The sequence below is a fragment of the aff. Roholtiella sp. LEGE 12411 genome (genome assembly GCF_015206995.1).
Taxonomy (GTDB): domain Bacteria; phylum Cyanobacteriota; class Cyanobacteriia; order Cyanobacteriales; family Nostocaceae; genus Komarekiella.
Genome location: NZ_JADEXR010000026.1, coordinates 1 through 55,829, shown reverse-complemented (window position 1 = coordinate 55,829; position 55,829 = coordinate 1). Strand labels below are relative to the sequence as shown.

At 41.7% G+C, this 55,829-nt stretch carries 43 protein-coding genes and 2 pseudogenes; 27 read left to right on the top strand and 18 right to left on the bottom strand.

Annotated features, from left to right (window positions below; all coding sequences use genetic code 11):
* Window positions 1-38: 38 nt before the first annotated feature.
* Window positions 39-431, bottom strand: coding sequence for a glycine cleavage system protein GcvH (gene gcvH / locus IQ246_RS08640; protein ID WP_194002019.1), 393 nt, complete (start codon window positions 429-431; stop codon window positions 39-41).
* A 124-nt stretch (window positions 432-555) separates the two neighbouring features.
* On the bottom strand, window positions 556-1,692 hold the full coding sequence (gcvT, locus tag IQ246_RS08635) for a glycine cleavage system aminomethyltransferase GcvT (protein WP_194002017.1): 1,137 nt from the start codon (window positions 1,690-1,692) through the stop codon (window positions 556-558).
* Between the two features lie 164 nt (window positions 1,693-1,856).
* Here gcvT and IQ246_RS08630 point away from each other — a divergent pair, with 164 nt between their 5' ends.
* Complete coding sequence (locus IQ246_RS08630; protein WP_194002015.1) at window positions 1,857-2,354, top strand: pentapeptide repeat-containing protein; 498 nt, start codon at window positions 1,857-1,859, stop codon at window positions 2,352-2,354.
* 125 nt (window positions 2,355-2,479) lie between these two features.
* Here the strand turns inward: IQ246_RS08630 and IQ246_RS08625 are convergent, their stop codons facing one another.
* Complete coding sequence (locus IQ246_RS08625) at window positions 2,480-2,974, bottom strand: ureidoglycolate lyase (RefSeq protein WP_194002013.1); 495 nt, start codon at window positions 2,972-2,974, stop codon at window positions 2,480-2,482.
* A 72-nt stretch (window positions 2,975-3,046) separates the two neighbouring features.
* Entirely contained in the window at window positions 3,047-4,069 is a 1,023-nt protein-coding gene (locus tag IQ246_RS08620; protein WP_194002011.1) for an RpoD/SigA family RNA polymerase sigma factor, read from the bottom strand.
* 992 nt (window positions 4,070-5,061) lie between these two features.
* Here IQ246_RS08620 and IQ246_RS08615 point away from each other — a divergent pair.
* The 5 genes from IQ246_RS08615 (at window position 5,062) to IQ246_RS08595 (ending at window position 9,648) form a co-directional block, all read left to right on the top strand.
* Window positions 5,062-5,673, top strand: coding sequence for a TetR/AcrR family transcriptional regulator (locus IQ246_RS08615; RefSeq protein ID WP_194002008.1), 612 nt, complete (start codon window positions 5,062-5,064; stop codon window positions 5,671-5,673).
* A gap of 163 nt (window positions 5,674-5,836) precedes the next feature.
* Window positions 5,837-7,126 carry an ABC exporter membrane fusion protein gene (locus IQ246_RS08610; protein WP_194002006.1) on the top strand — a complete coding sequence of 430 codons (1,290 nt, stop codon included), beginning with the start codon at window positions 5,837-5,839 and terminating at the stop codon, window positions 7,124-7,126.
* A gap of 167 nt (window positions 7,127-7,293) precedes the next feature.
* Window positions 7,294-7,632, top strand: coding sequence for a DUF2834 domain-containing protein (locus IQ246_RS08605; protein ID WP_194002004.1), 339 nt, complete (start codon window positions 7,294-7,296; stop codon window positions 7,630-7,632).
* A 4-nt stretch (window positions 7,633-7,636) separates the two neighbouring features.
* Window positions 7,637-8,803 (top strand): ABC transporter permease DevC, encoded by a 1,167-nt coding sequence (gene devC, locus IQ246_RS08600; protein WP_194002002.1) that lies wholly within the window; start codon window positions 7,637-7,639, stop codon window positions 8,801-8,803.
* A 92-nt stretch (window positions 8,804-8,895) separates the two neighbouring features.
* Complete coding sequence (locus tag IQ246_RS08595) at window positions 8,896-9,648, top strand: DevA family ABC transporter ATP-binding protein (RefSeq protein WP_194002000.1); 753 nt, start codon at window positions 8,896-8,898, stop codon at window positions 9,646-9,648.
* A gap of 110 nt (window positions 9,649-9,758) precedes the next feature.
* Here IQ246_RS08595 and IQ246_RS08590 read toward each other — a convergent pair whose 3' ends face one another.
* A complete protein-coding gene (locus IQ246_RS08590) occupies window positions 9,759-10,295 on the bottom strand; it encodes a universal stress protein (RefSeq protein ID WP_194001998.1) in 537 nt (178 codons plus the stop codon).
* A 624-nt stretch (window positions 10,296-10,919) separates the two neighbouring features.
* Between IQ246_RS08590 and IQ246_RS08585 the strand changes: the two genes are divergently transcribed.
* A complete protein-coding gene (locus IQ246_RS08585) occupies window positions 10,920-11,234 on the top strand; it encodes a chromosome segregation ATPase (RefSeq protein WP_194001996.1) in 315 nt (104 codons plus the stop codon).
* 229 nt (window positions 11,235-11,463) lie between these two features.
* Here IQ246_RS08585 and IQ246_RS08580 read toward each other — a convergent pair whose 3' ends face one another.
* Entirely contained in the window at window positions 11,464-12,429 is a 966-nt protein-coding gene (locus IQ246_RS08580) for an acetamidase/formamidase family protein (RefSeq protein WP_194001994.1), read from the bottom strand.
* A 570-nt stretch (window positions 12,430-12,999) separates the two neighbouring features.
* Window positions 13,000-13,189, bottom strand: a pseudogene (locus IQ246_RS31235) (AAA family ATPase); the annotation flags it as partial.
* Window positions 13,190-13,671: 482 nt separating this feature from the next.
* Here IQ246_RS31235 and IQ246_RS08575 point away from each other — a divergent pair.
* Window positions 13,672-14,610 (top strand): XDD3 family exosortase-dependent surface protein, encoded by a 939-nt coding sequence (locus tag IQ246_RS08575; RefSeq protein ID WP_194001992.1) that lies wholly within the window; start codon window positions 13,672-13,674, stop codon window positions 14,608-14,610.
* Window positions 14,611-14,970: 360 nt separating this feature from the next.
* Here the strand turns inward: IQ246_RS08575 and IQ246_RS08570 are convergent, their stop codons facing one another.
* Window positions 14,971-16,311: a DEAD/DEAH box helicase gene (locus tag IQ246_RS08570; protein ID WP_194001990.1), complete on the bottom strand. Its 1,341-nt coding sequence runs from the start codon at window positions 16,309-16,311 to the stop codon at window positions 14,971-14,973.
* A gap of 338 nt (window positions 16,312-16,649) precedes the next feature.
* Between IQ246_RS08570 and IQ246_RS08565 the strand changes: the two genes are divergently transcribed.
* Window positions 16,650-18,527 carry an HMA2 domain-containing protein gene (locus IQ246_RS08565; RefSeq protein ID WP_194001988.1) on the top strand — a complete coding sequence of 626 codons (1,878 nt, stop codon included), beginning with the start codon at window positions 16,650-16,652 and terminating at the stop codon, window positions 18,525-18,527.
* Window positions 18,528-18,577: 50 nt separating this feature from the next.
* Here IQ246_RS08565 and IQ246_RS30815 read toward each other — a convergent pair whose 3' ends face one another.
* A complete protein-coding gene (locus tag IQ246_RS30815) occupies window positions 18,578-18,709 on the bottom strand; it encodes a hypothetical protein (protein WP_255515505.1) in 132 nt (43 codons plus the stop codon).
* Window positions 18,710-19,262: 553 nt separating this feature from the next.
* Between IQ246_RS30815 and cax (IQ246_RS08560) the strand changes: the two genes are divergently transcribed.
* Window positions 19,263-20,351 (top strand): calcium/proton exchanger, encoded by a 1,089-nt coding sequence (gene cax / locus IQ246_RS08560; RefSeq protein WP_194001986.1) that lies wholly within the window; start codon window positions 19,263-19,265, stop codon window positions 20,349-20,351.
* Window positions 20,352-20,401: 50 nt separating this feature from the next.
* Here the strand turns inward: cax (IQ246_RS08560) and IQ246_RS08555 are convergent, their stop codons facing one another.
* The gene (locus IQ246_RS08555; protein ID WP_194001984.1) at window positions 20,402-21,505 is read right to left on the bottom strand and encodes an ArsA family ATPase; all 1,104 of its coding nucleotides are present in this window, start codon (window positions 21,503-21,505) and stop codon (window positions 20,402-20,404) included.
* A gap of 89 nt (window positions 21,506-21,594) precedes the next feature.
* Complete coding sequence (locus tag IQ246_RS31230; RefSeq protein WP_100903849.1) at window positions 21,595-21,741, bottom strand: DUF454 family protein; 147 nt, start codon at window positions 21,739-21,741, stop codon at window positions 21,595-21,597.
* Window positions 21,742-21,866: 125 nt separating this feature from the next.
* Here IQ246_RS31230 and IQ246_RS08545 point away from each other — a divergent pair, with 125 nt between their 5' ends.
* Window positions 21,867-22,064 (top strand): hypothetical protein, encoded by a 198-nt coding sequence (locus tag IQ246_RS08545; protein WP_194001982.1) that lies wholly within the window; start codon window positions 21,867-21,869, stop codon window positions 22,062-22,064.
* Window positions 22,065-22,218: 154 nt separating this feature from the next.
* A complete protein-coding gene (locus tag IQ246_RS08540) occupies window positions 22,219-23,382 on the top strand; it encodes an HMA2 domain-containing protein (RefSeq protein WP_194001980.1) in 1,164 nt (387 codons plus the stop codon).
* Window positions 23,383-23,467: 85 nt separating this feature from the next.
* On the opposite strand, the gene IQ246_RS08535 is transcribed toward IQ246_RS08540, so the two are convergent.
* From IQ246_RS08535 to IQ246_RS08515, 5 genes are all read right to left on the bottom strand, one after another.
* The gene (locus IQ246_RS08535) at window positions 23,468-24,106 is read right to left on the bottom strand and encodes a carbonic anhydrase (protein WP_194001978.1); all 639 of its coding nucleotides are present in this window, start codon (window positions 24,104-24,106) and stop codon (window positions 23,468-23,470) included.
* 419 nt (window positions 24,107-24,525) lie between these two features.
* Window positions 24,526-24,762 (bottom strand): hypothetical protein, encoded by a 237-nt coding sequence (locus IQ246_RS08530; protein WP_194001976.1) that lies wholly within the window; start codon window positions 24,760-24,762, stop codon window positions 24,526-24,528.
* Window positions 24,763-25,533: 771 nt separating this feature from the next.
* The gene (locus tag IQ246_RS08525) at window positions 25,534-25,806 is read right to left on the bottom strand and encodes a DUF5132 domain-containing protein (RefSeq protein ID WP_244141965.1); all 273 of its coding nucleotides are present in this window, start codon (window positions 25,804-25,806) and stop codon (window positions 25,534-25,536) included.
* 1,100 nt (window positions 25,807-26,906) lie between these two features.
* Window positions 26,907-27,218, bottom strand: a complete 312-nt coding sequence (locus IQ246_RS08520; RefSeq protein WP_194001972.1) for a hypothetical protein — start codon at window positions 27,216-27,218, stop codon at window positions 26,907-26,909.
* A 351-nt stretch (window positions 27,219-27,569) separates the two neighbouring features.
* Window positions 27,570-28,910 carry a ParB N-terminal domain-containing protein gene (locus IQ246_RS08515; RefSeq protein WP_194001969.1) on the bottom strand — a complete coding sequence of 447 codons (1,341 nt, stop codon included), beginning with the start codon at window positions 28,908-28,910 and terminating at the stop codon, window positions 27,570-27,572.
* Window positions 28,911-30,165: 1,255 nt separating this feature from the next.
* Here IQ246_RS08515 and IQ246_RS08510 point away from each other — a divergent pair.
* From IQ246_RS08510 to IQ246_RS08460, 11 genes are all read left to right on the top strand, one after another.
* Window positions 30,166-32,469 (top strand): heavy metal translocating P-type ATPase, encoded by a 2,304-nt coding sequence (locus IQ246_RS08510; RefSeq protein WP_194001967.1) that lies wholly within the window; start codon window positions 30,166-30,168, stop codon window positions 32,467-32,469.
* A gap of 104 nt (window positions 32,470-32,573) precedes the next feature.
* Window positions 32,574-33,938 (top strand): formylglycine-generating enzyme family protein, encoded by a 1,365-nt coding sequence (locus IQ246_RS08505; RefSeq protein ID WP_194001965.1) that lies wholly within the window; start codon window positions 32,574-32,576, stop codon window positions 33,936-33,938.
* A gap of 30 nt (window positions 33,939-33,968) precedes the next feature.
* A complete protein-coding gene (locus tag IQ246_RS08500) occupies window positions 33,969-34,172 on the top strand; it encodes a Nif11-like leader peptide family natural product precursor (protein WP_194001963.1) in 204 nt (67 codons plus the stop codon).
* 1,066 nt (window positions 34,173-35,238) lie between these two features.
* Window positions 35,239-37,656 (top strand): heavy metal translocating P-type ATPase, encoded by a 2,418-nt coding sequence (locus IQ246_RS08495; RefSeq protein WP_194001961.1) that lies wholly within the window; start codon window positions 35,239-35,241, stop codon window positions 37,654-37,656.
* A gap of 1,011 nt (window positions 37,657-38,667) precedes the next feature.
* Window positions 38,668-39,780, top strand: coding sequence for a calcium/proton exchanger (gene cax, locus IQ246_RS08490; RefSeq protein ID WP_194002021.1), 1,113 nt, complete (start codon window positions 38,668-38,670; stop codon window positions 39,778-39,780).
* A 97-nt stretch (window positions 39,781-39,877) separates the two neighbouring features.
* Entirely contained in the window at window positions 39,878-41,011 is a 1,134-nt protein-coding gene (gene cax / locus IQ246_RS08485; RefSeq protein WP_194001958.1) for a calcium/proton exchanger, read from the top strand.
* 60 nt (window positions 41,012-41,071) lie between these two features.
* Window positions 41,072-41,503 (top strand): hypothetical protein, encoded by a 432-nt coding sequence (locus IQ246_RS08480; RefSeq protein WP_194001956.1) that lies wholly within the window; start codon window positions 41,072-41,074, stop codon window positions 41,501-41,503.
* A gap of 279 nt (window positions 41,504-41,782) precedes the next feature.
* On the top strand, window positions 41,783-44,623 hold the full coding sequence (locus tag IQ246_RS08475; protein WP_194001955.1) for a cation-translocating P-type ATPase: 2,841 nt from the start codon (window positions 41,783-41,785) through the stop codon (window positions 44,621-44,623).
* Between the two features lie 215 nt (window positions 44,624-44,838).
* The gene (locus IQ246_RS08470; protein WP_194001953.1) at window positions 44,839-45,024 is read left to right on the top strand and encodes a hypothetical protein; all 186 of its coding nucleotides are present in this window, start codon (window positions 44,839-44,841) and stop codon (window positions 45,022-45,024) included.
* Between the two features lie 570 nt (window positions 45,025-45,594).
* The gene (locus IQ246_RS08465; RefSeq protein ID WP_194001951.1) at window positions 45,595-47,262 is read left to right on the top strand and encodes a SulP family inorganic anion transporter; all 1,668 of its coding nucleotides are present in this window, start codon (window positions 45,595-45,597) and stop codon (window positions 47,260-47,262) included.
* Between the two features lie 136 nt (window positions 47,263-47,398).
* On the top strand, window positions 47,399-49,210 hold the full coding sequence (locus tag IQ246_RS08460) for an AarF/ABC1/UbiB kinase family protein (protein ID WP_194001949.1): 1,812 nt from the start codon (window positions 47,399-47,401) through the stop codon (window positions 49,208-49,210).
* 278 nt (window positions 49,211-49,488) lie between these two features.
* Here the strand turns inward: IQ246_RS08460 and IQ246_RS08455 are convergent, their stop codons facing one another.
* The gene (locus tag IQ246_RS08455) at window positions 49,489-49,689 is read right to left on the bottom strand and encodes a choice-of-anchor Q domain-containing protein (RefSeq protein WP_194001947.1); all 201 of its coding nucleotides are present in this window, start codon (window positions 49,687-49,689) and stop codon (window positions 49,489-49,491) included.
* Window positions 49,690-49,882: 193 nt separating this feature from the next.
* Between IQ246_RS08455 and IQ246_RS08450 the strand changes: the two genes are divergently transcribed.
* Window positions 49,883-50,503 carry a hypothetical protein gene (locus IQ246_RS08450; RefSeq protein WP_194001945.1) on the top strand — a complete coding sequence of 207 codons (621 nt, stop codon included), beginning with the start codon at window positions 49,883-49,885 and terminating at the stop codon, window positions 50,501-50,503.
* A 27-nt stretch (window positions 50,504-50,530) separates the two neighbouring features.
* Here IQ246_RS08450 and IQ246_RS08445 read toward each other — a convergent pair whose 3' ends face one another.
* Complete coding sequence (locus IQ246_RS08445) at window positions 50,531-51,511, bottom strand: SGNH/GDSL hydrolase family protein (protein WP_194001943.1); 981 nt, start codon at window positions 51,509-51,511, stop codon at window positions 50,531-50,533.
* Window positions 51,512-52,065: 554 nt separating this feature from the next.
* On the opposite strand from IQ246_RS08445, the gene IQ246_RS08440 reads away from it, so the two are divergent.
* The 3 genes and pseudogenes from IQ246_RS08440 to IQ246_RS08430 form a co-directional block, all read left to right on the top strand.
* A complete protein-coding gene (locus IQ246_RS08440; protein WP_041565237.1) occupies window positions 52,066-52,206 on the top strand; it encodes a hypothetical protein in 141 nt (46 codons plus the stop codon).
* 221 nt (window positions 52,207-52,427) lie between these two features.
* Complete coding sequence (locus tag IQ246_RS08435; RefSeq protein ID WP_194001941.1) at window positions 52,428-55,316, top strand: glycerol-3-phosphate acyltransferase; 2,889 nt, start codon at window positions 52,428-52,430, stop codon at window positions 55,314-55,316.
* A pseudogene (locus tag IQ246_RS08430) lies at window positions 55,313-55,546 on the top strand (cupin domain-containing protein); the annotation flags it as partial. The gene IQ246_RS08435 and the pseudogene IQ246_RS08430, both read left to right, overlap by 4 nt.
* Between the last annotated feature and the right edge of the window lie 283 nt (window positions 55,547-55,829).

The following is a 55,829-nucleotide window of genomic DNA, read 5'->3' as shown; positions in this document are numbered from 1 at the left end:
AGCACTCCCCCACTCCCCTACTCCCCCACTCAGCACTTCTACTCCCCTTCCACCTGGGCGCGGTACTCATCCGCTGTCAAGGCATCCTCAACTTCACCAGGGTCATTGACGCGCACTTTCAAGAACCACCCCTCGGCGTAGGGATCATCTGCCACTTGTTCGGGAGATTCAATCAAGGTTTCATTGCGTTCTATGACTGTGCCAGTTACCGGCGAATTCAGGTTTTCAACGGCTTTCACTGATTCAATTGAGCCAAAGTTTTCTCCCTTAGTCAGAGCGTCGCCAATTTCTGGGAGTTCCAGAAATACGACGTCCCCTAATTGATCTACAGCAAAATCAGTAATGCCAATGGTGGCAATCTCACCATCAATCCGTACATATTCATGAGTATCCAGGTATCTCAAATCCTGAGGATATTCAAAAGACGACATATTACTTCCCCTCTCGTATCAACAAACTTAATGCCCCAACAGTAATTTTGGTCATATTTGGTAATTAACCACACTGTAGATTGAGTAACTCACAACACATTATCCTCAAAAACTTCGATGGTTATCAGTTAGTGACACGATTTTTTGAGCGATAGAAGGGACGTTTAACTACAACAGATGGGTAAGCTTTACCACGGATTTCTACTTCTAGCTGCTGACCGATTGTCGCTAGCTGGGTGGGAACGTAGGCTAAGGCAATTGGATAGCCAAGTGTAGGCGATAGAGTGCCACTGGTAACTTCTCCCACGATTTTACCTGCGGATAAAACTTGGTAGCCATGACGGGCAATGTTGCGTCCTTGAGTTTGCAAACCTATGAGTCGGCGCTGCACTCCAGTAGCTTTTTGCTGTGCCAACACTTCCCTACCAATAAAGTTACCTTTAGTATCTAGGTGAACTAGCCACCCTAAACCTGCTTCTAAGGGGGTGGTGGTATCGTCGATATCTTGACCGTAAAGTGCCATTGCTGCCTCTAGTCGGAGGGTATCTCTCGCACCCAGTCCTGCGGGGATGACACCAACATTATGGAGTTTTCGCCACAATTCGACCCCAACATCCGGATCTACCATCACTTCAAAGCCATCTTCTCCGGTGTAACCTGTGCGGGCTATGAAGGCTGGTTTCCCCAGTACCGTTGCTTGGAGATGTCCAAATGCTTTGACTGTTTGTAAGTCTCCTTGCACCAAGGTTTGGAGATATTTAATCGCGTTTGGCCCCTGCACAGCAATTAAAACTTTATCTGGCGAAATATCTTGGAATTGCACCTCATCTTGGTTGAGATGTTGCAATAGCCATGCTTTGTCTTTATTGGTGGTTGCCGCATTGACGATGATTAATGCTCGCTGTGTACCAGTGGTATCTTCGCCTTGGTAATAGACAATGATATCGTCAATAATTCCCGCTTGGGGATTCAACAATAGGGTGTATTGCGCTTGATTGGGTTGCAATCGACTCAAGTCTGAAGGCACTAAAGGCTGTAGTTGGGAAATGAGATTTTTACCTTGAAGGGTAAATTTGCCCATGTGAGAAATATCGAACATCCCGGCTGTATTTCTTACAGCCTCGTGTTCGCGGCTAATACCACTAAATTGCACAGGCATTTCCCAACCGCCAAAGCTGGTGAGGCGTGCTTTGAGTTCTACACCCAGTTGATATAAAGGGGTTCGCGCCAGGGATTGGATGATTTGTTCTTGATTAGCCACAGGTAATTTTACGATCGCACCTCAACATCTATCATCCTACGAGATGGTTTCTAATTTGACAGACTGATGTTTTTAGGTGACAAACAAATCCTAGAGAACTCAGCACTCTCCAGTGAGGTTTAATAGTTAATGGTACAAGTATTGAGTTTTGTTAAGAAAACATTATGAAATATTGGCGATTACTAGCTAGCTTTATCTTGGCTATGGTTCTTTTTTTGTTTCCCCTATCAGCCCAAGCTGCAAGTTCTTCTAGTATTACCCGTTCTGCTGGTAATGATGAACTTAAGGGGAAGGATTATTCTGGTCAAAATTTAGTTGGCACTGAGTTTACCAATGTCAATCTAGAGAATGCTAACTTTAGCAATGCCGACTTACGCGGTGGTGTGTTTAACGGTAGCGTGTTGGAGGGGGTTAATCTGCATGGTGCAGATTTTAGTAATGGCATAGCTTATCTGGCAAGGTTTAAGGGTACTGATTTAAGTGATACCGTTTTGACAGATGCAATGATGCTACGTTCTACTTTCGATAATGTTGATATCACAGGTGCTGATTTCACAAATGCAATTTTAGATGGACAGCAAGTGAAAAAGCTCTGTGTTAAAGCAAGTGGTGTGAATTCTAAAACTGGTGTGGATACTCGTGAGTCTTTAGGATGTAGGTAGAATTTTACCCCTTCTTCGTCGCTGGTGGAGAAGGGGATAAGCTGTGAACAGCTTGTTTAGAGCAGGGAGTGTCAAACAGCTTGTAGATATCAATACCCCGAAATTATACAAAGACCTAGTTTCACCTACACCATCTCAAACTCTAGCTGATGACTCTTAAAAAAATTGTGGGTAAAATGATCCACCTTGTTTGTATCAGCTAGTTCTAAATTATAAAAATCTACAGCGTCATGCTCAAAATATGGCCCAGCGTGCCAAGTCCCCTCATGTAACTTAATAAAACAATTCCCTGGAATGCGGAAAGCTGCAAGCTCCTCTAGCGCTGGTTGATTCACATCATTATTAGGAGGACAAACTGCAATGAACCAATCTTTTCCTTCTAAAGAACCCAAACATTGAGTACATTGCAGATGGCGAGTGATTTGGTGAAATTTTCGCCCTCTGCCCTGCAAACGCATAATATAAAATCGTGGAATGCCATTTTGTAGATTTAAATTGGCATCTTCCGCATCGTAAGCCTTTCCATCTTGACTAGCAGAAATCACCTGTCCATAACGCCGAAAGTTTTCCGGCGTTACCCATTCTGCTTGCAATTGTTGTACTGTTTGTGGTGTACTCATATCAAATCTTATTTGAGGCTACTGAGGTTCATTTTCTCCTAGAAGAACTTAATTTTATACTCTACATTTTCCTTAAACAGCTAGATAACTACGCACTTGATCCTTTTGACGCCTTAGAAGACTTAGAGCCTTTTGCTCTATCTGGCGCACCCGTTCTCGACTAATACCCATGCGATCGCCAATTTGTGCTAAAGAAAGTTCATATCCATCAGCAAGGCCAAAGCGCAAGGTTAATATTTCTCTCTGCTGAGGAGTCAGCTTTGCCAATAAGTCTTGTAAGTCTTGGTGGAGGGATTCTTCGACAGCGTAGTCTTCCGGAGAAAGTCCGTCATCTTCTAGGATGTCTTGCAATTCTGTATCTTGTTGTTCTCCAACTCGCGCCTCTAGGGAAAAGGGTTGACGGGTGAGATACCAACATTCTCGAATTTGGCTGGGTGTCAGAGATAATGAGTTAGCAATTTCAGTGGTGGTAGGAACGCGCCCCAGTTGTTGAGATAATTCGCGCTGTACACGCTTAATTTTGTTGAGTTTCTCAAAAATGTGAATGGGTAAGCGAATTGTACGTCCTTGTTGGGCGATCGCTCGTGTAATTCCTTGACGAATCCACCAATAAGCGTAGGTAGAAAACTTATACCCAAGCGTGGGATCAAATTTATCCACGCCTCGTTCTAAGCCCAAAGTACCCTCTTGGATTAAATCCATAAACTCTAGGCTTCGTTGCTGGTATTTCTTAGCAACTGCTACTACTAACCGGAGATTCGCCTGAATCATTCTCTGCTTAGCCTGGTGTCCTTGACTTAGCTGTTGCTCTAATACCTCGACACTTAAGTTTGTATGAGCAGCCCATTCTTGCAATGTCGGTTGGTGCTTTAATTTCACAGCCAATTCTTCTTGAGCAGCTAGTAAAGTCATCATCTGCTGCACCTGTTGAGCAAAAACAATCTCTTGTTCACGAGTCAACAAATTTACTCGCCCAATTTGTTGCAGATAAGCACGTACAATATCATCTGTAGCTCGACGAGGTTTTTTATCTATAGTTAGATTTTTTTTCTGCACTTTGTCAACTTCGGTATGTGCAGATGTTAAGTTACTCATGGTTATTTCCTCCTCTTTAGCCTCATTAATTTTTTATTGTCAAGTATGGATATCCAGACTTATAGCATTTTTATACTACTTACCAATAAATTAGTAAGGTTGATCAGCTCTATTGTATAACACTTTCTGAGTTAATTTTTGAAGGTTGTCAACCCATCACAGAATATTAAGCCTATTAATAACGAGAAATCAATTAGCAAAAATATCATCAGCATATATTTTGTATAAGATACTCTTACTAATGGTTGATTTTTAGAGATATTAAAACATAAATATTGTCTGCTCGCTTCCTCAAGGCGTCTGAGGGTAAAGAAGTCAAGACTTTCCTAGTCTATTACATAATTACAGGGAACAAATCCCTAATACTAAATGTCATAGCTATTATTTTGATAATCTCCTAATATCAAATAAGCGTTAGTTATGGACAATCACTAACCTATCTTCAAGCTGGTTTGGCTTCAATATAATAGTTTTTATCTAAAAATCAATCATTAATATCAACGCATCTATTGTTGGCTTATAACTTATCATTAGGTAATCTAATCACACCGTTTAATAAAAGCATTATTTACTCTATCAAGATAAAAGTATGGTTACTTTGCCAAACCAGAACTTGTGCATCCGTCATCGGCGATCGCCATTAGCTATATTAATCACATATAGGACTTACGCAAGTGTCATATTTTTAACGCCAGAGGTTGTCCAGAGTCAAAGGTCAAAAGTCCAAAAAACCTTGACCCTTGACTCTTATACCAGAAGCCTTGTGTACCAGTTGCGTAAGTCCTATAGGAGTATGTCACCTCTAATCAAGTGCTTTTACCTGACAAAATATCGTACATTTCACTGAAAAAAAGTAATAAATATCACATTTTTTTTAGACTTAGGCTATATAAACCATGTTCGATTTAAATCAACCATACTTTGACAAATCAGTAACAGAGAGGTTACTCTTATAAATAACGAGCGTTCGATATATATAAATTAACCTATTCATGCCTAAGATTGTTGACCATGAGTTATACCGTAAAAAACTACTCGGCAAGTGCTTTAACTTATTTGCCCAAAAAAGCTATGGTTCCATCACTATGCGCCAAATTGCTCAGGGGTTAGGAGTTTCTACTGGTACCTTATACCACTACTTCCCCAACAAAAAGACTTTATTTAAGCAATTTGTGGAAGAGATCAATCAGCAAGAGATGCTAATGGCAATGGCTGAGTTGGAGGGAATGCAGACACTTCAAGAAAAACTAGAAGCAGTGGGAAGATATCTTTCTAAAAATGAAGATTACTTTATTAAATTAACTTATATATTGGTTGATTTTCGTCAGCATCAAGACTCTAAGGAACCGTGGGGTAGTGGAGTATTTAAGCGGGTTGATGATCAATCTCGGCAAGCGCTCAAGGATGTTTTGGGTATCCAAGATCCGGCGCTTGCTTCCTTTATATTGGGTCTAATTGATGGCTTAATTCTCGAACGGTTATGGGGTAATGAAAATATTAATTTTTGTGAACAATTTGCCTTGTTGGGTAAAATGCTGATGGCATATTTGACTAATCAAGAAACTAACTGTAAATCATATTCAAGGAACGAGCAATTACTATAGTAATCCGATTTGATTCGTGAACTGACTTGTAGAGACAGGGAATGGGAAATGGGAAAAAAGGGAGTTAGAGGTGTACGCCGTTCTTTCAAAAATCAAATAGGAATCCTATAGGTAATACGAATGATACTCATACACAATCTGAGAATATTATGGAGAGAAACAGATGAATAGTAAACTGTTATTCAAAGTTCCCAATAAAGGATTAATTGCATTAGTAATTGCCGCGACTGTTCTTACAGGTGGAATTGTTATCTATGGTATTTCTCAGTTTGGAAAAGTTAGTCAAACTGCCTCATCTGAGTCTATACAAACCACGCCTACTAGACTGAAAGTATCAGCATTAGGAAGAATAGAACCAGAAGCAGAAGTAATTAGCTTATTTGCACCTATAGCTTTAGATGGCGATCGCATTGCCCAAATCCTAGTTAAGGAGGGCGATCGCCCTCAAGCCGGACAGATTTTAGCAATTTTAGACGCACGCGATCGCTTGCAAACTGCGGTACTACAGGCTGAAAAACAAGTCAAAGTTGCTCAAGCTAAACTCGCTCAAGTGAAAGCCGGCGCCAAAACTGGCGAAATTCAGGCACAGCAAGCAAGTGTTGAACGCTTACAAGCCCAGTCCCAAGGAGACAAATCAGCTCAACAAGAAGCGATCGCCCGGATAGAGGCGCAATGGCAAGGAGACAGAATAGCTCAAGAAGCAACAATTAAGAAGCTTTCCGCAGAATTAAATAATGCCCAAGCCGAATATCAACGTTATCAGCAACTATATACTCAAGGCGCAATTTCAAGTTCTTTATTTGACGGTAAAGGCTTGAGCGTGGAAACTGCTAAACAGCAACTGGGCGAAGCCAAAGCAGTACTCAACCGCATTAACACCACTGCAAGCAGAGAACTTGCTGAAGCGAAAGCCGCGCTCAACCGCACCAACGCCACTGGGAACAAGCAAGTTAGTGAAGCCAAAGCTACGCTTACCAGTATTGCAGAAGTCCGGACTGTGGATGTAGCAGCGGCACAATCAGAAGTTGAGAATGCGATCGCCTCACTCAAACACGCTCAAACCGAGTTGGCGGGAGCTTACATCAAAGCACCGATGGCGGGACAGATAATCAAAATTCATACAAGAGCCGGAGAAAAAATTAGTACTGCTGGAATTGCAGACTTAGCGCAAACAGACCAAATGGTTGCAGTAGCAGAAGTTTATCAAACCGACATTGGTAAAGTGAAACTAGGACAACAGGCAACGATTACCAGTCAAGTATTTGTCGGCGAACTGCGAGGAACCGTTGCTCAAATTGGCTTGCAGGTAAATCGCCAAAATGTTTTCAGCAACCAGCCTGGGGAAAACCTTGATAGCCGAGTGATTGAGGTGAAAATTCGCCTGAATCCCGAAGACAGTAAGCGAGTTGCTGGTTTTACCAATTTACAGGTGCAGACAGCGATTGAATTGTAGAGTTGTTGTTCCAAAGGTTAGATACACCATAATGTGAACTCGTATATTCCAGCATCTCTTAAGCTAATGAGCATTTAAGTTGCATTGCTCCCAGGGCTGAAGCCCTTGCTACAAACGAATTGGTCTGGAAAAATAAATGACGATTAGCTTATAAGGTGAATTCGATCATGGTTCAAATCATATACTTTCTGCTTTGTATACTTGGCTTTGCTCTACCTTATTCTCAGTTCATTCCTTTTACCTTAGAGCATGGTTTTGATATAAAACTGTTTTTTGAACAACTATTTGCTAACAAAATTTCTGGTTTTTTTGGTATGGATGTTATTGTTTCGTCCCTTGTATTGTGGGTATTCGTATTTTGGGAAGGAACACGCCTTAAAATGCAACATCTCTGGATTTATGTTGCTTGTAATCTCTTGGTCGGTGTTTCTTTAGGTCTTCCCTTATTTCTATTAATGCGACAGCGCCAGCTTGAACAGGCTGACAAAATAATTACTAATTCATAATTATATGTTTTCTAAACTGTTTCGCAAAACGCCGCTAGCATGGCGGCAATTAATGAAAGAAAAAACGCGTCTGGTGGTTGCAGTCGCAGGTATTACCTTTGCCGATATGCTGATGTTTATTCAGTTGGGGTTTGAAAGTGCGCTTTTTGATGGAGCCGTCCAACCCCATCGCAATTTAGAAGCAGATTTGGTTTTGATTAATCCCCAATTTCAAACTTTGTTTTCGGTAAAAAGCTTTTCTAGAGAGCGACTGTACCAAACATTGGGTTACGAAGGTATTGAGTCGGTGAATTCGGTTTATATTAACACCGGACAATGGCGAAATCCCGAAACGCGTCTTGATCGTGCCATCTTAGTATGGGGTATTGATCCGGCCAAATCTGCGTTTAAATTTCCTGAAATCCAACACAATCAGGATCATCTCAAGCAGTTATATCAAGTTTTGTTTGACCAGGCAGGTCGTCCAGAGTATGGGGCGGTTGGAGATATATTTAAAAAAACAGGCAACTTTGAGACGGAACTGAATAGCAAAGCTGTGAGCGTTAAAGGCGTGTTTAGTAATGGTGCTTCCTTTGCCGCCGATGGTAATGTCATCACCAGTGACTCTACTTTTTTACAACTGTTTCCAAACCGTAAACCTGATCAAATAGAAGTTGGGTTGATTCACCTCAAACCAGGTAGTGATCTCGAAAAAGTGCGATCGCAACTTGTCGCCGGGCTACCCAATGATGTCAAAGTCTTAACTCCAGAAGGGTTTGCCGAAATCGAAAAAAATTACTGGGCCACCGGGACTGGTATTGGTTTTATTTTTGGTTTGGGTGTAGGTGTCGGGTTCATTGTCGGCATCGTCATTGTCTACCAGATACTTTACTCTGATGTTTCGGAACACCTGCCAGAATACGCCACCCTCAAAGCAATGGGTTATAGCGATCGCTACCTTTTAGGAGTCCTATTCCAAGAAGCATTGGTCTTAGCCGTGTTAGGTTATATGCCTGCATTTTTGCTTTCTGTAGGGCTGTATCAGATCACCTATGCTGCTACACTGCTTCCCCTAACCATGAAGCTGGAACGAGCTATATCTGTCTTCGTTTTAACCATTATCATGTGTACTTTTTCTGGAGCGATCGCCATGCGAAAGCTACGAGCTGCTGATCCCGCCGATGTTTTTTAGTGTCAAGAGTGAGGGAGTGGAGGATAACCACTATCTCTTGATTTTTGACTCTTGACTCCTAAGCCACAATTTAAAACCTTGATAAAAATCTTATGTTCCAAGAATCTGTACAAGTAACTTCTAACTCAACACTCTCGGTTTTAGAACCTGTAATTTCTGTTAGTAACCTCAACCACTATTTTGGTGGAGGTGCGCTTCGCAAACAAGTATTATTTGATATTAATTTGGAGATTAACGCTGGAGAAATTGTCATTATGACTGGCCCCTCAGGGTCGGGAAAAACCACCCTGTTGACGCTGATGGGTGGGCTGCGTTCTGCTCAAGAAGGTAGCCTGAAAATTTTAGGACAGGAAATTTGTGGTGCAAAAAAACAGCAGTTGACCAAACTTCGCCGCCAGATTGGCTATATTTTTCAGGCGCATAACCTAATGACTTTTTTGTCAGCTAAAGAAAATGTGCGAATGTCTATAGAATTGCATGACGAATTTCTGAATGAGGATATTGACACCAAAGCGATCGCCATCTTGGAAGCTGTCGGTTTGGCAGATCATGTAAATTACTACCCAGAAAATCTATCTGGGGGACAGAAACAACGAGTGGCGATCGCACGTGCTTTAGTCAGCCATCCCAAGATTGTACTAGCAGACGAACCCACTGCTGCACTCGACAAAAAATCTGGGCGCGATGTCGTCGAATTGATGCAGAAGCTAGCAAAAGAGCAAGATTGTACGATTTTGCTGGTTACTCATGACAACCGCATCCTCGATATTGCCGATCGCATCATTTATATGGAAGATGGTCAACTGAAGACTGATAGTGTAGATGCTGTGATAACGATCAAATAAACACTAGACATATCCACAAATGAGTATCAAAGCCTTGTAAAACATGGGTCAAAACCTAATTTCCGGATAAGTCTAAAGATGATCGTTCAAACTTTTAATCAAAACTGTATTTAGTTGACACTTAAAGGGTTTGTGGTTGCTTGTGCAACTTTATCTGTTGTAGCAGTAACTGCAAGATGCACAACATGCACTGAACAAGGAGCATGGTGAAGGACGTAGTTACTGACACTACCAAGGAATAGTTCGCTCAGCCCAGAACGACCCCGACGCCCCATGACAATTAGGTCAGTGTCCCAATTCTGGGCTAAATCACAAATCATGCGACCAGGATTACCAATGCTTTGTGTAAATTCCGTAATAACACCAGCGGTATTAGCATGGGCACAGAAAAATTGCAACATGTGGATACCTTCATTTTTTAGTGTGTCCCACTGTTTTTGATATAACTCAAAACTTTGATTATTCAATCCTGGGTAATAATCAAAATTAGACAACATCGGTACGTAAGGACTACCTTCTGCTTCTGGAGACAGGACATGCAGTAACATTAAGTTGGCTTGTGTTAACTTTGCTAAAGTCAATGCTTGCTCAAAAACCTGTTGTCCTATTTCCGAGCGATCCAATGCAACTAGGATCTTTTTAATCATATAGACCTCCGGTTTTATTGGTGATTAGTCTTTAAGGTTTCTAGTTCCTACAGCAATCCTATTTTAGTTTTGAAATTTTTCATAAGAGTATAATCGCGTCTTATGACTCTTATTTCCTCAGCTATGCTTATATAATAACAATTTGAGGAACGTGTGAAGAAACGAAAGAATTCTTTACTGAAACTGAATTTAGATGATTGATATGTGCGATCGCACTTACTCTTGTGTGCCCAAGACGAGTTTTATTTAATACAGCAAAGCTACTGGATGAAATGACTGCTATAATATTTTGATAAATCGGCAAGTCTAAGTCTTTTTTAGCTACTCATAATCCAATACGGTTCAGTTAAGGTCAGTAATTGACATTATTCTCAATATTTAAACCTAAGAATAAGTCTTTCAGCATTAGAAAAATTGGGATTTTTCGTTAACTGAACCGTATTGACTCATAATCTACTTAGTTTAGACTCTGAATGCTAACAGTTACAAGTTGTAATTTCTCCAATAGAAGATAATAGCTATTGTTTTCTATATTTGTTAAATCACAACTATTTACTTGGCAAGGCAAAGCTGTTTTAACGCTTGTGAATTTGCCATAATTTTCACCTAATATCACCGCAAATTATGCCACCTGTACAACCTCTAGAACCTTCAGTACCACCACCTATTAACGGTAATTGGTACTTGCTCAGTGTTCGGTCTAAGAAGCGTGACTTGTTTTTGAAATATCTAAAAATTGCCATTAGCCAAAATAATATACAAGAATTAATTATGGATATAAAGACTCCGCAAGAGTCTGTTTACGAAGACATTGTTTTACTAAATTTAAGTACATTTAAAACAGCATATACTTACCTACAAAAAATTGAGTATTTTCAGAGTATTGAACGAAAACCATTACAGTTAGAACAAGTCAGTCGAATGTTGGGAAGCCTTTGATTAGTTATGCTAAGAGAAAGTGCGTCCAAGTTGGACATTAATTGGAAAATACTGTTATTAGTTCTTTGTAAATACTTTTGACTAATAACTCCTGACAAAGTTAATTGTAGGGTGGGCATTACATACAGTACCCACTTTACTGTAATCTCTCAATTCTCCTCATCTCTTTATACTCCCTTGACGCCTTTAGTTAATGCTACGCTAAGTTTCGCTATATTCGCATTGCAACTTATAAATTGATTGACTTTGAGAAAATTGATTTGGGTAGCATCCCATGCACACCTTTTTGTGGACTATTTACAACTTGAGTGATGCGAAAATTCACAGCTAAACTACACAACACATAAGCATCTTCCGGCGACAAATTTATGAAGCGTTTGAGAAAATCAATCATATTTTTCAACGCTAATTCTAAGGCTTCATCTAAGGTCTGACCAAACCCCATTGTGATAATATCGGTTGGAGTTTCTGCAATTGGTGTTGTCAGTTGTATATCCTTGCGAAGCGTGAGTGTTATTCTTCCGTTCATAGAAGTTTCAATAGCGGTGACATTTACTTCACCATCTCCCTGTGCTGAATGACCATCACCAATTGAAAACAACGCACCTGGGACGAAAACAGGCAAAAATAATCTCGAACCTGCTTGCAGTTCGCGATTATCGATATTACCACCATAAGAACCAGGTGGAACAGAAGTTCTGGAGGTTTCTGGGGTGGCGACACCAAGAATGCCAAAAAACGGTTTTAGGGGAATTTTTATGCCAGCACCCTCAGGAAATTCAGCGATGTTGTTTGCTAAATCGAGAGGAATGAATCTCAAGGCTGGTTGAGCAAACTGGTGTGGTAAGGCTCCCCAACCTCTACGAATCGCGTTAAAACCCACTGGTAAACGAGGTGCGATCGCTTCTAATTTTACTTCCAAAACATCCCCTGGTTCTGCATCCTGCACGTAAATTGGCCCTGTGAGTAAGTGCGGCCCTCCAGCAATTTTGCGTTCTGATGCAAGATTTTGGCAGATGTCGAGAAATTCCGGTGTGAGAAACTCTGGTGGTGCTTTGTCATAAATGTAGTAACCAGTGTAAGTTTCTACTTCAACTGTGTCGCCAGAATCAACAGTGAGTACTGGTTCTAGCAAATGGGAGAAACCACCTAAATGCACAGTTTCTCTGGTGGCTTTTAAAATGTGTTCAGTCATTACTCTCGACGTTATTCGCCAACAATCTAGCCAAAATCAATAAGTTGTTTAGCGGTGTCCGCAGTTCATGGGACAGTTGATCGGACATATTGGCGAGAAACTCAGAACTTTTGGGCAATATCATCCCACGCACCTGCTGTCTTCGCTGACGTACTTAGCTGATTATAGCTAGCCGCCCTCTGCTTTGGATAAATAGACATCTCAAGCCCATTATTGAGGATAAATACTTACTTCACAATGTTGATAACAAACGCCTAATCAACGCATTGTATTTTTGCTCACATTATTTTGTAATATTTACTTCATACTTTTGGTAGACGTGCAGATGAAACAACAACCGTTAACTTCTTGAAGGGTGTTAAGCTGAGCTTGTGAGGATTCTCCAGACACTTTAACGATTAGCCCTCGTATTTATAAAAAAATCTGGGAATCCTCTCGGGCTTCTTATGATTATTCGGTGTTTCTCTTAGCAACATTTCCGAATGGCACTAAGTTAAGATACAGCCCTTACCCTAAAACATTATTTTTCCATTGCAGAATTCGAGTACCACGTCGTGTTAATAATTGCTACATTAAATCTCGGAATGCTTGCACAAATGCACTCAATGGAATATTCCGCTGAAATTGGTCATATTTTCCTTTGACGAAATAACCGCGTTGTCACACAAACAATTGGTTTACGAACTTCATTGACAAGTACAGTTTTACCAATTCCCGAAAACCCAGCTACCAGAATCATTTCACTTGCACAAATACTAACTATAGGGTTCTTATTTGATTTTTACGAAGCTAGGTACACCTTTATTACTTCTTCCCTATTCCCCATTGCCCCTTATCCCCAGAGGGGGCCCCGAGTTCCCCATTCCCTGCATCTACGAGTGATTCACCAATCAAATCTGATTACTATAGTTCAATAGCTTGTACGGTGATACTTCTGAGATCTGTTTTGTTAAGTTCATGCGAAGCCGAAAAAGTCTCAAAATGCTCTAAATAGTTTGGTGTCCAAAAACGTAGACTTCTAAAGTAGCTTGGCTTTACTCTCCTTCTGCCTTTGATACAACCGGGTGCGCTGATAGCAATTTTAATTTGATATGTAATTGAATATTTGAGTTTTATAAAAATAAAGTTAAATTCGGCAAATTATCTCTTCAGAGAAATCACGCTTTTGTCTTTTTAAAAGTCAAAGTACAAATGTATAAGTCCACAAAAATGTGATTCTTTCAACCAATAAAAGTATAAATAATGAAAACTCACCAGTTATCCAATTTACTGAAAATTGCTCTTTCCACTGTTGGCATCCTCTCTATAGCTGGTCAAGGAGCGTATGCCTCCGACTTAAAGGGAACGGCATTTAGCATATCTTTAGAGTGTTTGAACGACACTACTGGACTTTTATTAGGAACAAACCCTACTGATACTAGTGGCTGGCAGTATGCATTTGATTCAAATACAGATGGGATGAACGGTAATTACTGGGTTGGTGCAGCACCAGGACAGAAAAATCCCTATGATATTTACGGCATGGCTATCAAGGAAACCGCTACCAGCGTGATTCTAGCTCTTAATGGCAATATGAAATTAACAGGAGAATCAGAAACAGGCGCTGCTGGTGGTCAGATTGGATATGGTGACTTGTTCTTCAATATGTCAGGTAAGACCTTTGAGGATGCCATGAGTAGCGGTAATTTATTCGGTATTCACTTCTCTTCAGTTAATGCTTCCGGGGTACAACAGCTTGGTGTCTATAGTGGTGTTCAGGCTAAAACCGTTACTGATATCAAAGAAGGCTACACTGTAAATACTTATGGAGGCTTGGCAGGCGGGAAAAATTCTTATGAGGGCCAAGTAAAACAAGGTGGTGGTAATGTAGGCTATGGTGATTTGACTAATAGCTACTTTACCAATAATGGCAAAAACCAAACATTTAACCTCAATGCCATTGCTTCTGGAAAATATCTTACGGATATCTCTTTCCTTACACAAGGAGCTGTAACGCAGCAATTGTTAGCCACTGGCTATGATGCTACGAAATTAAAAGGCTCGCAAACTATCGCCTTCCAATTTAATAAGTCTGCGATTTCCCAATCAGTTTCCGAGCCTGCTAACCTCGCTGGATTAACAATTTTTGGCTTGGCTTTGGCTGGTAGCCAAGTTCGCAAAGGTCGCAGTTACAAGTTTTGAGGTTGTCTTAAGCTAAAATAACTTTAAATTGCACAATCATTCATGAGGGCTGTCATGCGTCATCTGTCATTAGTCGAAAGTATTTACAAAGAACGCATGACAAATAGACCTCTTGCATAAATGCTTAACTTCTCATGTTGAGCGGAGTGAAACATCTAGTGAGATTCTTCTCTCCACTGCGTTCCGCTCAGAATGACATTTCTGATTTTTGGACTTTTGCAAGAGGTCTGATAAGTGTAAACAGCATTGACTCCTTAGATGCTTACAAGTCAAGGAAAGTCATTTGAATGCACGGTTGCATTTCTAACTTGTGACTTTAAAGAAGCTAAAAGAGTGATTGGTATTGGTAGGACTGATGGTTCAGCGTGAGCGTTTAGCCCAACGGCGTGATGCTCCGGGACGAGCATCGGACTTTTTACCACCTATCACGGTTGGCGGTGCCGATTGTTTAGCTGATGTCTGTGGTGAAGGTTTAGCAGTAGAGCGATCCTGACGTTTGCTACCTTTGGGTCTATGCTTGCGTTCATTTGTAATTGGTTTGGGCTTGGTGTCGAAATTGTCTCCAGGGCCAGCAACCACTTCAAAGGGCAAGCGCTGTTCAATCAGTTTTTCGATATCTGCCAACAGATGGTATTCATCGACGCATACCAACGAGATAGCTTCACCTGACGCGCCAGCGCGGCCAGTACGACCAATACGATGAACATAATCTTCTGGGACATTAGGCAGATCAAAGTTGACGACATGGGGTAGTTCGCTGATATCAAGACCACGAGCGGCAATGTCGGTTGCGACTAGTACCTGTAAACTGCCGTTCTTGAACTTCGCCAGAGCATGGGTACGCGCCGACTGGCTCTTATTACCGTGGATGGCCAGTGCTTGAATGCGGTTCTCTATTAATTGCTTTACCAGACGGTCTGCACCATATTTAGTGCGAGTGAACACTAACACTTGGTGCCAATTGTCTTGCTGAATTAGGTGAGTAAGTAATTGACGCTTCCTGTCACGGTCTACTTTGTAAATTTTCTGTGTTACTGTTTCAGCAGTAACGTTGCGGCGTGCCACCTCGATCATCTTCGGGTGATTCAGCAGCCCGGCGGCGAGTGCCTTGATTTTGTCCGAGAAGGTGGCGAAGAATAGCAAATTTTGTCGCTGTTTAGGCAGGAGCGAGAGAATGCGACGGATGTCACAAATAAACCCCATGTCCAGCATCCGATCTGCTTCATCCAACACCAAAACCTCAATATTTGACAGGTTCACCGTGCCCTGCTGCACATGGTCTAGCAGTCGCCCTGGGGTAGCGACCAGAATATCCACGCGACCCTTCAAAAGCCGTTTTTGCGGATTAATGCTGACCCCCCCGAACATCGCCATTGTGTTCAACTTCAGGTACTTGCCGTAGGAAAGTACGCTCTCTTCCACCTGTGCAGCGAGTTCGCGGGTCGGAGTGAGAATCAGCGCCCTAATCGGTGGATATCCATTAGACGTGCCTTTGATGTTCTGGTCAGATGACAATCGATGCAACAGCGGCAGGGTGAAGCCTGCGGTCTTGCCAGTGCCAGTTTGTGCCCCAGCTAGCAGATCGCTACCCGATAAAACCGCAGGGATCGCCTGCATTTGAATTGGCGTGGGTTTAGTGTATCCTCGCTCAGTGACAGCACGGATAATTTCATTGGACAAGCCGAGATTAGAAAAAGACATATAACTCCGAAAATAACATCGATCTGTCGCCAGTGGCGGCGTCAGTCTTAGGCGGACGGACACAAGTTTGAAGGGCTGGATGGGCAGTAGCGCAAAGACCCAGTGCGAATGCCGCAGCTCTGAATTATAACAGAGTCTAGTCCATAATATCTTGTAATATAGAATTCCTAATGTAGCGATCGCACTTTTCCAGAGCAAGACATCACAGCTAGAAAAGTTGTCGCGTTATGTTAAGAGTTATCTGACATGGCGAAGATTCAGTTTATGTTTTCCGGATTGTGACTTATTATATTGATCACAATGGAAGTTCAATATCTTCCCGACAGCAATCGAGAAATATGTTTTATCAAGTCGTTCATAGCACCCTGGGGCGCTGCCGTATTCGTGTACCCAGACTGGCAGATGACTTAGAGTTTGCTGAAAATCTCAATCGCTTGGTTGAGTCGTTGCAGTTTGTCACTGAGGTTCGCATCAATCCCGCAGCTAGCTCGCTGATTGTTAACTACAAAGTCAGTGTGGTTAATTTTGAAGATGCTCAAAAATATCTGTCAATCTGTATTGAAAAGGCGAGTTGTGTTCAACAAAGAAATCTGATTGAAACTTCTGATGAAGAAACTACAGAAGAATCTGACCTGATTCCAGAAGTTAACCAATGGAGAGATTTAGGTCTACCTCTGCTCAGTCTGAGTCTGGCAATATTTGCAGTTCCGTTGGAATTACCACCTCTGTTGATCATAATAGCGATCGCTGGTGCTGCAATGCCTTGGTTCAATCGAGCGGCTGACAGCATTGTTAATCAGCATCATCCGAATATTGATCTTTTAGACTCGGCGTGGATGACTCTACAAGTCGTCCAAGGTCAATATATTGCCCCGTCCTTAAAAACCAGTTTAGTAGAAATCCGTAGAAGCTTACGCGGTACAGTTGATGAAGCCAGAAAACAAAAAGCTCTAGACTTTTTAAAGTATTTGCATCAAGATATTTGGGTGCAGCGTGATCAATTACAGCCAGTAGTCAGAGCAATAGAGTTGCAAGCGGGCGATCGCATCACGATTCATGCTGGTGAAATAATTCTTGTAGATGGTAGGATTCTATCTGGTAGTGGTTTGGTGGATTGCTCCTACCTCACAAACATAGCTACACCTCTGCATTATTCTCTAGGACAAGAGGTCTACGCCTCTTCTCGCTTATTGGAAGGAGAGTTATGTATCTTAGTGGAACGGACAGGTGAAAATACTCGCCTGGGATTGATTGCTCATCTTATGCAAACTGCTCCGGTGCATGATACACACATTGGCGCACAACAGGCAGAGTTGGTGAAAAATGCCATTGTGCCAACCTTAGTTTTAGGCGGCACTATTTTTGCTGCAACAGGTAATTTAGGAGCAGCTATTTCTCCCTTCCAGTTTGATTTTGGTAGTGGTATCCCTATTTCTATCTCAACAACCATCCTCTGTGCCTTGACTTACGCTGTCCAAAATGGCATTTATATCCGTAGTGGTCGTGTTGTGGAGTTGTTGACTCAGTTAAATACCCTTGTGATCCATGACTCTGCATTATTATATCTAAATACAACTGCATCAGACTGTATTAAGGCGATCGCTACCCTGCAAGAGATGGGTATTACTGTCTACCTCGTCAGTGACGATAGTTTAGCAAAGACTACCATTCTCGCAAAAAAATTTGGCATTCATGCTAACCATATCCTTGCAGAATCTCATCCCCAACAACAAGCAAACTTAGTTGATGGACTCCGCAGTCAAAGAGGATGCGTAGCAGTGCTGGGAATAAATGGTGATTGTCATGCAGATATTTCTGTCTCACTTGCCTTCAAGGGGAATGTTTGTACAGAAACAGCAGATGTGGTGCTGCTTGATCAGCAATTGCAAGGATTAATTTATGCTATTGCGATCGCCAAACGAGGAATGCAGGTAGTTTACCAAAATATGGCAACTATTGTTGTTCCCAATCTGATGATGCAAATTGGTGGCGGTATGTTCTTAGGTGTCAATCCAGTTTGGAATGTCATTGTTAATAATGGCTCGGCATTCATTGCTGAATTCTTAAATGGTTCGCGCCCCATTTTTGATTCGATTGTGCCATCACAATATAAAAACAATCACCAAACAAATATTATGCCAATTCCAGCCACTTCCACCGAGTTACATTTCCCTGTTTTGAACGGGAGAAAATTGAATCAACAACCTTTAACCTAATGATAGTTCCAAGGAAGATTGACTTATAAAAATCTCACAACACAAAGAAATCAACTTTGGTGAGATTTTCTATATCGTCTAGCAATTTGTCTACTTTCTTCCATATAGCCTTGAACTACATAAAAGGCCATACAAAACAAAACAACGTAGGCAACCAAAGCAACTACAACTATGCCATCCATTTTGATTCTCCCTAGCTTGACTCTATTTAAATAAATTGTTTCTTTTTTTACCTACAGACCATTTTAAGGTTAATCAGGTCTGATTTTTTGCAAAGCTCTATTTTTGTTGATTGTCAGAAATAGTTATTGAGATTTTCCTAACTAACAGAGTATTTTTGACGATACATATATCGGTTAGAAATGTTCTGAGTCTCATGTTTACAGGCTTCAATTATCTGAAAAGCCATAAATGAGATAACTAAATAAGCACCAACAGAAAGTATAATAATGTAATTCATTTTGTTATCAAAATTACTTATTGGTTACATTTAAATATTAAAAGATTAAATTCTTTTTACCTTCTACTTAAATATGTAAATGCTCTCCGCCCAAAGTAAGAGAATAAGTAAGCATACAAATACTACTTAATCTAAGCAGACAGATATCATTAAATATAAAATTACAACCAGAGCAACCCACTCTTATTAAGGCTTTAACCTTCTGCTGTCTGACTTCTTCTCATAACTTGGATTTTATAAAAATTATTTATAGTTTTTCTAAAGGACTAAGCCAAATGACAACAAAAGATAAAATTTTGCTTCGGATGTTAGTGTTTGTGCCTATTTCCTTTATAACGGAATGGCTGCATTTACATCCTGTTATTGTTTTCGTTACTTCTGGTTTAGCAATTATCCCCTTAGCAGCATGGATTGCTAATTCTACAGAGGAAATTGCCACTGTTGTCGGGCCATCCCTCGGCGGGTTGCTCAACGCCACCTTTGGTAACGCAACTGAGATGATTATCTCGATTGTTGCTCTGAATGCGGGTTTGGTGGAGGTAGTCAAAGCCAGCATTACAGGTACTATCGTTGCTAACTTGCTCCTAGCTCTAGGAGCAGCAATTTTCTTGGGAGGGTTACGTTTTAAAGAGCAAAGTTTTCAGCCGAAGGTGGCTCGGATTAATGCTTCTTCACTAAATTTGGCCTTAGTAGTGCTACTTACGCCTACTGCTATCGACTTCACATCTAAAGGATTACAGTCTACAACTATCAATAATTTTTCTGCGGTTGCTGCGATTTTGCTCTTAGTGTTCTACCTGTTGATGCTGCTGTTTTCTATGAAAACCCACAGGGATATGTATGAACTCAGAGCTACTGAGTTTGATGAATCAGAACCAGCAGAAGTTAAATCTCATCAACATAGAGCGTCGCTATGGAAGAATGTTGCTATCTTGCTAATTTGTACCATTGGCTTGGTATTTGTTTCTGATATTTTAGTTGCCAGTCTACAAAAAGCGATTACGACTTTGGGCTTTACTAGTTTATTTACAGGGGTAATTCTGATTCCACTTTTTGGAGGTGCTGTAGAGTATATTACTGCTGCTACCTTTGCCATGAAAAATAAAATGGACTTAGCAGTAGCAGTGGCGATGGGTTCCAGTCTACAAATAGCAATGTTTGTCGCTCCAATTTTGGTATTAATAGGTCAGTTGATGGGGCAACCGATGAATCTAGATTTTAACCCATTTGAAGTATTGGCAGTGGCGATCGCTGTTTTAATTACCAACTCCATCAGCACAGATGGAAACTCTAACTGGCTAGAGGGAGCCTTACTGCTGATCACCTACGCAGTTTTAGGAGCAGCATTCTATTTTCATCCATAAACCTGTAGAGACGTTGCAATGCAACGTCTCTACAAATACCGGATCACAACCTAAAATGAAATAACCAAATAAGGTTCTTCAAATTTGCCTCCGGTAACTGGCTGATTTCGTAGTTCCTCCGGTAAAACAATATTTCGCCGTTGATCACCTGCTTCAACCGTGAGTTCTGTACCCAACTGGGTAAGCTTGACTTGCGGTTTGCTGAATCCTGGCAAAAATACTTGTACCTGACGTTGGGCCAAATCAACTGTTAAAGGTTGAGGAACCTGGGGAACAGTTTTAAAATCTGGTAGTGCATCTATTAGGGGTTTCCAATTGTGTTTTTGCAACACTGGAATTAGGTTTACTTTCAATGGAGCAAAAGCTTGCTCTAGTTCAGTCTTGTTAGCTGCTTCATAACCTTGATAAGCCAGAACCCCACTGACTCGCAAATCAACCTGCTGTGCACTACCCCAAAGCCAACGAGCCTCAGCGATGGCTGCTGGTTCATCTGTAGTCACTAAATAAGCACTTAACCTTTTGGCATCTCCGACAACTGCAACGCTTTTAGCAATCAAATCTTGAATTTGCACAATAGCATCTTGCACTTTTCGGGTGTCCATATTTGCACTCAACAAAGCACTGGCGAGAGGGCCCCCAATCGAGTCGGCGATTTTACTCAAGTCTAGAGATTCTAACGCTTCACGAAATCGGCGAAAATACCAATCTGCGATGTTAGGAATTCCCAGCATTCTCAATGATTCTAAATCTCCTCGCCCATCATAGATGATGACATCATAGTCTTCACTTTGATAGTACTTTCGCAGAGCGTTGAAGGACAGAAGGCTGTCAAAACCTGGTAGAATAATCACCTCTCCCGAATAGACCTCCATTTTTATAGAGGACGGGAGGTAGAGAGTCAACCACTTTTTGACTTCTTCCCAAACTTGTTCTAATAGTACTGTTGCTTGCAACTGTACCACACTTAGATTAGGCGCAATCTCTTGGGGAGTTGCTTTGAGGGAAGTTTCTAACAGCAGTTCTGCGCTGGGATTGGGATTGTGGGTTACTAGTAGCACCCGTTGAGAACACTGAGCAAACCATTTAGCAGTGGCGATCGCCACTGTGGTGTGTCTCGTATCCGCCTTGCCTAAAAATGTAATAATTCTGCTCATCAAGGCATAGTCCTGATGTTTTTTTCAAGGACTGAAGTTTACTCTTTAGCGAGAGTGGGGTAATTATTCAGTCAACAGTTAACTGATTTTTACGATTCCAAAGTACTAAAACAGAAAGCAGCAACAAGAAGAAAAGGAGTGCCGGGAACCAGGGGTAGAAGTATCCCAATTACACCCAAAACAATACAAACGGAACCAACAACAATTCTCCCGGCGTTTCTGATTTGCTTAAGCATAGGAGTTATCCTACAAGTTGTTAAAATTGCTTGTTTAATTTAGCTTATCAGGTAATCATGCAATTATGAGCAGTATATAAAACACGCTGCATGAATTTTCATTTACTATCACATTTGAGGTGCTTATGTATCATTCTACAAGCTATGCCCCGCAGTCTTCCTTTGTGTCTGGGGCATTGAATAACCTGAGAATTTTACTACCCAATTTAGTTTTATCCTTGGGTATCTCTATTGTCGGTTCGATTGTGCTGACTGGATTAACATATTGGCTCAATACTGCCATCGGCATTCCAGTAATTCCATTTTTGTTTATTATGATCTAGAGTAAGTTTACCGAACTAGGGATAAGTAGGGGCGCAAGACCTTGCGCCCCTACTTTAAATAAATCCCTAGAAAGGATATGTACGGACTTAATTCCATTCTTGGAAGACAACTTTTTTTTGCAGCTTAAAATTGTTGATATTAGACAAATCCGCTATGGATTATCAAATTGTTCATGCTGTTGAAGGACGGATTCGCATTCGGATTCCCCTATTAGGTAAGGAAGTAGAGTATGCCAGCAAATTGCAAAAGCAGGTTGAGTCTCTGAACTTTGTTACCAATGTTCGGATTAACCCTCTAGCTGAGTCAATAATTGTCACTTATAAATATAAGTATGTTTCATGTATTGTGATGCAGACTTATCTTCAAGAAGCGATCGCACAAGTGGCTTCTCCACAGTCTCCACCTCCACCTCCTACACCAGAACCAGTAGTAGTAGTAGAAAATAAATCCCCTGGGATTTCAACAGGAGTTGTACAAGAGTCGTTTGCTTATAGTGTGGAACAGGTTAACCCAGATCAAGACCCTTGGGAAGAGGAGACGACTCCAGCAATTGAGCCACCGAGCGATGAAGTCCAAGCAGATTTATCTACGCCGGAGATATCGACGATTGAAGACGATCAAGCCAAGGATGAGTTAGTAGATACTGTTACAGAGCAGGCAAATTCTGATGTGACACCGTTGCAAACGTCAGCTTTAGCAAAGCGTTTAGGCTTACATCCTAAAGCTTTAAGCCGATATAAATCAAAGCCAGATTTTAGCGAGTGGAGCCAGAAAAAAGACCCAAATAGCATTGCTTGGACTTATGATAATGTCTCAAAAATCTTTTGCCCAACGGAGCTAACTGTAAATACTGATCAGTCTAATCCTCAGGAACAGAGGATGCAGACGGAAGTAGAAAAAGTTGAAAGTGAAGTGCTAGGTGGAGTAGTGGGAGGAATTGTCGGCGAAACTGTAGGGGGTGTACTTGCAGGCCCGATAGGAATGGTTGTTGGTGAAGAAATTGGTACTGTCGTTGGTGCAATCTTGGGAGAGGATTTAAGCAAACAAGCCGAACACGCCAATTCCCCAGAGGCAAAAAAGCACCCGGAGCCAGAAATGCAAGGAGAAACAGAAGTTTCGGCGGGTGAAACAATAGGAGGAAAAATTGGTGAGACAGTGGGAGAAATTGTCGGTGAGGTTTTGTTGGCAGAAGAGGGGGGAGTAATTGGTAAAGATATGGGCGAAAAAATTGGCTTGGCTGTTACAGAAATACTTGACAAAGAAGTAGAAGTAATAGTGAACAGTGAGTCTAGTGAACAAGAATCTGATCAAAATTAGTTACTCTAGGAGCGCTGTGGGAGCGATCGCAAGTGTTAACAGCCAATGAATAAATCATTAAATAATGAAGAATTGAATAAGGCTACTAAATTTGCACCGGCTCTGCTTCATGCTCTGCTTGGATATTGCAACGATCCATACCGTAAACAAAAACTCCTCCAGTCTCAATTTTGTAAACCCAGCCGTGGAGGCTAATTTCCCCCTTATGAAGTTTAGAGTGAATTATTGGATAGGTTCGCAAATTTTCTAATTGGGTCATTACATTCTCTTCAATTGTGGCATTCAATAATTCTTCTCCTTCATACTCCTGATAATTGTCTTTAATGAGCCGACGAGTTGCTTCTGCATGTTTTAACCAGTCATAAACTAATGGCATCTCATCAGCTAATTTCCCCAGTTGCAATAACCCCTTCATTGCTCCACAGTTAGAATGACCGCAGACAATAATCTGCTTAATCTCTAAAGCCTGAACTGCATATTCAACTGCTGCTCCTTCACCACCATTAGTCGCACCATAAGGCGGAATGATATTACCTGCATTACGAATAATAAAAAGTTCGCCAGGTTCAGTTTGAGTTAGCAAATTTGGGTCAATCCGAGAGTCAGAGCAGGTTATGAATAACGCTCTAGGGTGTTGTTCATGCCCAAGATGCTCAAACAAATCTCGGTGTTCTTTGAAATAATTGGTTTGAAATTTATGCAACCCAGCAATCAACTTTTTCATTATTCAAAAAACTCCAATAATTGATCCAAAAAATAAATTTTTCATCACAAGTGCTGCAAAATTTTATACCAATTCTATGTAAAGATGCGTTTAACTATACCTCCTTGGTCAAGCCGGGAGTTAAATATAGTACAACTTCATAAAGAAATGGTATTACTAAGTAAACCTTCTGCTAATTAGTTCTATGGCATCTTTGGCGGCTTTGTATTGCCAAAAGCCGCCAAAGATAATTTTTCCATTAGGAACATTTATCGGTTGCAAATTACGTATGCTGGGAAACGATCAACTCAAATGGAGACAGTGATAACTGTTAAAAATTTGTAGATTGAGCGAGTGTGTTGCTTTGCCCAACACCAGTTAGGTTGAACTTCGTTCAATCTAAACTAAAAACTACACTATTAGTTAGTGATGAGAGTATGTCAATTCTCGCACTTATTTGTGTTCAGATTTGCAACACTTACTGTCATCTCACTTGTCAAGCACGAGCGATCCGAGACTTGCAATAATTTATTGTGAGGCAGTGTAACGTCAAGAATAAAGAAGAGCAGCAGCAAACCCAAGGGGCCAAGGGCAAGAGCAAATGCTAATTTACGCACATTTAAGAAATCTGAATTATCAAGCATGATGTTTTTTTGAGAAAAAGTAGTTGTTGTCATCAATAGCAGTTATCGGCGTTGCTGAATCTGGGGATGAATTTACCTCACGCATAGACGCAAAGCTCTAACCCAGGCGACTGCTGTTAGCGACGTTGGCATAGCGTCTCGCAGAGTAGGCGCAAAGAATAAACCTTTAGTTTTATAGGACTTATGCAACTGGCACACAAGGCTTCTGGTATAAGAGTCAAGGGTCAAGGGTCAAGAATCAAGGTTTTTTGGACTTTTGATCTTTGACTCTGGACAACCTCTGGCGTTACAAATATGACACTTGCGTAAGTCCTGTTTTAATCAAAAATCTCAATTCATCTCGAAAATATGTAACGCCCGAATGGCACGCTTGAAAAGCCCAAAGGCTTGTGTCGCATCGTTCCCAGTCTTCAGACGGGGAATGTATTCAAAAGAGGCTGAGCCTCTGGTCAAGATAGAGTAGGCTCCGCCTCCGAAGATTGATTAAGAGCCTCCAGGCTCTTAACCAGTCAGGGTAAGGGCTGTATCTAAATTTAGTACCATTCTGCAACGCCCTTAGATAAGTAAAGACTGACAACTGACCGAGAAGGGGTGTAAGAGTATGAGGATATGAGGTTTAGGGGAAAGGCTATGTAACCCCTTGTACTCACAAGGTTTGAGCCGCCTCAATTTATTAATGAATTAATGAAGTGACCCTACACCTTTACACTCTTACTCCCTTACCACCCCTATTTTTTCGACTAACCGACAGGTTATCAGCCTTTGTAACTTTTCAGAATTGAGCAACTGCTTACTCTTTAGGGCTTACCCAATCGTTACCTCACGGGGAGCTACTTCACTTGTGCCATTATTGGAAGACCTGATATCAGATTTAGCTTCTGCAATCAAATCTTGGAAGGATTCGGAAGCTTCAGCAGCGCTAGCTTGTACTTTGTCAAAGGCTTGGAAAACCCAAACTAATCCAGTCTTAGCTGTTGATCTCGCTGAGTCAGATAAATTGTGACCTGTAGCAGCATCTACAGCACCAACAATAGGTGCAATAGCTAGTGCTCCAACACCAATGACTGCTGCAGTCATTGGCTCTAGTCCTAACAATAAAGCTTCTAGTTCAAACATTCTACATAGCCTCCAAAAAAGGTATATCGCTAATCATGATTCGTATTCGCCACCGTGCGCTACAGATTACGGTATTGATTTCCAAACATCATCAAATCTGAGTTGGCTTTACCTCATTAAAGCATGTATAGAAAAATGGAAATAGAATACTGCACACCCTTGACGGCGGTTGTACGAAATACATTAGCAGGTAGGAAGAATCTTTTCTTGAATTAGATTCTACATCGATACCCACCCATGATACAAGTAATTGAGACGGTCTAGCAATGAAAAATTGTTAAGTCTATAAATATTAGTCAGTATACCTATACATATTACAGGAAATATTAATTTTACTTAATACTCTCCTAGTACTATTGTTATGTGTGTATCATCTGTGGTGATCGCTCAAAGTGCTATGTCTCCAGCATTAATGGCACAATGTTAATGGTTATGCAACCTCTCAAATCAGTTAAGATGAATAGCTTTTCGTTATGTCATCAATAATTATTGATGATCAATATTGTTAATAGAATGCTAATTAAACATTAGTTGAGATCTCTTTGTTATTTTGAAGTTCACATCATATAATTTTCTTAAGCGTAACCAGATTTTGTACTCTTCTCTCATAGTAAAGACCAACAGCTATTAAGTAGTTTCGGCATTAATGTATCATTAATAGCCCGTAATTTTAATAGACAAGCAATAAATTTACTGAATTTAATCGGCTTTTCGATGGCTGGTGTTCATAATGCACCTTTCTTGATAGTTAGTTAGCGATCGCCCACCAAAATCTCAACCAAGGCCGATTAAAACTGCTCTATTACTTGCGAACGCAGTTAACTAGGCGATCGCTTTACGACCAAAATATCTGGACTTTGGGCTGGTATCCTCTCAGCAGCTCTGGTTATCATCACCGGGGTGTATGAATATTTCGTTATGCCTTAGCTTTGTGATCTTCTGGGATATCAATAACAGACGACAATGCCAAAGACACTAAAGAATGTGAATTAGATAAGTCCACATTCCTTAGATCTCAGAGCCTTCATGAATAAATGTTCCTTTTTCACTAGAGATCTAACTTAACTTCCCAAACATTCCTTGGCATTGGATAGCACTCGTCGGTTATTTTGGGGCATTAAATCAACCACATTGTTAAAGCTGCTGAAGTAGTCTTGCAGAGCAATGGCAGCAAAACCATGAAATTCGACCCATTCATACTGATAAAAATTAGTAGAGGTGGTAGAGGTCTTTTCCTGCTGATTCAGAGGAAAAGTAGGAATTGCAATTAATAGAGAAACTTTTTCTTCTCCAAAGGTGTCTTGGCCTTCTAGCCTGACAGCAGCAATATAAGTGGTATTAATGATCATATTATCAACTTTAATAAATGCCATATTTCCGCACGTCTCCAAGTACAAGTGGACGATAGATAATTCTCTAACTTTTGAATCAAAATTTCCTTAGTCTGCCTGCAATTATTGAAGGTATAATTAACCTCCTTGCTTTGCCTGCTCAGCCTTATGATTAATTTCTAAAACAAAAAAAACAGCAGTCTTGGTAATTCTGGTGATAGTTCTTCCTCACGAATTACGATATTATAGACTGCCGGACTTGCAATATTAAAGAAGCGAAAGTTCAGTTATTCGTAACTTTCGCTTAGTAAAAACTAATCAGTTTTGTTGAGTGTTGACTATTGACCGTTGACTGTCAACATAAACAATAGGATATTTTGTACTTGAAAGCCTCTAGGTATAACAGTGTTTTTCTCTTTTCGCCTCTTGTCCTGTCCACTTTTGCCACCGAGCGATCGCTCGATCAACATTTTCTGTGGCTTTGTCACCAGCAAAGCAGATGCGTCTCATCCTTTCACAGGCAATTAATACTTCAGCATGTCCCAAAAAAGGTGCAAGCACAAAATTATCATGCTTTGTATACAAACTGATTAAATAAGCAACAATTCCCTCTACACCCTCAATGCCAACAGGTTTCTCTGGTTTGAGTATGGGATTTAGAGAGTAAATACCCACATATAATTCACCCAAGACCCACTCAAATCTAAAGGGCATACGATGGCGAGCACAAAAATCTTGGATGTGTCCTTCCCGAACTAGCACAGCAACAACGTGAGCTTCATTAATGAGATAATCATGATTCCACTCCGATGAAAGAGTCGCGATCGCTAAAGCGGCATTGGAAGGAAGCAGGTCAATAAATTTATCCTCAGCCGTATCATCACAGTAAACTAAATGCCGATCAAGTATCCACTCATCTCCTAACTCTGCCCCTGGTAGAATTGGAGTAGCATGGATTTTTTTTTCAACTTGTGGTTTAGCAGATTTTAGAGACTGTTTTGCCTGCTTTTGAGCAGTAGAGCTTTGTAGTACAATCAATTGCTGTTCTTTGAGCTTAGTTCTAGCTTCTGCTGCTAACTTGGCTTGTATTTCCATTTCTTCTTGCTTTTGCTGATGCTTCGCTTCTTGTGCTTTTTGTTCTGCCTGTTCTGCTTGCTCGCGCTCTTTGCTACCTGCTCTGGCTATTTTTAACAAAGTGGACTGACTCTTGGCAACAGGTGTTTTCTTAATTACCTCTTTAACTTCTGGATCAATATTTTTAGCAATTTGCTTTCCTAATTGATATGTCCGCTTGTCATAACCTGCCTCTTGAGCTAGTTGTACAGTTGTTTTACCAGGGGGTGAAATCAATTCACCCCCTTTTTTGGTGTATTGGTTTTCTCCAGATTGAGCGCGCAAACCTATCCGCTCTAAGATTTGATCTCTCTCTAGCCAGAATTCAGCTCGTTCTAAGGCTTCTAGTTCATTACGAATGAGGTTTTCATCGATTTCAGCCAATCTGGCATGGTCTACGTCCTCACAAGTTACAATCCGGTATTCAATCTGTTCCAGCCCCAAGAGCTTGCAAGCAGTTAGGCGGTGCAGCCCTGCAATCAGATTGAAATGTTGATCGATAGTTATAGGGTTCAAGAGTCCGTTCGCCTTAATAGATTGCATCAACTCAGCAACTTTTTGGTCGTTCAGAGGACGCCTGTTGGGCTGGATACTAACCCTATCAATGGCAATAAAGGACATAAAAGCTACCAAAAAATTAACTGGGGTTATGGAGAGAGACTATGGAGACTATAAGAAATATAGCAAAACAACAACTCTAGTAATCTTTCTTCACAATTTCTTGGTATTAAATTGTGAAAATCTATACTTGTTTAGAACAAAAGTACTATTACTGATCACAAAACTTTCGATTTTGAAAGTCGCTCTTTGCAACTGAAGCCTGCACCCTCACAGATTGCTCTTACCTTCTGATATGAATATTTATCTATTTATCTTTCTTGAGGATTCCTCTACACAGCAAACCAGAGGAATGCCTCAAAAAATCTTAGCTGACTGTTAGATCAACGCTGATATTCATTCTGGCGATCAACTGCAAAATCTAAATACAACAGACCGATCAACTGAAGCAAGATTTTTACTTACGCAGAGTCTACACTATAAATTATAGTAAGGCTAATCTGGTAAAAATATTCTGTAGATTGCCTATCACATAAATTTGATTGATGAATTTATTTTTAACTCATAATGTTAACTTAACTATGTTGTAAAAGCTTTGTATCAAACAAAGTACGCCTTTTATGGCATAATCTTAAACTAAGAATACTTACAATTAGCAAAATTATAACAGTATCTTTCGGCTCATTTCTCATACCGTAAGGAGGAAAGGTATTTAGGTCGGAAGAAGGATTGGAAATGTGCTGCGTTTGTAGTTCAAGATTTAAGAGACTTCCCAAGAACAATCATTTCTCAGATAATGCCATTCAGTGCTGAGTACTTTCTACTTTACTCATCACTCAGTACTCAGCATTGAGTAAGTAATCAGGCTATTTAAGCAATGTAAATGTTGCTAATGCTACAACTAGCTAATCTCTTTTCAGTCTTCATCCTGTAGCTAGAAGCAGTGACCTATGATAAAACGCATGATTTTGATAACTGCAAAGCAGTGCAAACCTTTATAAATATCACTAGATTATTATGCTAATTGGACTTTCCATACCCCTTGATTCTAATTTTCATTGTCCGGCATATACCGATTTATTTCATCCTTTCTCTTTTATAGGACTTACGCAACTGGCACACAAGGCTTCTGGTATAAGGGTCAAGGGTCAAGGGGAGCCACTGCGCCCTTGCGGCTCTTTTGACTTAAAGCAAGTGGCGTTCAAGAATCAAGGTTTTTTGGACTTTTGACCTTTGACTCTGGACAACCTCTGGCGTTAAAAATATGACACTTGCGTAAGTCCTGATTTAATTAATTCTCCCTAAGAGGTAAGACCTTATGCCCGCGCCCACAGCTGATGAAATTCCCATAAAAAATCAATTTCAGGAAATAGATTATAAAATTGTCCACATTACTCAGGAGCGATTTCGGATTCGCATACCTCGACTTGCAGATGATCCAGAATATGCAAGTTCGCTGACTTGGCTCATAGAATCTTTTGATTTTGTTGTTAGTGTGCGGATTAACCAGCCATCTAGCTCGTTAATTGTCTACTATGAACCCGATGTGTCTGTAACAACGGTACAAAAAAGCTTGTTAAATAGCATTCAGCAGGCTAGCGTTGTTGACCTTCCGCCGGGGACAGTGCCAATAAAAACGGAACTCAGACCAGATATCGACTGGATAGAACGGCTTGGACTCCCGATGATCAGCTTGGGTTTGGCTGTGCTTTCTAGTCAGTTGACGCTACCTATCCCGGCTTTGGCAATTGGTGGCTTAATTGCTGTGGCTGCTGCACCTTTTGTGACTAGGCTTGTAGAAACAACTGTAAAAGAACGACGACTAGACGCGGATATTCTTGATGCACTTTGGCTAGGTCTATACACCATAAAAGGAGACTTTGTAGGCCCGTCACTGATGTTGAGTTTAATGGAAACAGGGGATGCGCTGCGAGATGCCACCGCCCGCGCTTCGGAGAGGCAATTGATGGATTTGTTCATGGATATGGATAAATCTGTCAAGGTAGAACGGAATGGACAAGAGGCACAAGTTTCCCTGAAAGAGGTGCAAAAAGGCGATCGCGTTATTGTCTATCCAGGTGAAATGATTCCAGTGAGTGGGCGAGTACTGCGGGGTACAGCATTAATTGATGAACATAAACTCACAGGAGAATCTACGTTAGTTTCTCGCTCTGAAGGACAGGTAGTTCATGCCTCTACTTTGTTGTTAGAAGGCAAGATCTGCATACTAACAAAACGAATTGGCAAAAATACCCGCTTAGGAGTGACAGTCGAACTCTTGCAATCGGCTCCAGTTCATGATACACGCGTTGAAGATTATGCAGCCAAAGTTGCTGATGCGACCATTGTACCAACCCTCGTCCTGAGCGGCGCCATTTTTGCTCTCACTAGAGATGTATCGCGATCGCTTGCTCCTTTGCATCTCGATTTTAGCCACAGCATCCGCATTGCCGTACCTTCTACGGTTCTAGCAGCCCTTACCTATGCTGCGCGGCATGGCATCTACATCCGTAGCGGACGCGCCCTAGAAATCCTCGCCCGGACAGATACAGTCGTTTTTGACAAAACCGGAACACTAACCCAAGGTAATGCTGAAGTTGTAGCAATTAAAACCTCCAGACCCGAAATTTCATCAGCTTATATCTTACAAATTGCGGCATCAGCAGAACAAGGTAACACCCATCCTGTAGCTAGCGCGATTCTGCGTCATGCCCAGGAGAATAATATCAAAACTCGCCCTTGCGAAACTTGGGATTATCGCATTGGCTTTGGTGTTATTGCCCAAATTTCTGGACAACGGATTTTAGCGGGTAGTTATCGTCTTATGCTGCAAGAAGGCATTGATATTAATCCCACTCATCAACGCCATCCAGAGCTAAGAACAGGCAGCCAATCTACAGTATATGTCGCTATGGGTGGTGAATTGTTAGGCGTAATTTTGTATACAGACCCCGTACGTCCAGAAAGCGCCCAAGTAATTACCATCTTAGAAAGCCAAGGTCAGCAAACCTATATGTTAAGTGGCGATAACCAACGAGTCGCTAATCGTGTGGCTCAGGAATTGGGCATTAAAAGTAGTCATGTTTATGCAGAATCGTTTCCTGACCAAAAAGTCGAAGTCGTTCGCCAACTCCAAAGCCAAGAGCGGACTGTAGTTTTCATTGGAGAAGGCATAAATGATGCCGCAGCCTTAGCACATGCAGATGTTTCCATTTCTTTTGCTAGCGGTATTGATATTGCGCGAGAAACCGCCGATGTAGTCCTGTTAGATGATGATCTGCGGGGCATACCTCACGCCATTGCGATCGCAAAACAAGCAATGGATATTATTTACCAAAATACTGCCCTCATCGCTATACCAAATATTGGTGTAGTACTTGCAGGCGTTTTATTTGCTTTCGATCCAGTTTTAGGCGTCATCGTCAGTAATGGCTCAGCCCTGATTGCCGAGTTGAACAGTTTCCGCCCCCTGTTTAATGCCCAAGCAGCTGCTAGCTTCGATTCAGTCGTGGTAAAACCTATACCCGATATTAAACGCCCTGTTAAATCTGCTGAATGCTCTGCTGATTCTAGGGAATTGCAAGTACTTACTCCCAGTCCCCAGCCCCCAGTGTCCAGTTAATAAGTTCTTAAAACTTTTGTGGAATATATGCGATTCCATCGTACAATGCTTCATTAGATATTCATCAATTTAAATACCGCTTCAGGTTCAGAGGAAATTATATTATGCCTCGATGTCCTGTTTGCCAAACGAAATACGTTGCAGATAAAACCGAGAATTGCTTAATGTGTGGTTGGAACCTCCAACCGCTCTCTTTGGTAATCGGGCTGATTCCAGAAGTCTCCTTGAAAGAGCGGGCGAGATTGGAATGGGCACAAAAGATATGGGTAACGGTCAAACCTGATCGTGAACAAATCCAGCAGTTTCAGTCCCAGCTTCAAGAAGCAGACCAAACCATAGCTCAACTCCATTCTGAGTTGGAGCAAGCAAACCAACAATCTCAAAAACTTTTAACCACCTTACAACAACGAGAATCAGATTTAGCAGGTCTGCTTTCACAATCAGACCAGTTAAACCATGAATTAAGTGACTTACAAGGACAACTAAAGCAAACAAATCAAGTACAAGTTCAATTTCCAATACCAGAGATCATTAAAGCAGAATCTCAAGCTCAAACCCTCTTAGAACCGGAACAATCCCAAATTACCACAGCTTTACCAATCAAGGAGCAAACTTTGATTTTTCAGGTAGTGACTGTTGATACACAGGGACAACTGGCTAATTGCTACGGAAGTGAAGCTCAATACTTCCAGGAAGAACTAGAGAATGTTGCTTTAGATATGATTATTCTGCCAAAGGGTGTCTTTTGGATGGGTTCCCAAGAGGCTGAACAAGGGCGAGAAAATCATGAAGAACCCCAGCATCAGGTAACAATTGAGCCTTTTTGTATGGGAAGATTTACAATTACTCAAGCACAATGGCGAGCGATCGCTAATTTACCAACCATCCATCGCTCACTCAATCCTGATCCAGCCCATACTAAAGGCGAAAATCAACCTGTAGAGCAAGTTTCGTGGCACGATGCAATCGAATTTTGTGCCCGACTCACCAAACTCACCAAACGAGATTATCGCTTACCAAGCGAAGCCGAATGGGAGTATGCCTGTCGTGCCAGAACAACAACACCTTTCCATTTTGGTGAAACCATTACACCCGAACTAGCTAATTATGACGGCAATTATATTTACAACTTAGAACCTGTAGGTGAATATCGCCAGCGGACAGCACCAGTAGGAAGTTTTCAAGTTGCTAACGCATTTGGACTATGCGATATGCATGGCAACGTATGGGAGTGGTGTGCCGATACTTGGCACGACAACTATCAAGAAGCTCCTTGTGACGGTAGCGTTTGGGAACAGGCAGAACTTCAAGAGCATCGCCTCTTGCGGGGTGGTTCTTGGTATTGTCTACCAAGCCTTTGTCGTGCTGCTCAGCGCCATTGGGATAAAGCTGATCACGCAGGTAGTGGTATTGGTTTTCGAGTAGTCTGTTCTAATGCAAGGCAGGGGGCAGGGAAGAATAACAAATGACAACTCAGCACTAATTAAGTGAGGATAAACATGTCAAAACAGGTCAAACAATTTCACCAAGTGATTATCCAAAACCCTTCTCTGGTAGAAAAGCTAAAAAGTGCATCTGACCGAGAAAATTTTGTAGAGTTAACGGTACAATTAGGTGCAGAGTATGGTTACAGCTTTACTTCCACAGAAGTCGAAGTCTACATAAACCAGAATATGCTGATACTGATGAGACAGTTTTCTTGAAACTTCTTGATTCTAATCTGGTCAACGGTGTATGGTTATTTCTGGAGATGCGGTCTAGATGGCACTAATACCTCTAAGTCACATTTTTTGCCATTATGGTTGCATTGACTAAAGAAGTCTCAAGTGTAAAGGAAAAAGTATGAAATAGAAAACTCTACCCACAAGGGGATGGAGTTTTTGGTCATGGGAAATGGGGCATGGGCGAATAGCACGCTTGAAAAGCCCAAAGGCTTGTGTCGCCTCGTTTGCAGTCTGAAGACTGGGAATGTATTCCCATAGGCTCTGCCTCTGTTCAAGATATAAGAGGCTACGCCTCCGAAGATAGGTTCCCATTCAAGGTAAGGGCTGTATCTTAAACTTAGTGCCATTCGGGCATGGGCAAGAAGTTACCAATGCCCTATACCCCAAGCGACAGGGCGACTATCCCTCTTTACTCACGAGGGGATTACGTTTCCCGTCGCTTTCAATAAATCGGTATATGCCTCGCTTCCAGTGGGCAAAAAAGTTTCATACTTCAGACTTTGTACTTGAGTTTACTTTCGTAAACATTCTTTTTTGTTCAACCAGAATATACTGTAGACTTTGTTTATTAGCACTTTATTAGCATTAGAGTAATAAAGTGATACCATACACTACAAACGTATGCATAACCTCTTGTTGTTAACCTAAATATTGTTTGTGTTTAGTTTAGCTGAGAGCCAAACTGTGGCAAATATCAGCCTACAACTAGCGGCAAACCCCACCAGCAACATTTGAAAGAAACACAATTTTCCATAACCCTGAATTTCAAGGCTTACCAAATGTGTTTCAGAAGAGGAGAGCAATAAGACTTTACTATGGTAAGTATTTGATGACTTGATAACTTTAAGTTACGGAATGCTTGCTAATCAGTAATTCTGACAATTTTGCTAATCGAAGTAGGAAATAATTGTTTGCTAGCTTTTGTCCGCGTAAATCTTAGGTAAACGTGTCCTATTTGTGAATAGGCTGTGCCAAGGATTTCAAGCCTAGATACTACTGTGCAATTTTCCTAAATGTGTACAAACCCAATACAAACTGAAGCCCTATGTCAGGTCAAACCACTGTTGAGAAGCCCGCTATAACCGTTATTGAGACTTATCCATTAAGTCACGCTGAAACTATACATTACGAGGTGGTTCACTGGATTCCGGGGCGGTTTCGCGTTCGGATTCCTCAACTTGCCTGGGATGAAGAATATACTCTACAGCTGAAGTATGTTCTGAGTAAATTGGATTTTGCAACTGAAGTTCAAATTAACGCTCTAGCTAGTTCGTTAATTCTTAGCTATGATCACCAGCCAACTGCCATCGGAATCGCCACTATTCAAGAGAAATTGTTTAAGGCAATTCAGCTAGCATCGACTGCTGAAGTTCCTACAGGATGGACTGGTGAAGAGAAGGGAAAGGCTAACAACGAAGTAGACTTTGTAGAACGTCTGGGCTTTCCTGTAGCAGGTTTAGTACTCAGTTTGGGTGCAATGATTGGGTTGCCAATTCCTCCTATTTTGATTGGTGCTGTTGTATTTGTTGGTGCAATTCCAGTATTCAAACGAGCATGGGATGCTATTCAAGAAGAGCACCAGTTAACTATTGACTTCTTGGATGGTTTAGCGATCGCCTTACACACAGCGACAGGACATTTCTTTGCTCCATCCTTCATGTTGGGTTTGGTAGAAGGAGGTGAAGTCATCCGAGATATGACAGCGCGGGGTAGCGATCGAGCATCCCTTGACCTTCTAGATTGCTTGAGTAAGACTGCCTTCGTAATCCGCGATGGACAAGTCGTAGAGATTCCCACTCAAGATGTAATTGTTGGTGATCACGTCGTTGTGTATCCCGGTGATCAAGTTCCCGTTGACGGGATTGTCATGGAAGGAACAGGGATTATTGACCAGTGCAAACTCACGGGTGAATCAGTACCTGTAACCCGTAGAGTCGGAGAAGAAGTATTTGCTTCTAGCTTATTGGTCGATGGTACATTAACCATCCTGTCAGAACGAGTTGGCAACAACACCCGGGCTGGTGTGATTGTCAACCTGATGCAGGCTGCACCTGTGCATGATACACGGGTTGAAAACTACGCAGCAACAGTGGCAAATCAAATGGTAATTCCCACCTTGTTAATTGGTGCAGGTGTGGGTATCTTTAGCGGCAACCTGAACCGAGCGATCGCACTGCTCACCTTAGACTTTGGTACAGGTATTCGGGTTTCTGTACCGACTACAATTCTATCGGTTCTCACCTATGCGGCTCGCAATGGCGTACTTATCCGCAGTGGTCGCGCGATTGAAATGTTAGCAACCATTAACACCGTTGTTTGTGACAAAACAGGAACCCTAACTATTGGTCATGCAGGCGTCAATGATATTGACGTTATGGAAGTCCGCTTAACCAAAGACGAAATCTTGTGTTACGCGGCTAGTGCTGAGAAAGGTCTAACCCATCCCATTGCTGAGGCGATCGTTCATCACGCCAAAGACACAGGTGTTGCCCTCAAAGAATGCGAAGAGTGGGAATATAAGATTGGTCTAGGTGCAGTGGCAAAAATCGACGGGATGAATATCATCGTCGGTAGCCCCCGGTTCATGAAGCAAGAAAACGTGGATTTGGAAGAATACGACATTCGCTATCCCGATGCCAAATCAGGCGGTCAATCCCTAGTTTACGTAGCAGGCGATGGTAGACTACTTGGCGTGATCCGCTACAGTGATCCACCACGTCCAGAAAGCAAAGAAGTCATCCGCGAACTCAAGGAAATGGGCATTACTGTACACATGCTCACAGGTGATGTGACACGGGTTGCTAACTCCATCGCCAATAATCTTGGCATCCATCCCAATCATGTCACTGCTGAAGCTTTCCCAGAAAAGAAAGTAGAAGTAGTTAAAGGATTACACGACAGTGGTAAAATTGTGGCGTTCTGCGGCGATGGCATTAACGACTCTGCCGCCTTGGCTTACGCCGATGCATCAATATCCTTTGCAGGTGCCACCGACATCGCTAGAGAAACAGCCGATGTGGTGCTGATGGAAGATGACCTGCGCGGCTTAATCATGGCGATTAAATGTGCGCGTCAAGCAATGGATATTATTTGGCAGAACACCGTCATCGTGGCAGCTCCTAACTTAGGTGCGTTAATCTCCGGTATTTTCTTCGCTCTCGACCCACTTTTAGCGGTAGTAATCAACAACGGTACTGCAATCCTGGCAGAACTGAATGGTCTACGTCCGCTGATCGGCCCTGGTGAAGCTATGTCATTAGGACATCAGTTAAGTGCAGATGAAATTGCTGAAGAAGAAAAGCGACTGCAAGAACGTGCTCAGAAATCCGCAGCAATTCATACTTCACCAACTTCTGTAGAAGTGGAGACTGAAGTAGTAGTTCTTTCATCGGAAGTGGAAGAAGCTCAAACTGATGATTTGGATGTAAGTGAATCTGAGTCAACTACAGCAAATATGGTTTAGATAGAGAATGGGTACTCTGGAGTACCCATTCTTTTTTGAATATATGTTGATTGTTCACAGTGGACAGTCAACATATCTCAGGTGTTGTGTAGGTTTGAAAAGCAAGATGTCTGCTTGACATTATATCTTTGATTAAAAATTGGTATCAATGTAAACAGCGTGATCATCTCTTTCTTGCAGTGAATACTGTAAGCTACAAGTAAGAACCAATTCAAAGATTGAATTAATATCTCTCGGTGATTACTAACCCAAAAGTCACAAAGGTAAAAAGTGATAGTCCAATACGGTTCAGATAAGACCATTGATAATTGCGATTATCCATGCATTAGAGACGTTCCATCTAGTAGAAACGTTCCATGCATTAGAGACGTTCCATCTAGTAGAAATGTTCCATGTAGAGACGTTGCAGTGCAACGTCTCTACAAGATAAAATTTTTGCCCATAATCCCTAATTGAAACGTATTGTTACGTAATCTTTTTCCTACACCCTATATCCTTACGTCCTTTGTTAGTTGGAATGCCAGATATTCATATCAATAACTCTTGACTATGAATTTATAAAGTTTCCAGCTAGTGGTCTGTCTCATTAACCCTTTTCTATTACTCTCATCAAATAAAAATCTGAACCCTTTATTCTTATAGTTTTTGATGAGCCCAGGTGTAGGTTGGGTTGAGGAACGAAACCCAACATCAAAAATCCCTGTTTTTGTTAGATAACGCATTGCCTCAACCCAACCTACAAATATTTTTTTTCAGAGTAATTAAAGAGGGTTAATTTTGCAGACTTGATAGTCAGCATTATGTTCGAGGACTAAAATCCTTACTACAAAGGCATTTACCAATCAATAATGCTGACTGAGTATTTACAATTATTGAACACTAGTTCAGCATCGTTTAATTTCCTACCATCTCAACAAAAAATCAGGTCTTGGAGGCTGAACAATGTCAGTTACAAAGCCCGACAGATTATCGCGCTCACTAACAACCAAAAAAACTAGACAACCTAGCTCAATGTCCCGTAAGGATGCATTACTCCTACGGATGCTGGTTTTTGTTCCCATCTGCCTGATTTTGCACTACCTGGATGTAAAGCCCGAAATTGTCTTCATCACAGCAGGTTTGGCGATTATTCCTCTAGCAGCTTGGACAGCTAACTTTACAGAAGCGATCGCCTCTCGAGTTGGCCCGGCTTTGGGTGGTTTGCTTAATGCTACCTTTGGTAATGCTACGGAGATGATTGTTTCTATTGTTGCTCTCAGAGCCGGACTGATAGATGTAGTCAAAGCTAGTTTGATGGGTTCGATAATTGCTAATCTGCTCTTAGGTTTGGGTATTGCCTTATTTTTTGGAGGGTTGCGGAGTAATCAGCACAACACCCGCATTAACCTAGAACACCTGAGTGCAGTTGGTCGTGTCAATGCCTCTTTGCTTAATTTGGTGATTGTCTTTTTACTAGCACCTACCGCCATTGAAGTTACTTCCTTGGCGCTACATCTCCAGACAACTAACGAGTTTTCCTACATTGCATCAGCACTGCTTTTAACTAGCTACATCTTAATGCTGTTGTTCTCTATGAAGACTCACAGCCATCTTTATGGACTAGATGAGGATGTCGAACCGGAGAGTTATGGTAGTGAAGCTAGAGGGGAGAAATATGGGTTAAAGCTGCATATTGGCTTGCTTTTGGGAACAACAATCGTTTTGGTGTTTGTCTCCGAAGCACTGGTAGATAGTTTATCAGAGGCGATCGCCACTACTGGCATGAGTGGCTTATTCACCGGAGTAATTCTGCTTCCTATCTTTGGTGCAGCCGTAGAAATCATCACTTGTGGCATTTGTGGCACTAAGAACAAAGTCAATCTTGCATCTTCAGTGGCGATCGGTTCGAGCTTACAGATTGCCATGTTCGTCACGCCTATCTTGGTTTTTACTGGCTTTATAATTGGCAAACCGATGAACCTAGACTTTGATAACTTTACAGTTCTAGGAGTGGGTATTGCCGTCCTGATGACCAACTCAGTCAGACCCAACAGTTGTTCCAATTGGTTAGAAGGAATCATGCTTTTAATGACTTACCTAATGCTAGCTACAGCATTCTTCCTACATCCTACCGTAGCAGGCTAACTAATTCAAAATCACAATCTGAATCAATACAATGATTCAACCTTGTAGAGATTTTGAGAGCAATTTTTAACAATGTTATTGCTTGAGCGTTGAAATTATGCAGCTTCAAGAAGTTAAGCAAGTATTAAGCCAACCTAGTATTAACTGGTTAGCAATCTTTTTGCCAATAAGTTTAGTGATAGCATACCTGCCAGGATTTCGTAATGAGATATACCTGTTCTTTAGTTCCTGTCTGGGAATGGTTGTTGTTGCCTACTGGCTTGGCAATGCCACAGAGCAATTAGCAGACAAGGTTGGTTGCACATGGGGTGGGATGATGAATGCTGCCTTCAGTAATTTACCCGAATTAATTTTTGGTTTAATTGCCGTCGCTAAAGGGTTAGGGCCACTAGCAAAAGCTGCCTGGACAGGTGCAATTATCAGCAATATGTTAGTTGCTGTTGGTGCAGCTATTATGGTTGGTGGCTACCGCTTTGGTACGGTGACATTTCCCTTAGATAGAGCCAAAGATGCAGCCGCAGGATTAATGATTGCGGCGGTGGCCATTCTTATGCCGTCAGTCTATGCCCATGCAGTTGATTTTTCTAGTGAAAGTATAAGTGCTGCTGACGTAATCAAGAATGTCTCTGTTTGGTTATCTGTATTTTTGCTCATGGCTTATGGTGGGAGCATAATCTATACCCTGGCTAGATTTAGATATTCGCAACCAGCACTGCAAGCTAAGAATCTCACGGAAGCTTTTGTGCCAGAAGAAGATGTAGAAATGTCTTGGGGTATCCCCCTTTCTATTGGCGTACTTGCCGCTTCTAGTGTCTTGATGGCTTTTTTATCTAATTTTGTTGCTGATTGCGTAGATTCTGTCACTGTTGGGCTGGGATGGACTGAGATGTTTGTGGGAGCGATCGTAATTGGCATTATTGGCAATGTGGGCGCAATTATGAGTGCTGTTATGGTCGCTTATAAAAATAAATTGGATCTGAGTTTTGAGATTGGTATGAATGCTGCTTCTCAAGTTGCATTGTTAGTGATTCCGACTCTAATTATTGCCTCTTCTGTGGTAGGTAAACCCGTTGATTTTCTCTTCTCGCCTCCGCAAATCGCTGCGCTTATCGGTAGTGTTCTAATCATGACTCAAGTTTCTCAGGATGGGCGATGTAATTGGTTAAATGGACTGCAAATGCTGATTTTCTTTGGCGTTATTAGTGTCTTGTTCTTTTATGACCCAACTTAAGGAGGCAGCACTACGCTCAGTGACCAGGAGGCAGTCCCAATGACAAATGACAACTGACAAATGACAATAAAAATGGCTACTAGAGATTTTGAATTGGGGAGCGTGGACGGTTTGCCAGAGTTTAGAGTTGTGATGGACAGTAGTGGCTTTTTACCAACACCAGTACTTGAAACCAGAAAAACAACTCTCAAAGCTTTTGTGAGTATTGAACGGTCTGACAATATTAATGAGGAAACTTGGAAAGCTTTTGGACAATGCATCATGCTTGCAGCAGCCGGAGCTGCATTTGCCGGCTTTACTCCAGGAGGTATAGCAGCTGTTCCTACATTTATGCATACGTTTGGTACTTGTGCCACTTCTAAAGGATTGGAACTAACTGCTAGCCAAATTCGCTTCCGAACTGAAACTTTCTACGGCGAATGGGAACGTTTTACATTTGGGGAAACCGCTAATCAAAATCTAAGTAAACCTAAGCTTCAGTCAAAATACTAAGAGTGGTAAAGAAGAAAAGCATAATTTTTGTTCTAGATAACTGCTATGGGGTTTAAAACCTCGCCCCTTGTGGACGAAATCTTGATTAAAACCAAGGAGAATTGTGGACAACCCCTGTTTTCACTCCTGCCTTCTGCCTCCTTTTTATATTTATTTATCTTTACATTGTCTTATTGACTCAACAAAGACTGTAATATTTAATAGTGGCAATAAGCGCATTCATAGCATTTAATCATAGTGCTATGTGAGTTCAAGTTTTTTCTTTAAAAGAGAATATCTATGACTTCTACTACGTCAGACTCTGGGTTCACTCAACCAGCTGAAACGTCTGCATGGCATACCTTAGAAGTTGTTAAAGCTCTCAGGCGATTAGGAAGCGATCGCACATTTGGTTTAACGACCTCAAAAGTTACAGAATATCTCACACGTTATGGCTCAAATGAGCTAACTGAAGGTGGAACCCGCTCTCCCGGAGAAATCCTCTGGGATCAATTCAAAAACATCATGTTGTTGATGTTAATTGCTGTGGCAATTATCTCTGCTGTTCTAGATGTGCGGGAAGCATTGACTCAAGGAACATTCGTCTTTCCTAAAGATGCTGCCGCCATTTTTGTAGTGGTGATTTTGAATGGCGTATTGGGCTATATACAGGAAAGTGGTGCAGAAAAAGCCCTCGCCGCTCTGAAAAATTTGGCATCTTCTAAGGTGCGGGTAATTCGAGATGGCAAAACCTTAGAGGTGGAGTCTAAAGAATTAGTCCCCGGAGATGTCATGTTACTGGAAGCCGGTGTGAAGGTTCCTGCCGATGGGCGATTGTTGGAGGCGGTGAACTTACAAGTACGAGAATCTGCTTTAACAGGAGAAGCCCACGCAGTTAACAAGCAAGCCGAAATACAATTACCAGAAGATGCACCATTAGGCGATCGCATCAATCTAGTTTTTTCCGGTACGGAGGTAGTGCAAGGACGAGGAACGGTGCTAGTCACAAGCACCGGAATGCAAACAGAATTAGGAAAAATTGCCAGTGCTTTACAGTCAGTAGAGTCGGAACCTACCCCACTCCAAAAACGGATGACCCAACTAGGTAATGTCCTAGTCACAGGTGCATTAGTGCTAGTGGTGATTGTAATTGTTGGTGGTACTCTCTACAATTCCAGTTTGTTTGAGGAACTAGTTAAAGTATCTCTAAGTATGGCAGTGGCGGTAGTACCAGAAGGCTTACCTGCCGTGATTACAGTGACGCTGGCACTAGGAACCCAGCGCATGGTGAAGCGGAATGCACTCATTCGCAAACTACCAGCAGTAGAAACCCTCGGTTCTGTCACCGTCATTTGTTCTGATAAGACTGGAACTTTGACTCAAAACAAAATGGTAGTACAAGCTGTTTGCACAGCCAGTAATACAGCCCGTGTTAGCGGAGATGGTTACACTCCGATTGGCGAATTTCAATGGCAAAATAAAACCCATCTTTCCCAAGCTCACCCAGAACTACAAGCCTTATTACTAGCTTGCGTATTATGTAATGACGCCATTCTACAAAAAGAAAATGGCGAATGGTCAATTTTGGGCGACCCCACAGAAGGTGCATTATTGTCATTGGCAGGCAAAGGCTCCTTCCGCAAAGACGAACAAGATAACCGCTTTGCACGGGTGGCAGAGTTTCCCTTCTCCTCAGAACGCAAACGGATGAGCGTCATGGTAGAAGCAGAAGGATCAGGTGCAGGGATCAGCGCCTTGCATTTGCACACAACTCCCCATCTGATGTTTACTAAAGGCTCTCCCGAATTGACTTTAGAACGATGCACCCACATTCAAATCGGTAACGATGTCAAGCCAATAACAGCAGAACAACGAGGCCACATTTTAGAGCAAAATAACGAGATGGCAATGCGAGGGCTAAGAGTTCTCGGCTTTGCTAACAAACTATTAACTGAACTACCACCAGAAGGTTCTGAAGATATTTCCGAAAACGATCTGACATGGCTAGGGTTGGTGGGAATGTTAGATGCTCCTCGTCCAGAAGTGCGGGATGCAGTCGCTCGTTGTCGCTCGGCGGGGATTCGTCCAGTCATGATTACAGGCGATCACCAATTGACAGCAAAAGCGATCGCTGAAGATTTGGGTATTGCCAGTCCCAAGGATGAAGTCCTCACCGGGCGAGAACTCGAAAAACTCAGCATGGCAGAACTGGAACAATATGTAGGCCGCATTAGCGTCTATGCCCGCGTCTCTCCAGAACACAAATTAAAGATTGTGCAAGCACTGCAACACTGTGGTGAGGTTGTGGCGATGACTGGCGACGGCGTTAATGATGCTCCGGCTCTCAAGCAAGCAGATATTGGCGTGGCAATGGGTATTACCGGCACTGATGTCAGTAAAGAAGCTAGCGACATGGTGCTATTAGATGACAACTTTTCTACCATTGTGGCAGCAGCAGAAGAGGGACGTGTCGTATATATCAACATCCGTCGCTTTATCCGCTATATTCTCGGCAGTAACATTGGAGAAGTACTTACCATTGCTGCTGCACCCCTTATGGGTTTAGGTGGTGTACCCCTGTCACCCCTACAAATCCTCTGGATGAACCTCGTTACAGATGGAGTTCCCGCCCTAGCACTAGCTGTGGAACCGGGTAGACCAATTGTGATGCAACAACCCCCCAAAAATCCCAAGGAGAACATTTTTGCCCGTGGGTTAGGATCATACATGATTCGGATTGGAATTGTTTTAGCGATCATTAGTATCGGCATGATGTCTTGGGCTTATGGATACACCAATGCAAACACGGCGGGTGGTACTCTTGATGCAGACCGTTGGAAAACAATGGTCTTTACTACTCTGTGTTTGTCACAGATGGGACACGCTCTAGCAATTCGCTCTAACACCCGTCTGTTTATGGAGATTAATCCCTTCTCTAATCCCTATATTCTGGCATCGGTAATATTGACATCAATGCTGCAACTGCTATTGATTTACGTTGAACCATTACGGAACTTCTTTAGCACCCACTACCTCACCTTCATGGAATTAATGATTTGTGTTGGTTTTAGTGCACTCACCTTTGTGTGGATTGAACTAGAGAAGTTGTTTATCCGTTGGCGTAGAAACACTCAGCAGTAGAGGACTATTTGTAGATACAGAAAGCCATGCCAAATTGGGCAAAAAAAGGAATGAAAATTACTTTTTCTAGATCCTGTTTCCCAGACAGAAAAACACGCCCAATTAGGCAAAACAAAATAATTCGTAATTCGTAATTTTTCAGGGGTGAAGATTATGGATTAGGAATTGTTTTGTGAACAGCCATCACTGTCAAGAAGTAAACTAAAAAGGTAAAAATGAGCAAAAAATCTGAAAATGAAAATCAAAATAATCCTGACGGTGGGTTATTGGGCGACATCAAGCAAAAGGCTGAAGAAATGATATCCCAAGCTGGGAGTTTCTTTGGTCAGTCAAAAGATGAAGAGGAAAAGAAGGATAAGTTTAAGAATAAAAAAGATGACGATGATGATGATGACGACTAAAGGCTGTTAAGCTTTTGTATAGGACTCTTATTTGATTTTTGAACAAATTAAGTACCAATCGAAAAGGCTTGTTCCCTATTCCCTACTCTCAGCCTACGCAAGTCAGTTCAATAATCAAAGCGGATCGCTATAGATGTAAAAATGCCTCTTACTCTAAAGTTTCAACTACATTTAAAAAAGCTACTCTTTATGATTTAAAGCGATCGCCCACCCATAGAGCGATCGCGAAATCAAAATAGATAATACTTTTATTAGATTTTATCTATTAACTTAATGAAAATTATACCATTATTTTGTTACGAGAATACTAATTCTAAAAATATTAAGAATCTTCTAAAAAAAACTATTTAATGGTATAAATCATGGAAGCAAATAAAAATTTATCATAATATAAATTCAATTCATTTAATTAATAAAATTCATTTTAAAACATTATTTAATTGCCGCCTCAACATGACTCACCATTGATATTTACTCTGGTCTTAATTTAAATTTAAATCTTCTTCATTCAATTATCTCCCCTGTCTCCTGCCTCGCCTGCTCCTTACCTCTCACAGGACTTCCAAACTCATGCGATTGATTAATAGAATTCATTTCCGAAACTTACATGGAGACATTTTTGGCGGTGTTACTAATGCCATTGTTTCCTTACCGATCGCTTTAGCATTTGGGGTAGCTTCTGGTTTAGGAGCGGTTTCGGGTCTTTATGGCTCGATCTGTGTTGGCTTTTTTGCATCTTTATTTGGTGGTACACCCACGCAAATTTCTGAACCCACTGGGCCGACTACCGTATTTATGACAGCGATCGTTGCCAGCATGATTGCTAGCAATCCAGAGCAGGGTATAGCAATGGCGTTTACAGTGGTCATGCTATCAGGGATCTTTCAAATCCTCTTTGGTCTCTTGCGGTTGGGCAAATACATTATCCTCATGCCCTATAGCGTCGTTTCAGGCTTTATGTCTGGAATTGGCGTCATCCTGATTATTCTTCAGATTCCGCCCTTTTTAGGTCATGCAGCCCCTAAAGGAGGGTTGATAGGAACGCTGCAAAACTTACCCCAACTTCTAACAACCCTAAATCCTACTGAAACCGGACTGGCAGCTCTGACGATGGCAATTATTTTCTTCATGCCATCTAAAGTTAAACGCTATTTTCCGCCACAACTGGCAGCACTGGCGATCGGCACAATTGTTTCCTTTACCTTGCTTCACAATGTTGAACTGAGACGAATTGGTGAAATTCCATCGGGGCTACCCACTCTGTACATGCCTACTTTCACCCCTGCTCAAACTGTGCAAATGTTCATCGATGCAGCCATGCTGGGGATGTTGGGTTCCATTGACGCTTTGCTGACATCCGTGATTGCTGACAGTATGACGCGCACTGAGACTTACGAAGATCAAGAGTTGATTGGTCAGGGAGTAGGAAATCTGGTTGCTGGTTTATGCGGTGGTATCCCCGGTTCTGGGGCGACGATGGGAACGGTAATTAATGCTCAGGTTGGAGCCAAGACTGCTCTGGCTGGTTTGATTCGATCTGCGCTCATGTTGGTTGTGGTTTTATGGCTGGCTGACTTAGCAGAAAATATTCCGATGGCAGTCTTAGCCGGAATTGCTTTGTCGGTGGGAATTGAAATGCTTGATTGGAACTTTTTGAAGCGGGCGCACAAGGTTTCTTGGAAATCAAGTTTGATTATGTACGGCGTACTGCTGATGACAGTATTTATGGATCTGATGGTTGCTGCTGGGGTGGGAATGTTTATTGCCAACCTTTTGACAATCGAGCAATTAAGTGATGTACAGGCTCAACGAGTCAAAGTAGTTCGTGATGCAGATGATTCTATTCCACTCAATTTAGAAGAGAAAGAGTTGCTTAATTTAGCCGATGGGCGAGTTTCATTGTTATACATGGGTGGGCCAATAAGCTTTGGGGTTGCAAAAGCGATCACCCGTGAGTATTTAACTATAAAGCATTGCGATACCCTAGTGGTGGATTTGAGCGATGTTCCGTATCTAGATGAAACTGCTGCATTGGCGATCGAAACTGCCATCCAGGACTCTAAGGAAAAGGGATCGAAAGTGTTTATTGTTGGCGCAGTTGGGAAAGTTAAACAACTCCTAGAAAGTCTTGGGATACTAGATTTAGTGCCCTCTGAACATCTATTTATAGAACGAACTGAGGCCCTTAAAAGAGCAGTCGTGGTGGATAGGGCTGCAATCGGTTTGCAAACAGGTTGACATGACAAACTTAGGACTTACGCACACTCTACGAATTCTCGGCGTTCTTGGCGGTTCGATCAATTAAGCTTTTTGACAACTTTTGCGTAAATCCTGTAATTATTTGGCTACAAGTGTGAAGAGAACTAGTGAAAAAATGAGTAAAGTCACAATTCCGTTAGAAAAACCTCTCCGCTATGATCCGGAAGCGATCGCCCAAAAATACTGCGATCGAAAAATGCAAGTCTTAAAACGATGGCTACAAATTTTACCGCCTGTCGTTAACTTTACTATCAAATGGTGGTTAGGTCGCAAAATAGGACAGTCTAGAGGAAAGCAGCTGCGCCAAGCCGTGCAATTGCGAGAAATCCTCACTCGTCTTGGCCCCGCCTACATTAAGGTTGGTCAAGCATTGTCTACTCGCCCTGATTTACTACCCTCAGTCTATATAGATGAACTTGCTAAACTTCAAGATGAGTTGCCTGCTTTTTCTAACGAACTAGCATACAAATTTATTCAAGAAGAATTAGGAGAAACTCCAGACCAAATTTATGCAGAATTATCTGCTGAACCGATCGCCGCCGCTTCTTTAGGACAAGTCTATCAAGGTCGATTGCAAACAGGAGAGATAGTTGCAGTTAAAGTCCAAAGACCCGATCTGGCAGAAAAAATTGGTTTAGATATATATATCTTGCGGAGTCTAGCTACTATCTTAGAAAAGCGATATCAAAGAATTCGTACTAATTTAGTTGCCATTTTGGATGAGTTTGCTACCCATCTTTTTGAAGAGATGGATTACATTCAAGAAGGAAAAAATGCAGAACAGTTTGCTAATCTTTATGGCCAGTTGACTGATATTCATGTACCCCGAATCTACTGGCAATATACTAATCGTCGCGTTTTGACGATGGAATGGATAAAGGGAACCAAGTTAACTCACCCAGCCGAAATTCAGTCTCAGGGAATTGATGCTCGTTCCATAGTTGAAGTTGGAGTACAGTGTACTCTCAGGCAATTGCTAGAACATGGTTTTTTTCATGCCGATCCTCATCCAGGTAATTTGCTGGCAATGGAAAATGGCAAGCTAGTCTATTTAGACTTTGGTATGATGAGCGAAATCAAGCCTCATCAAAGGTACGCCTTGATTAATGCTGTTATTCACATTGTCAATCGAGACTTTTCAGCACTAGTACAAGACTATATAGAATTGGAGTTTTTACCTCCTGATGCAGACATAACTCCCATCAGTGCTGCATTGTCAAAGCTGTTTAATGATGCGCTGACATCTAGCGTTGCTCAATTCAACTTTCAGGTAATTATTCAACAGCTTTCGGAATTGATGTACCAATATTCCTTTCAAGTACCAGCGTACTATGCACTAATTATTCGTTCGTTGGTAGCATTAGAGGGAATTGCAATGAGCATAGATCCAGACTTTAAAGTTTTAGTTTCTGCATATCCTTACGTTCTCAAACGCCTCTTAACTGATCCAGCCCCAGAGTTACAACCGACTTTTAATAATCTACTCTTCAAAAATGGTAGTTTTCGATGGAATCGTCTAGAAACAATATTAATGAACTTTAGTAATACTAAAGATTTTAATTTTAGTAGAACATTAGAACAGGGTGTTAATTATTTACTATCAGATCAGGGGAAGTTTCTTCGCATCCGTTTAGCGGATGAGCTACTCAAAATCTTAGATGCTTTTGGTGAAACCTTGCTATCTAAAACACCAGTTCTTTTTGGGATGCATAAGAGTTATAATCACCAAAATTTAGCAGTAAATATTGATCTAGAGACGCTAGAATACCTCAAACGTATTTGGATATTATTGCAAAAATCGCCAGGATTTAACTCTATACAAGTAGCGCGAGCAGTTGCCCAAATTTTGATGATACCAGCTACTCATGAAACTGGCCAATATATTGTCAAAAAACTGTTGCAAAGAAGTATAAACCGACTTATTTAGGACTTACGCAACTGGCACACAAAGCTTCTGGTATAAGAGTCAAGGGTCAAGAATCAAGGTTTTTTGGACTTTTGACCTTTGACTCTGGACAACCTCTGGCGTTAAAAATATGACACTTGCGTAAGTCCTGTTATTGAAAGCGACGGTAAACTCCATCCCCAGGTGTCTGTAGAGCGATAGTCGCCCCGCCGCTTTGGGCGAATGGCACTTGTACTAAGCGACTCGTGCCGAGCTTATCCTGAGCGTAGTCGATGTAAGCTTTTCGGCTTTTCTTAGTGCTATTCGTCTATAGTATCAGCCGGGATGTCTGCGTTGATGACTCTGCTACCAGTGACTAGGGCATGAATTTTGGTTGCACCACCGTTATCTTGCAAGATGGCGATCGCTACCCCTTGCTGGTAGTGTTTTGTACTTGACATCATGGGTAAGACAATCGCACTTTTTCGTGACTCAATAAATAGTGCGATCGCACTCTTCAATGCTCGTTAAAAATCATAGATTCTGCATTATTTGCAACTCCTACAGCACCATCTAGCATCAAGTTTTGTAGCCTAGTTAAGTTTGGCAGACTTTGGATCAATAATATAGATCAAATGTAACTAACTAGATCAACGTTAAAATTTATTAAAAGTATGAAAAAGTAAAAACAAGAGTTAAATCTAGATTGCCCTTATGACCGCTGATTTGAAATCTACGGCTACACCTGATTTTATAAGCACGCTATCCCAGGCTGCGGTTGCATATCGAGAACAGAGAGGCACACGCCCTAGTGCTGAAATATTAGTAAATGCGTTATTACAAGCGGAAAAAACAGCCAAGCAACAACGATTAACTTATTCGTTTGAGTCTCTTTTGGGTAAATGGCGACTTTGCTTTGCTACTGGTACTAAGAAAGTCAGAAAGCGAGGGGGAATTGTATTAGGTAAAGGGTTGTATGTGCCCAAATTGGCAGCAATCTACATTTCCTTTAGTGCAACCTCAGAACAGAATTTAGGCAGAGGCGAAATTGCTAATCAAGTTCAATTAGGCTCAGTGTTGTTGAAGCTCACCGGGCCGATACACTATTTAGGTAAGAAAAATTTATTGGCGTTTGACTTTAACCAAATGGTCATTAGTCTATTTGGTCGTACAATATACAATAATCGGATTCGTTCTGGTAAAGTTCAATCCGAGGATTTCTACAACCAGCCCATAACTAAGCTACCCTTCTTTGCCTTCTTTTTAGTAACAAAAGATTTCATTGCAGCTCGTGGCCGTGGCGGAGGGTTGGCCCTCTGGATCAGAGAAACTTGAAAAACTAAGCTATTACGAGCCTGTTTATCAGTTGTTGACTACAGAGTTATTTTGCGATACATCTGCCAACATTTCCAAAAGCGATCGCTCTATAACTTTACTCACAAGCTGATTGCCTTGCAAGTTGAGGTGGATATGATCGTGATACAAACTTTGTGGGTTGATAGTTGAGTTAAAAATCGGCAGCAAATCTATATAAGTAATTTGCTGTGCCTGCGTAAAATCACGGAGGCGCTGGCGTGCTTGATTTTCGTAATCGCGGGAACCCAGTTCGCCAATTTCTCGGAGCAAAGGAGTCATGATCAGGAGAAATTTACTATTGCTTTGACGAGTTAGTACTTGAATTTTACCTATTGCCTCTAGGTTAAAACCAACGCGATCGCCTGCTTCATCATTCACTGCTTTCATTTCAGCAATTGGCTTTTGCTTGAGGATATAACGCCTTAATATTTCCACCAATGCCAAAGCAGGTTTAGTATCTGGATAGTTGCGATCGCGTCCTACTGGTAAAGAGGTGGGAGCAGTAGCAAACAAATCATCGGTATTAATTAATAATACCACTGCCTGCGCGTTGAAATTGCTAAACTTCTCTAAATAGGCTAATTCGTTTCTTGGCCCCCAAGAGTTGGCTGAAACATTAAGCACTTCTACTTCTTGGTAACTCGGATCGATGATTGATGTTAAAGAATGCATCATTAGGCTAGATATTGTATTAGCTTGATCTGTCCACCAGCCACCATTAGCGATCGAATCCCCTAAGAGTAGCACTCGCAGTGTAGAGGGTGTAGGTATCTTTTGGATTGGCGCACCTCGCATAGAATACTGATTAATCTCAATGCGATTACCAAAGCGACGGGTACGCTGGTTAGGAGCTAACAAATAACCAATCTCAGCATCGCTAATATAAATTAGCGGATTACCAAAGCCAAAGAGCGATCGCAATCCGATCTCTATCGCTACAAATAATCCCACAACCACTGCCAAAATTACGACCAGCACCACTTTCACCTCAATAATTTTAGAACCCTAGCTAGAAATCAAGTAATAAATCATACCATAACAGGACTTAAGCATTGACAAGAAATACCAAATATGAATCAAGCTGAAAAACCATATCTTTCCTAATGGCACAGCATTGCTGTGCCCCTACAGCATGGTCTATTGACCATCGCAGGATAATTAAGAAAAGCCTGAAACAAACTATTTTAGTTAATTCACATGACGATGTGTTTGTACAGTGGGTAAGTCCTATACAATTTATTTTGTCGCTTAACTTGCAAGCAAATTTAAGATGGATAAAACACTATTTACGTGAAATTACGCTAAACTATCAACAGTTAACGGTATTGATGATTACTTTAAAAATGAATATAACTTATTGTTCGTAGCACCATTGTATAAATAAACGAATTACGTCTAGAGGAGTAAGTAATTTTGGTGATGGAAAAGTTGCCAACTTTAAACAAAATAGTATTAGGAATTTAACGTCATCTGCAAACAGAAGGACTACAATCAAAACGGACAAATGCTTCAGGCTGTTACTAAGGAGGAATTATCAAGCAATGTCCGACTTAAATCGCGGAATTATGAAATTTGAAGGTGCAGATTCACCTAAAGTAGTCACTATTTCTACTGTGTTGCTTTTAGGTTCGATAGCGGCTCTCATAATTTGGGCGCTGCAAGCTGCCTATGCGCTAAACTAAAATCATCAGTAGCTTAACAGGACATTGGTGAAAACGGTTTCCGTCGTAGCCAATTGTCCAATGTTTAATTAACAAATCAAAGCCCCCTAACAAGCATCACAATTTCAGAAAAATTTAAGATATGAGATTTGAGATTTTAGATGGAAAATTTAAATCCGTCTTGAAAAGTTTGTTACCAAGAGAAACCCCCTTACAACTTTTCGCAAAATCCAAAATCCACAATGTTTGAACTTTGGGGCACCTTATTTATTTTAATTGCCTGCCCTCTCTTGGGCGGATTACCACTGATTAGGTGGATAACTTCCGCCCTAAAGCAGAAGCAATTATCGCAAATTGGTACAGGAAACGTCAGTGTCTCCGCGGCATTTTACCACGGTGGTACATTCGTAGGTGTTCTGGCAGTTTTGTCAGAAGCTTTAAAAGGAATTGCAGCAGTTTTACTTAGTCGTGCTTTCTTCCCAGCGGGATCGCCTTGGGAATTAGTTGCCCTCATAGCCCTGGTAATAGGTAGATACTGGGTAGGTAGAGGGGCAGGTACGACAAATGTTGTTTGGGGATTTCTGTTACACGATCCACTTGTAGCAGGATTTATATTTTTTTTCGCAGCCATCAGCTTTTTAATTCTGCGCTCAAGACAGGTAGTTAAATTCGGGGTTTTAATTCTATTACCCCTGTTTGTGACATTTCTACATGTTGGTGATATCCCTAGAATAATAGCTGTTACTGCCCTAGCTGGGTTACTGGGCTGGATTTACACCAAAATTCCCGATGACATGAACCTCTCAGCCCAAGAGGCACAAACAGAGTCGCAACCGATGTTGGAATTTTTACGCGGCGATCGCGCTATTCTCTCTCTAGACGAAGAGTTAGATGCTGCCCTCGTTGGAGAAAAGGCAGCTACACTATCTCAAATTAAACGCTGGGGCTACTCAGTGCCTAAAGGATGGGTACTTGCCCCAGGTGATGATCCCGCGTCAACAGAATTTCTCCAGCCATCAGAACTATCACCTTTGGTGGTGCGTTCCTCCGCCATTGGAGAAGATTCGGAACAAGCTTCCGCCGCTGGGCAGTATGAAACGGTTTTGAATGTTACCAGCCAACAGGAGTTGCAAGAAGCGATCGCTCAAGTTCGAGCTTCTTACAATCATCCATCTGCCGTACAATATCGGCGCGATCGCGGCTCAAATGATACAGCAATGGCAGTACTGATTCAACAACAAGTCCAGAGTGTATATTCAGGAGTAGCTTTCAGCCGCGATCCCATTACTCAGCAAGGCGATACAATCGTCATTGAAGCCCTTCCAGGTAGCCCCACACAAGTTGTTTCCGGCAAAGTCACACCAGAACAGTATCGCGCTTTTGTCGTTGAAACAGAAAATTTTTCCTCTGTGCAATTAGAGGGACAAGGACGAATCCCCCAAGCATTAATCAAGCAAGTAGCATACTTAACCCGCCGCCTCGAAAACCGTTATCACGGCATTCCCCAAGATATCGAGTGGAGTTATGACGGACAAACACTGTGGGTTCTGCAAGCTAGACCGATTACTACCTTACTGCCCATCTGGACACGCAAAATCGCCGCTGAAGTTATTCCTGGCGTAATTCACCCCCTAACTTGGTCAATTAATCGTCCATTAACTTGTGGAGTCTGGGGAGAAATTTTTACTTTAGTCTTAGGCGATGCCCTTGGCTTAGATTTCAACGAAACAGCAACTCTGCATTACTCCAAAGCCTACTTTAACGCATCTCTCCTAGGGGAGATTTTTCGGCGCATGGGATTGCCGCCAGAAAGTCTGGAGTTTTTAACCAGAGGAGCTAAAATGAGTAAGCCGTCCTTAGAATCAACCTGGAAAAATTTACCAGGGCTGACGAGGTTGCTAAGGCGGGAATTGAGTTTAGAACAGGACTTTAAGCAGGATTATCACAAGCGGTTTATTCCAGAATTGTCGCAGTTGACGCAAGAAGATGTAGATGATTTAGATGCACCCAAGCTGTTGGAACGAATTGACCGAATCTTGGAGTTACTGCATCGCGGGACGTACTACAGTATTTTAGCTCCCTTGAGTGCGGCATTAAGACAGGCAATTTTTCGGGTCAAGGATGGGAAAATTGATAACAGTGTTTCCCCAGAAGTCGGAGCATTGCGATCGCTCAGTGCTTTAGCCGCAGATGCGAAACAGATATTAGTTGAATTGGAACCAGGGAAAGTATTTGAGCAATTAGCGCAAACCCCAGAGGGAGAAAAAATTCTCCAACAGTTTGACGAGTTGCTTCAAGATTACGGCTATTTAAGTGAAGTGGGAACTGATATTTCCGTTCCCACTTGGCGGGAAAATCCCCAGCCAGTCAAGCAGATGTTTGTGCAGTTGATACAGGGGAATGAACCACAAACTGGCGCTGTAGACCAAATAAATCTCGTCTTACCAAAAAAGCCAAAGCGCTCTTTTGTACAGCGGCGTTTCGATCTTAAAGGGCGAGTCACCGAAGTTTATTCGCGGCTGTTGGCTGAATTACGTTGGAGTTTTGTAGCCTTAGAGAAAATTTGGTTAAAATCAAGTCTGCTCAAGGAAACCGGGGATATCTTTTTTCTTGAATTTGATGAAGTGCGCCATCTAGTTGAGGGTTCCGATTCCGGGTTGATTCCTCGGTTAGTTAAATTGGTGGAATTAAGGCGATCGCAATTTGTGCAAGATAGCGAGTTTAATCAAATACCTCTCTTAGTTTACGGCAATACACCCCCTCACCCCTTAGCCCCATCCGCTATTTACTCTGACCAAATTTTACAAGGTATTCCCGCCAGTCACGGACAGGCTGAAGGACAGGTGAAGGTGTTGCGAAATTTACAAGATATACCAGAGATTGATCGAGATACGATTTTGGTAGTTCCTTACACAGATTCTGGCTGGGCCCCTTTCTTAGTAAGGGCTGGAGGATTAATTGCCGAAGCTGGTGGACGACTTTCTCACGGTGCGATCGTTGCTCGTGAGTATGGGATTCCCGCAGTAATGGATGTTCGGGGTGCTACATGGCTTCTGCAAGACGGTCAAAGGGTACGGATCGATGGGTCTAGGGGTATTGTAGAACTATCCAACGACTTAAGACCAGAATGATTACTACTTCTCTGAAAGACCTACCAGAAGAGTCTGTTTCCCACAATCCCGAAATCAAGAAAAAAGTAATGTTAAGGTTTGGCGATTTACCTCACCTAACTAACTTTTCCCAAGCACGTTTTGCGCCTGGACAAAGCGCACCAAAACACGCGCATCAGGATATGTGTGAGGTTTTCTTTGTGGAATCTGGTTCGGGCGTAATTTACATTAACGCTAAAGAAAACCCTTTACAAAGAACAGACGGGAGCATGAAAGCCCGTGAGATATAGGTGCGTAGCACCGCAGATCGTGCTTCAGACACGGGATGAAATGCGACTCGGTAGATTTTAGCCTACTGTAAATATTGTATAAAGTTTTCAAAGTCCTCGGATATCTTATACTCCTAGTGGTAGTATAAAGTAGGAGGTAAAAACGATGCTTGTTTTTGAGTTCAAAGCTTATGGAAAATCAGCCCAGCTAACAGCAGTAAATGATGCAATCAGAACTGCCCAGTTCATCCGCAATAGCTGTATC

Coding starts and splice junctions, on each gene's coding strand:
- IQ246_RS08505 (WP_194001965.1), top strand. CDS start 32,574: ATGCCTCGATGTCCTGTTTGCCAAACGAAATACGTTGCAGATAAAACC.
- IQ246_RS08545 (WP_194001982.1), top strand. CDS start 21,867: ATGTATCATTCTACAAGCTATGCCCCGCAGTCTTCCTTTGTGTCTGGG.
- IQ246_RS08535 (WP_194001978.1), bottom strand. CDS start 24,106: ATGAAAAAGTTGATTGCTGGGTTGCATAAATTTCAAACCAATTATTTC.
- IQ246_RS08520 (WP_194001972.1), bottom strand. CDS start 27,218: ATGGCATTTATTAAAGTTGATAATATGATCATTAATACCACTTATATT.
- IQ246_RS08450 (WP_194001945.1), top strand. CDS start 49,883: ATGACCGCTGATTTGAAATCTACGGCTACACCTGATTTTATAAGCACG.
- IQ246_RS08480 (WP_194001956.1), top strand. CDS start 41,072: ATGACAATAAAAATGGCTACTAGAGATTTTGAATTGGGGAGCGTGGAC.
- IQ246_RS08575 (WP_194001992.1), top strand. CDS start 13,672: ATGAAAACTCACCAGTTATCCAATTTACTGAAAATTGCTCTTTCCACT.
- IQ246_RS08465 (WP_194001951.1), top strand. CDS start 45,595: ATGCGATTGATTAATAGAATTCATTTCCGAAACTTACATGGAGACATT.
- IQ246_RS08530 (WP_194001976.1), bottom strand. CDS start 24,762: ATGACAACAACTACTTTTTCTCAAAAAAACATCATGCTTGATAATTCA.
- IQ246_RS31230 (WP_100903849.1), bottom strand. CDS start 21,741: ATGCTTAAGCAAATCAGAAACGCCGGGAGAATTGTTGTTGGTTCCGTT.
- IQ246_RS08630 (WP_194002015.1), top strand. CDS start 1,857: ATGAAATATTGGCGATTACTAGCTAGCTTTATCTTGGCTATGGTTCTT.
- IQ246_RS08555 (WP_194001984.1), bottom strand. CDS start 21,505: ATGAGCAGAATTATTACATTTTTAGGCAAGGCGGATACGAGACACACC.
- IQ246_RS08565 (WP_194001988.1), top strand. CDS start 16,650: ATGTTTTATCAAGTCGTTCATAGCACCCTGGGGCGCTGCCGTATTCGT.
- IQ246_RS08620 (WP_194002011.1), bottom strand. CDS start 4,069: ATGAGTAACTTAACATCTGCACATACCGAAGTTGACAAAGTGCAGAAA.
- IQ246_RS08525 (WP_244141965.1), bottom strand. CDS start 25,806: ATGACTGCAGCAGTCATTGGTGTTGGAGCACTAGCTATTGCACCTATT.
- IQ246_RS08440 (WP_041565237.1), top strand. CDS start 52,066: ATGTCCGACTTAAATCGCGGAATTATGAAATTTGAAGGTGCAGATTCA.
- IQ246_RS30815 (WP_255515505.1), bottom strand. CDS start 18,709: ATGGATGGCATAGTTGTAGTTGCTTTGGTTGCCTACGTTGTTTTGTTT.
- IQ246_RS08595 (WP_194002000.1), top strand. CDS start 8,896: ATGTTCCAAGAATCTGTACAAGTAACTTCTAACTCAACACTCTCGGTT.
- IQ246_RS08470 (WP_194001953.1), top strand. CDS start 44,839: ATGAGCAAAAAATCTGAAAATGAAAATCAAAATAATCCTGACGGTGGG.
- IQ246_RS08580 (WP_194001994.1), bottom strand. CDS start 12,429: ATGACTGAACACATTTTAAAAGCCACCAGAGAAACTGTGCATTTAGGT.
- IQ246_RS08515 (WP_194001969.1), bottom strand. CDS start 28,910: ATGTCCTTTATTGCCATTGATAGGGTTAGTATCCAGCCCAACAGGCGT.
- devC (WP_194002002.1), top strand. CDS start 7,637: ATGTTTTCTAAACTGTTTCGCAAAACGCCGCTAGCATGGCGGCAATTA.
- IQ246_RS08500 (WP_194001963.1), top strand. CDS start 33,969: ATGTCAAAACAGGTCAAACAATTTCACCAAGTGATTATCCAAAACCCT.
- IQ246_RS08605 (WP_194002004.1), top strand. CDS start 7,294: ATGGTTCAAATCATATACTTTCTGCTTTGTATACTTGGCTTTGCTCTA.
- IQ246_RS08510 (WP_194001967.1), top strand. CDS start 30,166: ATGCCCGCGCCCACAGCTGATGAAATTCCCATAAAAAATCAATTTCAG.
- IQ246_RS08495 (WP_194001961.1), top strand. CDS start 35,239: ATGTCAGGTCAAACCACTGTTGAGAAGCCCGCTATAACCGTTATTGAG.
- IQ246_RS08585 (WP_194001996.1), top strand. CDS start 10,920: ATGCCACCTGTACAACCTCTAGAACCTTCAGTACCACCACCTATTAAC.
- IQ246_RS08615 (WP_194002008.1), top strand. CDS start 5,062: ATGCCTAAGATTGTTGACCATGAGTTATACCGTAAAAAACTACTCGGC.
- gcvH (WP_194002019.1), bottom strand. CDS start 431: ATGTCGTCTTTTGAATATCCTCAGGATTTGAGATACCTGGATACTCAT.
- cax (WP_194001958.1), top strand. CDS start 39,878: ATGCAGCTTCAAGAAGTTAAGCAAGTATTAAGCCAACCTAGTATTAAC.
- IQ246_RS08610 (WP_194002006.1), top strand. CDS start 5,837: ATGAATAGTAAACTGTTATTCAAAGTTCCCAATAAAGGATTAATTGCA.
- cax (WP_194002021.1), top strand. CDS start 38,668: ATGTCCCGTAAGGATGCATTACTCCTACGGATGCTGGTTTTTGTTCCC.
- IQ246_RS08460 (WP_194001949.1), top strand. CDS start 47,399: ATGAGTAAAGTCACAATTCCGTTAGAAAAACCTCTCCGCTATGATCCG.
- IQ246_RS08475 (WP_194001955.1), top strand. CDS start 41,783: ATGACTTCTACTACGTCAGACTCTGGGTTCACTCAACCAGCTGAAACG.
- IQ246_RS08540 (WP_194001980.1), top strand. CDS start 22,219: ATGGATTATCAAATTGTTCATGCTGTTGAAGGACGGATTCGCATTCGG.
- IQ246_RS08625 (WP_194002013.1), bottom strand. CDS start 2,974: ATGAGTACACCACAAACAGTACAACAATTGCAAGCAGAATGGGTAACG.
- IQ246_RS08590 (WP_194001998.1), bottom strand. CDS start 10,295: ATGATTAAAAAGATCCTAGTTGCATTGGATCGCTCGGAAATAGGACAA.
- IQ246_RS08570 (WP_194001990.1), bottom strand. CDS start 16,311: ATGTCTTTTTCTAATCTCGGCTTGTCCAATGAAATTATCCGTGCTGTC.
- IQ246_RS08435 (WP_194001941.1), top strand. CDS start 52,428: ATGTTTGAACTTTGGGGCACCTTATTTATTTTAATTGCCTGCCCTCTC.
- cax (WP_194001986.1), top strand. CDS start 19,263: ATGACAACAAAAGATAAAATTTTGCTTCGGATGTTAGTGTTTGTGCCT.